The organism is Phycicoccus jejuensis, assembly GCF_000720925.1.
GTDB classification, from domain to species: Bacteria; Actinomycetota; Actinomycetes; order Actinomycetales; family Dermatophilaceae; genus Phycicoccus; species Phycicoccus jejuensis.
In genome coordinates, this window is sequence record NZ_JOEE01000003.1 from 56,745 (window position 1) to 113,041 (window position 56,297).

General features: G+C 75.1%; 51 protein-coding genes and 1 riboswitch (2 of these 52 cut by a window edge). Of the genes, 26 read left to right on the forward strand and 25 right to left on the reverse strand.

What is annotated here, in order from left to right:
- Positions 1-1,166, forward strand: the 3' portion of a protein-coding gene (locus tag IG69_RS0106540) for an HNH endonuclease signature motif containing protein (RefSeq protein ID WP_030527367.1). Its footprint begins 397 nt before the window's first position; only the last 1,166 of its 1,563 coding nucleotides appear in the window; its start codon lies off the left edge, out of view; its stop codon occupies positions 1,164-1,166.
- A 306-nt stretch (positions 1,167-1,472) separates the two neighbouring features.
- A complete protein-coding gene (locus IG69_RS0106545; protein ID WP_157577396.1) occupies positions 1,473-1,976 on the forward strand; it encodes a hypothetical protein in 504 nt (167 codons plus the stop codon).
- Between the two features lie 20 nt (positions 1,977-1,996).
- Here IG69_RS0106545 and IG69_RS0106550 read toward each other — a convergent pair whose 3' ends face one another.
- Entirely contained in the window at positions 1,997-2,440 is a 444-nt protein-coding gene (locus tag IG69_RS0106550; RefSeq protein WP_030527369.1) for a VOC family protein, read from the reverse strand.
- 105 nt (positions 2,441-2,545) lie between these two features.
- Here IG69_RS0106550 and IG69_RS0106555 point away from each other — a divergent pair, with 105 nt between their 5' ends.
- Both IG69_RS0106555 and IG69_RS0106560 read left to right on the forward strand, forming a co-directional pair.
- Positions 2,546-3,040, forward strand: a complete 495-nt coding sequence (locus tag IG69_RS0106555; protein WP_030527370.1) for a CoA-binding protein — start codon at positions 2,546-2,548, stop codon at positions 3,038-3,040.
- 111 nt (positions 3,041-3,151) lie between these two features.
- On the forward strand, positions 3,152-5,203 hold the full coding sequence (locus IG69_RS0106560; RefSeq protein ID WP_051750312.1) for a HelD family protein: 2,052 nt from the start codon (positions 3,152-3,154) through the stop codon (positions 5,201-5,203).
- 20 nt (positions 5,204-5,223) lie between these two features.
- On the opposite strand, the gene IG69_RS0106565 is transcribed toward IG69_RS0106560, so the two are convergent.
- The 3 genes from IG69_RS0106565 to IG69_RS0106575 form a co-directional block, all read right to left on the reverse strand.
- Positions 5,224-6,354 (reverse strand): M48 family metalloprotease, encoded by a 1,131-nt coding sequence (locus IG69_RS0106565; RefSeq protein WP_030527372.1) that lies wholly within the window; start codon positions 6,352-6,354, stop codon positions 5,224-5,226.
- Positions 6,355-6,407: 53 nt separating this feature from the next.
- A complete protein-coding gene (locus IG69_RS0106570; protein ID WP_030527373.1) occupies positions 6,408-7,043 on the reverse strand; it encodes a DUF2510 domain-containing protein in 636 nt (211 codons plus the stop codon).
- Between the two features lie 99 nt (positions 7,044-7,142).
- Positions 7,143-8,561, reverse strand: coding sequence for a pyridoxal phosphate-dependent decarboxylase family protein (locus IG69_RS0106575; RefSeq protein ID WP_030527374.1), 1,419 nt, complete (start codon positions 8,559-8,561; stop codon positions 7,143-7,145).
- A 252-nt stretch (positions 8,562-8,813) separates the two neighbouring features.
- Between IG69_RS0106575 and IG69_RS0106580 the strand changes: the two genes are divergently transcribed.
- Positions 8,814-9,053, forward strand: a complete 240-nt coding sequence (locus IG69_RS0106580) for a hypothetical protein (protein ID WP_030527375.1) — start codon at positions 8,814-8,816, stop codon at positions 9,051-9,053.
- Positions 9,050-9,994: a hypothetical protein gene (locus IG69_RS0106585; protein ID WP_030527376.1), complete on the forward strand. Its 945-nt coding sequence runs from the start codon at positions 9,050-9,052 to the stop codon at positions 9,992-9,994. Before IG69_RS0106580 ends, IG69_RS0106585 begins: the two co-directional genes overlap by 4 nt.
- A 110-nt stretch (positions 9,995-10,104) precedes the next feature.
- On the opposite strand, the gene lpdA is transcribed toward IG69_RS0106585, so the two are convergent.
- From lpdA to IG69_RS0106625, 8 genes are all read right to left on the reverse strand, one after another.
- Positions 10,105-11,502: a dihydrolipoyl dehydrogenase gene (lpdA, locus tag IG69_RS0106590; protein ID WP_030527377.1), complete on the reverse strand. Its 1,398-nt coding sequence runs from the start codon at positions 11,500-11,502 to the stop codon at positions 10,105-10,107.
- Positions 11,503-11,540: 38 nt separating this feature from the next.
- Positions 11,541-13,526 carry a penicillin-binding protein 2 gene (gene mrdA, locus IG69_RS0106595; protein WP_030527378.1) on the reverse strand — a complete coding sequence of 662 codons (1,986 nt, stop codon included), beginning with the start codon at positions 13,524-13,526 and terminating at the stop codon, positions 11,541-11,543.
- Positions 13,523-14,014 carry a hypothetical protein gene (locus IG69_RS0106600; protein WP_051750313.1) on the reverse strand — a complete coding sequence of 164 codons (492 nt, stop codon included), beginning with the start codon at positions 14,012-14,014 and terminating at the stop codon, positions 13,523-13,525. The genes mrdA and IG69_RS0106600 overlap by 4 nt, the downstream gene beginning before the upstream one ends.
- On the reverse strand, positions 14,011-14,850 hold the full coding sequence (mreC, locus tag IG69_RS0106605; RefSeq protein WP_030527380.1) for a rod shape-determining protein MreC: 840 nt from the start codon (positions 14,848-14,850) through the stop codon (positions 14,011-14,013). Before mreC ends, IG69_RS0106600 begins: the two co-directional genes overlap by 4 nt.
- Positions 14,847-15,881, reverse strand: a complete 1,035-nt coding sequence (mreB, locus tag IG69_RS0106610) for a rod shape-determining protein (protein ID WP_030527381.1) — start codon at positions 15,879-15,881, stop codon at positions 14,847-14,849. The genes mreC and mreB overlap by 4 nt, the downstream gene beginning before the upstream one ends.
- Before the next feature lie 224 nt (positions 15,882-16,105).
- Entirely contained in the window at positions 16,106-16,528 is a 423-nt protein-coding gene (gene ndk / locus IG69_RS0106615) for a nucleoside-diphosphate kinase (protein ID WP_030527382.1), read from the reverse strand.
- Between the two features lie 9 nt (positions 16,529-16,537).
- Positions 16,538-16,951 (reverse strand): DUF4233 domain-containing protein, encoded by a 414-nt coding sequence (locus IG69_RS0106620; RefSeq protein ID WP_030527383.1) that lies wholly within the window; start codon positions 16,949-16,951, stop codon positions 16,538-16,540.
- Positions 16,948-17,220, reverse strand: a complete 273-nt coding sequence (locus IG69_RS0106625) for a hypothetical protein (protein ID WP_030527384.1) — start codon at positions 17,218-17,220, stop codon at positions 16,948-16,950. Before IG69_RS0106625 ends, IG69_RS0106620 begins: the two co-directional genes overlap by 4 nt.
- Before the next feature lie 128 nt (positions 17,221-17,348).
- Here IG69_RS0106625 and IG69_RS0106630 point away from each other — a divergent pair, with 128 nt between their 5' ends.
- From IG69_RS0106630 to IG69_RS0106645, 4 genes are read left to right on the forward strand one after another with little or no spacing between them, the layout of a single operon-like run.
- On the forward strand, positions 17,349-18,260 hold the full coding sequence (locus IG69_RS0106630) for an ABC transporter ATP-binding protein (protein ID WP_036829352.1): 912 nt from the start codon (positions 17,349-17,351) through the stop codon (positions 18,258-18,260).
- Positions 18,257-19,075: an ABC transporter permease gene (locus tag IG69_RS0106635; RefSeq protein ID WP_030527386.1), complete on the forward strand. Its 819-nt coding sequence runs from the start codon at positions 18,257-18,259 to the stop codon at positions 19,073-19,075. The genes IG69_RS0106630 and IG69_RS0106635 overlap by 4 nt, the downstream gene beginning before the upstream one ends.
- A 12-nt stretch (positions 19,076-19,087) precedes the next feature.
- A complete protein-coding gene (locus tag IG69_RS0106640; protein WP_051750314.1) occupies positions 19,088-20,266 on the forward strand; it encodes a sensor histidine kinase in 1,179 nt (392 codons plus the stop codon).
- Positions 20,263-20,874, forward strand: a complete 612-nt coding sequence (locus tag IG69_RS0106645) for a response regulator transcription factor (RefSeq protein ID WP_030527388.1) — start codon at positions 20,263-20,265, stop codon at positions 20,872-20,874. The genes IG69_RS0106640 and IG69_RS0106645 overlap by 4 nt, the downstream gene beginning before the upstream one ends.
- Before the next feature lie 17 nt (positions 20,875-20,891).
- Here IG69_RS0106645 and IG69_RS0106650 read toward each other — a convergent pair whose 3' ends face one another.
- Positions 20,892-22,283 (reverse strand): bifunctional folylpolyglutamate synthase/dihydrofolate synthase, encoded by a 1,392-nt coding sequence (locus IG69_RS0106650; protein ID WP_372447512.1) that lies wholly within the window; start codon positions 22,281-22,283, stop codon positions 20,892-20,894.
- A gap of 52 nt (positions 22,284-22,335) precedes the next feature.
- Positions 22,336-23,136 (reverse strand): class I SAM-dependent methyltransferase, encoded by an 801-nt coding sequence (locus IG69_RS0106655; protein WP_051750315.1) that lies wholly within the window; start codon positions 23,134-23,136, stop codon positions 22,336-22,338.
- A gap of 350 nt (positions 23,137-23,486) precedes the next feature.
- Between IG69_RS0106655 and IG69_RS0106660 the strand changes: the two genes are divergently transcribed.
- Both IG69_RS0106660 and IG69_RS0106665 read left to right on the forward strand, forming a co-directional pair.
- The gene (locus tag IG69_RS0106660; RefSeq protein ID WP_051750316.1) at positions 23,487-23,957 is read left to right on the forward strand and encodes a cysteine dioxygenase; all 471 of its coding nucleotides are present in this window, start codon (positions 23,487-23,489) and stop codon (positions 23,955-23,957) included.
- Positions 23,954-24,331 (forward strand): rhodanese-like domain-containing protein, encoded by a 378-nt coding sequence (locus IG69_RS0106665; protein ID WP_207022830.1) that lies wholly within the window; start codon positions 23,954-23,956, stop codon positions 24,329-24,331. The genes IG69_RS0106660 and IG69_RS0106665 overlap by 4 nt, the downstream gene beginning before the upstream one ends.
- A gap of 75 nt (positions 24,332-24,406) precedes the next feature.
- Here the strand turns inward: IG69_RS0106665 and IG69_RS0106670 are convergent, their stop codons facing one another.
- The gene (locus IG69_RS0106670) at positions 24,407-24,976 is read right to left on the reverse strand and encodes a GNAT family N-acetyltransferase (RefSeq protein WP_245616099.1); all 570 of its coding nucleotides are present in this window, start codon (positions 24,974-24,976) and stop codon (positions 24,407-24,409) included.
- 115 nt (positions 24,977-25,091) lie between these two features.
- Complete coding sequence (gene ileS / locus IG69_RS0106675; protein WP_030527394.1) at positions 25,092-28,424, reverse strand: isoleucine--tRNA ligase; 3,333 nt, start codon at positions 28,422-28,424, stop codon at positions 25,092-25,094.
- 313 nt (positions 28,425-28,737) lie between these two features.
- Positions 28,738-28,810: riboswitch (cobalamin riboswitch) on the forward strand.
- Positions 28,811-28,920: 110 nt separating this feature from the next.
- Here ileS and IG69_RS20050 point away from each other — a divergent pair.
- The 8 genes from IG69_RS20050 to IG69_RS0106715 all read left to right on the forward strand — a co-directional run bounded on the left by IG69_RS20050 (position 28,921) and on the right by IG69_RS0106715 (position 36,651).
- Positions 28,921-30,549: a prenyltransferase/squalene oxidase repeat-containing protein gene (locus IG69_RS20050; RefSeq protein ID WP_051750317.1), complete on the forward strand. Its 1,629-nt coding sequence runs from the start codon at positions 28,921-28,923 to the stop codon at positions 30,547-30,549.
- Positions 30,549-31,424, forward strand: coding sequence for a hypothetical protein (locus IG69_RS22690; RefSeq protein WP_036829356.1), 876 nt, complete (start codon positions 30,549-30,551; stop codon positions 31,422-31,424). The genes IG69_RS20050 and IG69_RS22690 overlap by 1 nt, the downstream gene beginning before the upstream one ends.
- Positions 31,425-31,445: 21 nt before the next feature.
- Entirely contained in the window at positions 31,446-32,567 is a 1,122-nt protein-coding gene (locus tag IG69_RS0106690; RefSeq protein WP_036829358.1) for an energy-coupling factor transporter transmembrane component T, read from the forward strand.
- Positions 32,560-34,203: an ABC transporter ATP-binding protein gene (locus IG69_RS0106695; protein ID WP_245616100.1), complete on the forward strand. Its 1,644-nt coding sequence runs from the start codon at positions 32,560-32,562 to the stop codon at positions 34,201-34,203. The genes IG69_RS0106690 and IG69_RS0106695 overlap by 8 nt, the downstream gene beginning before the upstream one ends.
- Positions 34,200-35,078, forward strand: a complete 879-nt coding sequence (locus tag IG69_RS0106700; RefSeq protein ID WP_051750318.1) for an ECF transporter S component — start codon at positions 34,200-34,202, stop codon at positions 35,076-35,078. Before IG69_RS0106695 ends, IG69_RS0106700 begins: the two co-directional genes overlap by 4 nt.
- The gene (locus IG69_RS0106705) at positions 35,075-35,614 is read left to right on the forward strand and encodes an NUDIX hydrolase family protein (protein WP_030527400.1); all 540 of its coding nucleotides are present in this window, start codon (positions 35,075-35,077) and stop codon (positions 35,612-35,614) included. Before IG69_RS0106700 ends, IG69_RS0106705 begins: the two co-directional genes overlap by 4 nt.
- 168 nt (positions 35,615-35,782) lie before the next feature.
- Positions 35,783-36,031, forward strand: a complete 249-nt coding sequence (locus tag IG69_RS0106710; protein WP_030527401.1) for a hypothetical protein — start codon at positions 35,783-35,785, stop codon at positions 36,029-36,031.
- Between the two features lie 146 nt (positions 36,032-36,177).
- The gene (locus IG69_RS0106715) at positions 36,178-36,651 is read left to right on the forward strand and encodes a VOC family protein (RefSeq protein WP_169742043.1); all 474 of its coding nucleotides are present in this window, start codon (positions 36,178-36,180) and stop codon (positions 36,649-36,651) included.
- A 67-nt stretch (positions 36,652-36,718) separates the two neighbouring features.
- Here the strand turns inward: IG69_RS0106715 and IG69_RS0106720 are convergent, their stop codons facing one another.
- Positions 36,719-37,471: a lysophospholipid acyltransferase family protein gene (locus IG69_RS0106720; RefSeq protein WP_030527403.1), complete on the reverse strand. Its 753-nt coding sequence runs from the start codon at positions 37,469-37,471 to the stop codon at positions 36,719-36,721.
- A 14-nt stretch (positions 37,472-37,485) separates the two neighbouring features.
- Complete coding sequence (locus tag IG69_RS0106725; RefSeq protein WP_030527404.1) at positions 37,486-41,466, reverse strand: type VII secretion protein EccC; 3,981 nt, start codon at positions 41,464-41,466, stop codon at positions 37,486-37,488.
- Positions 41,467-41,587: 121 nt separating this feature from the next.
- On the opposite strand from IG69_RS0106725, the gene IG69_RS22065 reads away from it, so the two are divergent.
- Entirely contained in the window at positions 41,588-43,162 is a 1,575-nt protein-coding gene (locus IG69_RS22065) for a hypothetical protein (protein WP_030527405.1), read from the forward strand.
- A gap of 158 nt (positions 43,163-43,320) precedes the next feature.
- On the opposite strand, the gene IG69_RS0106735 is transcribed toward IG69_RS22065, so the two are convergent.
- The 5 genes from IG69_RS0106735 to IG69_RS22470 all read right to left on the reverse strand — a co-directional run bounded on the left by IG69_RS0106735 (position 43,321) and on the right by IG69_RS22470 (position 47,617).
- The gene (locus IG69_RS0106735) at positions 43,321-44,790 is read right to left on the reverse strand and encodes a WXG100 family type VII secretion target (RefSeq protein ID WP_030527406.1); all 1,470 of its coding nucleotides are present in this window, start codon (positions 44,788-44,790) and stop codon (positions 43,321-43,323) included.
- The gene (locus IG69_RS0106740; RefSeq protein WP_169742044.1) at positions 44,790-46,265 is read right to left on the reverse strand and encodes a S8 family peptidase; all 1,476 of its coding nucleotides are present in this window, start codon (positions 46,263-46,265) and stop codon (positions 44,790-44,792) included. The genes IG69_RS0106735 and IG69_RS0106740 overlap by 1 nt, the downstream gene beginning before the upstream one ends.
- 14 nt (positions 46,266-46,279) lie before the next feature.
- Positions 46,280-46,867 (reverse strand): hypothetical protein, encoded by a 588-nt coding sequence (locus IG69_RS20910; protein WP_030527408.1) that lies wholly within the window; start codon positions 46,865-46,867, stop codon positions 46,280-46,282.
- Positions 46,868-46,984: 117 nt separating this feature from the next.
- Positions 46,985-47,275 carry a WXG100 family type VII secretion target gene (locus tag IG69_RS20065; RefSeq protein ID WP_036829365.1) on the reverse strand — a complete coding sequence of 97 codons (291 nt, stop codon included), beginning with the start codon at positions 47,273-47,275 and terminating at the stop codon, positions 46,985-46,987.
- A 24-nt stretch (positions 47,276-47,299) separates the two neighbouring features.
- Positions 47,300-47,617 (reverse strand): WXG100 family type VII secretion target, encoded by a 318-nt coding sequence (locus IG69_RS22470; RefSeq protein WP_030527409.1) that lies wholly within the window; start codon positions 47,615-47,617, stop codon positions 47,300-47,302.
- A gap of 229 nt (positions 47,618-47,846) precedes the next feature.
- Here IG69_RS22470 and eccD point away from each other — a divergent pair, with 229 nt between their 5' ends.
- The 4 genes from eccD to valS are packed head-to-tail and all read left to right on the forward strand — an operon-like array spanning position 47,847 to position 54,432.
- Complete coding sequence (gene eccD, locus IG69_RS0106760; protein ID WP_030527410.1) at positions 47,847-49,181, forward strand: type VII secretion integral membrane protein EccD; 1,335 nt, start codon at positions 47,847-47,849, stop codon at positions 49,179-49,181.
- 1 nt (position 49,182) lies between these two features.
- Positions 49,183-50,514, forward strand: coding sequence for a type VII secretion protein EccB (eccB, locus tag IG69_RS0106765; RefSeq protein WP_030527411.1), 1,332 nt, complete (start codon positions 49,183-49,185; stop codon positions 50,512-50,514).
- Positions 50,511-51,758 carry a S8 family serine peptidase gene (locus IG69_RS20070; RefSeq protein ID WP_051750320.1) on the forward strand — a complete coding sequence of 416 codons (1,248 nt, stop codon included), beginning with the start codon at positions 50,511-50,513 and terminating at the stop codon, positions 51,756-51,758. Before eccB ends, IG69_RS20070 begins: the two co-directional genes overlap by 4 nt.
- A 43-nt stretch (positions 51,759-51,801) precedes the next feature.
- Positions 51,802-54,432, forward strand: a complete 2,631-nt coding sequence (valS, locus tag IG69_RS0106775; RefSeq protein WP_030527413.1) for a valine--tRNA ligase — start codon at positions 51,802-51,804, stop codon at positions 54,430-54,432.
- 85 nt (positions 54,433-54,517) lie between these two features.
- Here the strand turns inward: valS and IG69_RS0106780 are convergent, their stop codons facing one another.
- Positions 54,518-54,814 carry a hypothetical protein gene (locus tag IG69_RS0106780; RefSeq protein ID WP_030527414.1) on the reverse strand — a complete coding sequence of 99 codons (297 nt, stop codon included), beginning with the start codon at positions 54,812-54,814 and terminating at the stop codon, positions 54,518-54,520.
- 105 nt (positions 54,815-54,919) lie between these two features.
- Entirely contained in the window at positions 54,920-55,597 is a 678-nt protein-coding gene (locus IG69_RS0106785) for a hypothetical protein (RefSeq protein ID WP_051750321.1), read from the reverse strand.
- Between the two features lie 60 nt (positions 55,598-55,657).
- On the opposite strand from IG69_RS0106785, the gene IG69_RS0106790 reads away from it, so the two are divergent.
- On the forward strand, positions 55,658-56,297 hold the 5' portion of the coding sequence (locus tag IG69_RS0106790; protein ID WP_030527416.1) for a DUF4129 domain-containing protein. 98 nt of this gene lie beyond the right edge of the window; 640 of the gene's 738 nt are visible here — the first part of the coding sequence; its start codon is at positions 55,658-55,660; its stop codon lies beyond the right edge, outside the window.

The window sequence follows — 56,297 nt, forward strand, 5'->3', positions numbered from 1 at the left end:
ACACGGCGATGGCGGAGGGGCGGCTCGACGCCTACCGCGCGCAGGTCGTCGCGGCCGAGCTGGAGGAGGTGCCGGCCGAGGTCGCCTCCGGCGTCGTCGCCTCCCTCGGCCCGTGGTTCGACCGCGAGGACGCCGCCCGGTTGCGCCGACGGACACGGCGGGTGCTGGCCGCCATCTCCCCGGACCTGCTGCGGCAGAGGGCGGTCCGTGCGCGAGCGGCCTCGGGGCTGCGGCGCTGGGTCGACGAGCCAGGGGTCGACACGTGGCTCGGGACCTTCCCGTCCGAGGACGCCTGCGCGGCGTGGGCGGCCATCGACACCCTCGCCCGCCAGTACGTCGACGACGGGACCTGCGAGCACCTCGAGCGGGCCCGGGCCAAGGCGCTCACCGACCTCGTCACGTCGAACGCGACGGTCGACGTACGGGTGCAGCTCGTCGCTCCCGCCGACGCTCAGGTGGTCGCGGCCCCTAGCGACGTCACCCCCCTCGACGACCGCGACCTCGTCACCGTCCACGGCCTGCACGCCGGCGACCCGGACCTCGTGCCCCGCGGATGGCTGTCGCGCGCGACGGCGATCACCGCTCTGGTGTCCCCGGTGCTCCACCCCACCAGCGGCGCCCTCACCGACCCCGACGACGAGCTCGCGACGGACGCCTACCGGCCCGGTGCCCGACTGGCCGCGCTGGTCCGCGCCCGGGACGGGCGGTGCCGCTTTCCCGGCTGCCAGGTCTCCGCCCGGTTCTGCGACCTCGACCACGTCCGCGCCTGGCCGCTGGGGCCGACGAGCGCCGGCAACCTCGCCTGCCTCTGTCGCCGACACCACCGCGTCAAGCAGCGGCCGGGATGGTCGGTCCGGATGTCCGCCGACGGCGCCCTCCACTGGACCGACCCCACCGGCGCGGTTCGCACCACCCACCCCCTCGACCACCGGCCCTTGGTGCTATCCGCACAGGACCCGGACCCGCCGCCTCCCCCGGCCCGACGCGATGCGGAGACCCACGTGCACTCGGCGCTCGAGTTCGGCCTACGGCACCGCGGTGGCACCGGGCCACCCGTGACCCGTGGGTGCCGCGTCGAGGTGCACCGGCCGGCGCGGACGTACCGGGTCATCGGCCTTCATCCACCCCGGCAGCGCGACCCGTTCCCCGCGACGCCACCCTTCTGACTCGACCGACACCCGTTCACGTGTTCTGGTTGGCGGCGTGGCCCGTGGCGCAGGAGCGGGGGTGATCGCCCCACGTCCCACGCCACGGACCGCACCGGTAGGGACGCCTGACGGGTTGGAGAACGGCGACGACGGTGACGGAGCGAGGAACCGGGTGCCCCCCGTGAGAGTCGTACCGCTCGTGAACAGCGAGACGGCGGTGGCCGGGTGAAGGGCAGGCACGCAGCTCCGGACGGTCTCGGCCGACTCGGACCGTCGGCCGTCTCGTCCTGCGTCCGGTGGCTCGTCGAACGCGGGGTGGGCGGCATGGCGATCGCGGCCGCCATCTGTGCCGTCCTCGGGTTCGGGTACCTGCCGTACGACGTGGCCGACCAGCGGCGGGCGGGGTCCCTCTTGCAGCACGGCACCCGGGTTCGGGTCGACATGGTCGAGGCCCACGTCGACCACGAGCCGAGCAAGGGTGGTGGATGGTGGGAGGTGGACGGGATCCGGGTCCGCCTCCCCGCCGTCGACGGTGAGGAGTGGATCGAGCTCACGGGGCTGGGGCAGGCGCTCGTCGACTCCACGCTCACTGACGAGGTCGACTGGCGACAAGGGTGGCAGGAGGTCCCCGACGAGGTCGGCTACCAAGCCCCCCTCGACGTCCTCTACTCCGTCGACGCGGACGGGCAGGTGAACGTCATGGCGGCCGACGACGTCGACGAGTGGGCCGGCTCCGACGAGTGGAGAACGTCGCTGACGATCGGCTCCGTCGGCCTGCTCGTCTCGCTCATCTCCGGCATCGGATACCTGCGAATCCGGCGGACGTGACCGCCGCAACCACCCAGGCGTCAGACGCAGAACTCGTTGCCCTCGGGGTCGCGCATCGTCACCCAGTGGACGCCCATCTCGGCGTGCTCCTCGCCCCGGACGGCGCCGAGCGCTTCGAGGCGCTCGACCTCGGCGGCGACCCGACGGCGCTGCTCATCCATCGGGACGGAGGGTCCGCCGCCGCCGAGCAGGTCGAGGTGGAGGCGGTTCTTCCCCTCCTTGGGCTCGGGCACCCGCTGGAAGAAGATGCGCGGCTGCCCCTCGGCCTCGAGCGCGGAGGCGTCGTTGAACCGCTCCTCCGGCAGCCCCTGCGCCGCGAGGAAGGACGGCCAGTCGGCGAACCCGCCCGGCGGCGCCGGCACCGCGTAGCCCCGCGGGGCGAGGGCGCCGGCCCAGAACTCCGCGAGGGCGGCGGGGTCGGCGCAGTCGATGACGACCTGGACGGGCAGCGCTGAGCGATCCATGCGCCGAGTGTGGACCCATCCACCGACACCCGTCGCGTGACCCACGGAACAGCGCGACGCCGAGCGCGGTGGAAGCATCGGGAGGCGACGAGAAGGAGACCCGTCATGGCCACCACACCCACCACCATCCCGGTCCGCGTCGCGGCCGCCGACGTCCTGGCCCAGCGCCGCATCGCCGTCACCGGCGTCTCCCGCACACCACGGGGCCACGGCGCGAACACCGTCTATACGTGGCTGCGCGACCACGGCTACGAGGTCTTCGCGGTCAACCCGCACGCGACCGAGGTCGAGGGCGACCCGGCCTACCCGACGGTGCAGGCCGTGCCCGGCGGTGTCGACGCGGTCGTCGTCGCCACGTCCGCCGCGCACGCGCTCGAGAGCGTCGAGGAGTCTCTCGACTCGGGCGTCCGCCGACTCTGGCTGCACCGCTCGACCGGCGCCGGCTCCGTCTCCCCCGAGGCGGTGGTGCGCGCGCGGGCGGCCGGCGCGACGGTCATCGCCGGTGGTTGCCCGATCATGTTCCACCCCGAGGGTGACGGCGTGCACCACGCGATGTGCCGCGTCCTCACGTGGACGGGGGCGGTCCCCCGGACCGTCTGACGCGACCGACCGTCGGACGTCCCGAGGGCTGGACGGACCCACCCCCACCGGGTGTACCATCATCGGTTCGCCAGCATGGGAACCCCACACACCGCAGGAGGCGGCTCCGCCGTGCCCACGACGACCGCCGACCACCCGACCACCCCCACCGACGACGTGCTCGCCCGCGAGCAGGCCCACCTCGACCACGCGCGCGACGAGCTGCGCCGGATGCGCGAGACCACCGAGCGGCTCGACGTGTCGACCGCGGCCGACGCCTTCAACGCGGCCTACCTCGACCTGGTCCTCGCCCGCCGCGTCGCCTCGCTCCAGGACGACCCGCGCACCACGCTCTTCTTCGGCCGCATCGACTGCCGCACCGAGCACGGCGAGGAGACCTTCCACGTCGGGCGGCGGCACGTCGGCGACGCCCACGGCGACCCGGTGGTCGTCGACTGGCGAGCGCCCATCTCGACGGCGTTCTACCGCGCCTCCCCCGCCGAGCCGATGGGCGTCGAGCTGCGGCGCCGGTTCGGCGTCGACCGCGGCCGCCTCACCGCCTACGAGGACGAGCGCCTCGTCGCCGGAGACGCCGCCGACCGCAGCGGCATCCTCGCCGCCGAGATCGAGCGGCCCCGCTCCGGCCCGATGCGCGACATCGTCTCCACGATCCAGCCCGAGCAGGACGAGATCGTCCGCTCCGACCTCGCGACGAGCATCTGCGTGCAGGGGGCGCCCGGCACCGGCAAGACCGCCGTCGGCCTGCACCGGGCGGCGTGGCTGCTCTACTCCTTCCGCCGGCGCCTCGACCGGGCCGGCGTCCTCGTCGTCGGCCCCAACCGCGCCTTCCTCGACCACATCGGCGCGGTCCTGCCCTCGCTCGGCGAGGTGCGGGTGCAGCACGCGACCGTCGACACCCTCCTCGACCACGGCCGCGTGCGCGCCGACGACCCCACCGAGGTCGCGCTCCTCAAGGGCGACGCCCGGTTGGCCGAGGTCCTGCGGGCCGCGGTGTGGCGCAACGTCGCCCGCGCTCACGACGCGCTCGTCGTCCCCCGTGGCTCACGCCGCTGGCGCGTCCCGGCCTACGAGGTGCAGGACGAGCTCGACGGGCTCGTCGCCCGCGGGGTCCGCTACTCCGCCGCCCGCGAGCTCCTCCCCCAGCGCCTGGCCCACCTCGTGATGCTCCAGATCGAACGCTCGGGCGACTTCCCGGGCGACACCGTGCAGGACTCGATCGCCCGCTCGGCACCGGTCCGCACCGCGACGAAGGACCTCTGGCCGGCGCTCGACCCGGCCGCCGTGCTCTTCGGGCTGCTCTCGGACGCCGATGCGCTGGCCGCCGCGGCGGACGGCGTCCTCACCGAGGACGAGCAGCGGGTCCTGCTCTGGGAGAGGCCGCCCCGCAGCAAGGGGGCAGCGCGCTGGTCGCGGGCCGACATGGCGCTCCTCGACGAGCTGGCCGACCTCCTCGACCGCACGCCGAGCCTCGGCCACGTCATCCTCGACGAGGCGCAGGACCTCTCCCCGATGCAGCTGCGGGCCGTCGGTCGTCGGGCCTCGACCGGCAGCCTCACCGTCCTCGGGGACATCGCGCAGGGCACCACCCCGTGGGCGACCCCGTCCTGGGAGGAGGCGATGCGCCACCTCGGTCGGACCGAGCACGAGCTCGTCGTCCTCGACCGCGGCTTCCGCGTCCCGGCCCTCGTCATCGACTACGCCGCGCGCCTGCTGCCCCTCGTCGCACCGGGGCTGGCGGCGCCGGTCTCGGTGCGCGACGACCCCGGCCGCCTCGACGTCCTGCGCGCCGACCCGGAGCGTCGCTCGCTCGCGGTGGTCGACGCCGTGCGCTCGCTGACGGACGAGCCCGGGTCGGTGGGCGTCATCGTGCCCGACGCGTTCGTCACCGCCGTCTCGTCGGCGCTGACCACCGCGGGCATCCCGCACGGACGGCTCGACGCCGACCACGGGGACGACGAGGACCGTCAGGTCGAGCTCGTGCCGGCGAGCATCGCCAAGGGCCTCGAGTTCGACCGCGTCGTCGTCGTCGAGCCGGCGGCGGTCGTGCGCGGCGAGCCGGACGAGCGCACCGGCCTGCGGCGCCTCTACGTCGTGCTGACCCGGGCCGTGTCGGCCCTCGTCGTCGTGCACTCCGAGCCGCTGCCCGAGGTGCTGACCGGCTGACGACGGTCGGGCGCAGCGGATCAGCCGCGCCCGTGCACCAGCTCGTCGCGGAGCCGGCCGGCGAGCGAGGCCCGCATCCGGAAGAGCTCGACGTCGGCAGCGGTGACGGTGCTGCGCTCGACCCATCCGTCACCCACGGGCACGTCGCCGGCCTCGAGGGCGACGACGCGCTGGCGGGTCGGCGGGTGGTCGGCGTCGACGGCCGTCGTGGGCGCGGCCTCGAGGCGGGAGCGCAGCTCGGCGGGCGCCGGCCGGTCGGCCGCCTCGATGGCGAGGAAGACGTCGGCCCCCGGTGTACGAGCGGCGTTGTGCGCGGCGGTCGCGCCGCGCGGCACCCCGACACCGGCGAGCAGCCAGCCGCGCACCGCGGCGGGCCCGGCGAGCGCGGCGGCGCGCCGGTCGGCCTCGAACGCGGCGTGGTGCAGGGTCGGACGCCAGGCCCGGTCGAGGACCGCGTGGAGCGCACGGAAGGGCACCGCCACGACCTGCATCCCGGCACCGCCGACGGCCGCGGACGCCTGGCGACGCACGAGGTTGCCCGCCATCTCGTCACCCGGCCCGTAGTAGCCCATCGTCGAGGTCGCCTGCTCGACGGCCTTGCGGTCGGCGGTCACGGCTCGGACGGGCGTGAGGATCGTCCGGGCTCCCGAGAGCACGTCCCCGGCGAGGCGCACGAGGATGCCGGCCGGCCCCCGCCGGACCCCCGAGCAGCGCAGCTCGTGGGCGAGACCGGCGACCCGCTCCCCGGGGTCGAGGGCCGTCCACTCCGGCAGGCCGACGACCAGCGCGGCCCCGCCCAGGTAGCCCGTGGGGTGCACCCGGGTCGCGGCGACGGTGTCGACGAGCACGCGGGTCGGGGCGGCGACGCCCACCTCGCGCGCCACGGCGTCGACGAGCTCGTGCACGGCCGGCTGCTCCTCGCGGCTCGTCGCGACCGCCCGACGGTCGACGCGCGCGGGGCGCGGCACGAGCCGCCACAGCACCAGCGCGCCGAGGACTCCCCAGATCCAGCGGCTGACGCCGTCGTCGAGGACGAGTACGGCCACCCACCCGACGGCGAGCGCGAGCAGCGCGAGGACGACCAGCAGGGCGAGCAGGACGGCCGCCACCGCGGAGAGCGTCGCGGACGGGGCTCGGCGGGAGTCGGTCACCCGCCGAGGCTAACCTCGGGCGACCTCGCGTCAGGGCAGGCGCGGCGGCGGGCTCAGGCGCCGACCGTCCACTTCTCGCCGTCCCAGTAGCGGTGCCGGCGGCGGTGGTGCGGGGAGGGGTACCAGCCCGGCGCCAGGGTGCCCCCACCCTTCGTCGCGTCCTTGATGACGCGCCGCGTGTGGAAGGTGGGGACGAGGGCCGCGAGGACGCCCGTCGCGCAGCCCACGGTGAGGACGTAGAGCCCGACCCCCGCGTCGACGGTGGTGGCCGAGAAGGCGTCGAGGACGGCCGGGGCGGACTCGGCGAACCACGACGGGCGGCCGACGGCCGCACCGGGGTCGAAGAGCAGCATCCAGAAGGCGAAGGTGACGAACGAGCCCGCCATCAGCCCGACGAGGGCCGCGAGACGCCACACCCCGCCGACGAACCGGAGGCGGGTGAGGATGAGCGCGACCCCCATGAGCAGCGCGACCGCGCCCGACAGGACGAGGTACTCGCGGAAGCCGTCGGCGAGGCGGACGGACGTGCCGTCCGCGCCCAGCCCCAGCGCGGCCCACACGTCGGGGGCCACCGCGCCGCGCCCGACGGTGTACACGGGCAACAGCGTCCCGAGCATGACGACGGCGCTGCCGAGGGAGAGGGTCAGCCCGGCGACGGCGTGGCTCCTGCGGTGCCTGACCTGCGACATACGACTCCTCCCGGCGTGCTCGAGGCGAGTGTGACACCCGGTGGGCGCGTCCGCGGCCGGTTCCGGCGAAGTCGGTCCCCTCGACCGGAGGGGGGTCGCTCAGCGGGTCGCGACCGCCTCGCGCAGCAGCCGCCACAGCTCCTCGACGTCCGCCCGCTCGGTGGCCTCCGCGCCGACGGACACCCGCACCATCCAGCGGCCGTCGAGGCTGCTGGCCCCGAGGAAGACCCGGCCGGTCGCGTTGACGGCCTCGAGCCAGGCGAGGGTGTGCGCGTCGAGCTCCTCGCCCGTCAGCCCCTCGGGCTCGTGGACGACGCAGACCGTCTGCAGCTCGACGGGTGCCAGCACCCGCCATCCCGGCTCGGCCTGCACCTGCTCGGCGAGCCACCGGGCGTTCGCGAGGTCACGCCGCAGCCGCTCGCGGATGGCCTCCACGCCGTCGAGCCGGAGGTGGAACCACAGCTTGAGCGCGCGGAAGCGTCGGCCCAGCGGGATGCCCCAGTCCTTGTACTGGACGACCTGGTCGTCGGTACTCGCCCGCAGGTAGCTCGGGGTCGTCGACATCACCGAGACGAGGTGGTCGACGTCGCGGACGTAGAGCAGGGAGGTGTCGAGGATCGTGCCCATCCACTTGTGCGGGTTCCACGCGAGGCTGTCGGCGTCGTCGACCCCCGCGAAGAGGTGGCGCATCTCCGGCAGGAGCATCGCCGAGCCGGCCATCGCCGCGTCGACGTGCACCCACGCCCCGTGCTCGCGGGCGATCTCGACGATGGCGGGGACGGGGTCCATCGCCGTCGTGCCGGTCGTGCCGACCGCGGCGACGACGACCGCCGGCACGCGACCGGCCGCGGCGTCCTCGGCCATCGCCCGGCGCAGGGCGGCGGGGTCCATCGCGTAGGTCACCGGGTCGACGTCGACGTAGCGCAGGTTGTCGGCCCCGAAGCCGGCGAGGAGGACGGCCTTGGGGACCGAGCTGTGCGCCTGCGGCGAGGTGTAGGCGACGAGCGGGGCGTCGAGGGACTGGAGGCCACCGCGGTGCTCGGAGCCGTCGCTCGCGCGCTCGCGGGCGGCGAGCATGGCGACGAGGCACGCGGTGGAGGCGGTGTCCTGGATGGCGCCGCGCCACTCGGGGGCCAGGCCGCAGAGGTCGCGCAGCCAGTCGGTGACGACCTGCTCGACCTCGGTGAGCGCCGGCGCCGACTGCCACGTGATGCCGAGCGCGCCCACGCCCCCGGACGCGATGTCGCCGAGGACGCTGGCCAGGCTCGCGTTGCTGGGGAACCAGCCGTAGAAGCCGGGGTGCTGGGTCTGGGTGACGCCGGGGACGACGACGCGGTCGAGGTCGGCGAGCACGTCGGCGAACGGCTCGGGCTCGGTGGGGGCGTGCGGCGGGAGGGCGTCGCGGACCTCGCCCGGTCGGACCTGCGCGGCGACCGGGAGGTCCGGGACGCGGCTGCGGTGGTCGGCGATCCAGTCGATGAGCTGGTGTCCGGCGGCGCGGAACTCCTCGGGCGTCATGGGCGCCATTCTGCCCACGCGTGATGGTCCCGGCCGCGTGCGCCCCGCGCCTCAGCCCGCACGTGCGGGCTTGTCGCTGTCGGACACAGGGTCTGACAGCGATCACCCCGCACGTGCCGGGTGGGTCCCGGTCGTGGGCAGGGCCATCCGCCCCGGTCGTCGGAGCCGTCCCGGTGAAGCGGGGTCTTGCCAGGTACCCCGAGTGCAGAGGACAGTCGTCCGTCATCGGATCGTGGCCGAGGAGGGGCAGCGATGGGACGCACGTACTGCGCGCTGGAACGGCGAAAGTTCAACGACGTGGAGTTCGCCCGAGCGCCCCGGGGGGTGACGGTCCACGTGCTGGCCGCTGACGATGGGCACACCACGGACGGATGGCCGGCCACGTTCCGGGCCGAGGGCAACGGCGATCAGGGATGGACGGTGTCGGACGTCGAGATCCACAGACCGGATCTCGACGTGGCCGCCGACGAGGCTCCCGAGGAGGACCGATGACGGGCCCGCTCGGTGACGACGGCTGGCCGACCGACGACGCCGTCGCTGACGACACTCGCGCGGAGAAGGCCTTGGAGGCGCGGCTCGCCGCGCATGCAGCCGGCCTGGCGGCGCAGGAGGAGCGCACGACCGAGACGCACAAGAGCGCACTGGCCTCTGCTGCTGCAGCACAGGCCGCGGCCACCGCCGAGCTGAAGGCCGACGACGACGACGCGCGCGCACTCGCCGCGGCCGATCGCGCGGCCGACCTTGCCAGTCTCCAGGCGTTCGCCACGTCGTTGACGACGCTCGCCGTCGGCGCGGTCGACCGGGCTCGTTCCGGGGCCGACACCGTGCAGAAGGCCTCGGCGGCGATCGTCACGATCTACACCGGGATCCTCGGCTTCGTGTTTGTGGCATCCGACAACCCGCTCCCCACCCGCGGGGTCCTGGCTCCCGTGTTCCTCGGTGCAGCGGTCGTCCTGTCCACGGCGTACCTCGCCTACGTCGACGGGCGGGAGGCCTCCACGCGCGGTCCCGAAGCCGTCGGAGGGGTGGAGCCCAAGGTTCTCGCGCGGGTCAATGCCACCGTCGCGGCCGCGTCGGCCATCTCGACCCGTCGGTCCTACGCGCTGCGTGCCAGCGTCGTCGCCCTGGGCGTCGGCCTCGTGTACATCGTCCTGCCCTTCGTCGACCTCGGCTCGGCGCGGGCGGCCACGCCCTCCGCCGTCGCGTCGCTCCCGGCCTGGCCCACACCTGCCGTCAGCTCGCCCGTCGAGCTCGGAGCCGTCGTGTACGAGGCGCAGGTCGCCGAGGTCGCCGCGTCACGGACCTCGGCTCTCGAGGCAGCGTCCCTGCCCCCGGACGTCGACGACAGCGGTGTCGTGGCCCTCCTCTTCCTCGCCGGTCTCGCGGCGGTCGTCGTGGTTCCTGCCGCGTGGGGGCGTCCGACATCCACGTGACGGCCGGACCCCGGAACGTCCACGAGACCCCGGCTCGGAGCCGGGGTCTCGTGGACTTTTCGGGGTGACCCCGAAATGTGGAGGTACGAGGGGCGCGTGGGGTGCGCGGCTCAGAGGTTGATCATGTGGCCGGCGATGCCCTCGACGGCCTCCTTGACCGCCTCGGAGAGCGTCGGGTGCGCGAAGACGTTGCGCGACACCTCGTCCGCGGTGAGGTCCCACTTCTGCGCGAGGGTCAGCACGGGCAGCAGCTCGGTGACGTCGGGGCCGATCATGTGGGCGCCGATGATCTCGTTGTGCTCGGCGTCGGCGACGACCTTGACGAAGCCGACGGCGTCGCCGAGGCCCATCGCCTTGCCGTTGGCCGAGAACGGGAACTTCGCCGTCTTGACGTCGTAGCCCTTCTCCTTGGCCTGCGCCTCGGAGTAGCCGAAGGAGCCGATCTGCGGGTGGCAGTAGGTGGCGCGCGGGATGAAGTCGTACTCGACCGGCATCGTCTCGGCGCCGCAGAGGTGCTCGGCGGCGACGACGCCCTGGGCCTCGGCGACGTGGGCGAGCATCAGCTTGGCGGTGCAGTCGCCGATCGCGTAGACGTTCTCGACGTTGGTGCGGCCGTACTCGTCGATGGCGATGGCGCCGCGCTCGGTCAGCTGCACGCCGGTGGCCTCGAGCCCGTAGCCCTCGGTGCGCGGGGCGAAGCCGATGGCCGACATGAACTTGTCGGCCTCGAGGACCTGCTGGTCGCCGCCGGCGGCGGGCGAGACGGTGACGCGGACGCCGGAGCCGGTGTCCTCGACACCCTCGACCTTCGTCGAGAGCATGACCTTGACCCCGAGCTTCTTGTAGTGCTTGAGGAGCTCCTTGGAGATCTCCTCGTCCTCGGTCGGGACCATCCGGTCGAGGAACTCGACGATCGTGACGTCGACGCCGAAGTTCTTCATGACGTAGGCGAACTCGACGCCGATGGCGCCCGAGCCGGCGATGACGATCGAGCCGGGCAGGTTCTCGTCGAGGATCTGCTCCTCGTAGGTGACGACGTTCTGCGACACCTCGACGCCAGGAAGCATCCGGGTGACGGCACCGGCCGCGATGATCAGGTGGTCGAAGGTCAGCTGACGGGTCTCGCCGTCGTTGAGCGCGACGTCCATCGAGGTGGCGCTGGTCAGCGTGCCCCAGCCGTCGACCTCCTCGATCTTGTTCTTCTTCATGAGGAAGTGGACGCCCTTGACGATGCCGGCCGACACCTTGCGCGAGCGCGCGTGCGTGGCGCCGTACTTCATCGTCGCCTCGCCCTCGATGCCGTACAGCTCCTTCTCGTGCTGGAGCGTGTGCGCGAGCTCGGCGTTCTTGATGAGCGCCTTCGAGGGGATGCAGCCGACGTTGAGGCAGACCCCGCCCCAGTACTTCTTCTCGACGACCGCGACCTTCTTCCCGAGCTGGGAGGCGCGGATCGCCGCGACGTACCCACCAGGACCAGCACCGAGCACCACGACGTCGAAGTCAGCCATGCTCGACAGCCTATCGGGGCGGCGTCGGCTCGTGACGCTCAGCCCAGCCCGCGCAGGGTGAGGTGCACCGCGCGCGTCACCGGCGCGGCCGTCGAGCCGCCGGAGCCGCCCTGCGCGACGACGGCGGCGACGACCCAGCGCGGCCGGGTGGCCGGTGCGTAGGAGACGAACCACGAGGTGTCGCGCTTCCCGACGACCTCGCCGGTGCCGGTCTTGCCCGCGACCGGCCAGTCCGCCGGCATCCCGGCGAAGGCGGCGGCGGCCGTCCCCGAGGTGACGACCCTGCGCAGGGCCGAGCGGAGGTAGCGGTCGGTGGCCGCGCTCATCGGCGCCCGGTGGGTCGGGCCGGGGGCGAGCGCCGTCCGCTCGCCCGAGACCGGGTCGACGAGGGCCGCCCCGACGCGCGGGGTGCGGACGGTGCCGCCGTCGGCGATCGCGCCGTACACGACGGCCATCTGCAGGGGCGTCGCGAGGACGTCGCCCTGCCCGATGGCGAAGTTGGCCGCGTCGCCGGCGCGCAGCTGCCAGCCGGTCGCGCAGTTCTCGCGCGCGACCTCGGTGAGGAAGCGGCGCCGCTCGCGGTCGGCGACCTCCGGGTACCCGGTCCGCGCCCGGCGGCACAGCTCGTCCTTCTGCTGCTCCCACTGCGCGCGTCGCCAGGTGCGGTCGGGCACCCGGCCCGCCGACTCGCTCGGCAGGTCGACGCCCGTCGCGCGGCCGAGGCCGAGACCCTGTGCGGTCGAGGCGAACGGGTCGGGGGTGGTGGCCGGCGCGTCGGGCCCACCCTGGCGCAGCCACGCGTCGTGCGCGAGCCGGTAGAAGACGGTGTCGCAGGAGATCTCGACCGCCGTCGCCAGGCTGATGCGGCCCCGCGGCGCGCTGTCGACGTTCTTGAAGTCGCGGTTCCCGATCCGGTAGACCGCCGGGCAGTCGTAGGTGGCGCGCAGCGAGCGCCCGTCGCGGACGGCCGCGGCGACCGACGCGGGCTTCATCGTGCTCGCCGGGGCGAAGCCCACGTCGGTGGCGCGGGACAGCATGGGCGTCCCCGCCGCGGGGTCGGTGAGGCGCCGGTAGTCGGCGGACGAGATGCCGCCGGTCCACACGTTGGGGTCGTACGTCGGCAGGCTGGCGAGGGCGGCCACCGCGCCGGAGCGGGGGTCGAGGACGACGACCGCGCCGGAGTCGGCCGGCCATCCGCGGCCGCGCGCGCGTCGCATCTCCGTCGCGAGGGCCTTCTCGGCGCGGGCCTGCACGGCCGCGTCGAGCGAGGTGACGAGGTCACGGCCGGGCACGGGGTCGACCCGCGACACCACCCCGGTCACGAGGCCACGGGCGTCGACCGACACGACGGTCCGCCCGGGGGTCCCCCGCAGCTCCCGGTCGTACTGCTGCTCCAGCCCCGCGCGTCCGACGAGGTCGTCGGGGTGCAGCGTCGGGTCGGCCGCGAGGTCCTCCGCGGTCGCCCGGCCGAGGTAGCCGAGCACCTGCGCGGCCTGGGCGCCCGCCGGACGGGGGTAGGTCCGGACCGGGACCGAGGACACGGCGACGCCGGGGAACCGGTCGGGGCGCTCGACGAGCGAGAGCGCGCGGGCCGGGTCGACGTCCGCGGCGAGCGGGACCGGCACCTGGGCGGACCCGGCCCAGCACGCCGGCGCGGCCGGGGCGCCGTCCTCGCCGCACAGCCAGAGCCTCCCGAGCAGGTCCTCCGGCGGGCGCCCGAGCACCCGGGCGACCTCGCGGACCTCGGCTTGGGCGGCATCACGGTCGTCGGCGACGACCCGGCGCTCGAGGGTGACGACGGTGCTCGTCCGGTGCCCCGCCAGCTCGCGGCCGTGGGCGTCGAGGATGCGCCCGCGCAGCGCCGGCACGAGGACCGTCCGGGTGTCGAGCGCGACCGCGCGGGCGGCGAGGTCGTCGGCCTGCGCGAGCTGCACCTCGCCGAGCCGGACCACGAGTCCGGCGAAGGCGAGGACGACGGCCACGAGCACCGCCGTGACGCGGCCGCGCCGGCCGACGACGCTCATCCGAACCTCCGCCGCACCACCGCGCGCTCGGCGCGGACCACGAGCGGGACCACGAGCGCGGCGACGGTCGCGGTGAGCAGCACGCGCACCACCACCTCGCCGAGGTCGACCGGCGCCCGGACCGACAGGGCCCGCAGCACGTCCGCCCCCTCGACGAGCCCCGACACGACGAGGGCGGTCCCGGCCACGCGCGCTGCGCCGACCGGGCCCTCGACGCGCAGGCGGCCGGCGAGCAGCCCGGCCCCGGCGTAGACGAGCGCGTGCAGCCCGAGCAGGTCGGCGCCGGGCGGCACGAGGTCGAGGGCCCATCCACCCGCGAGCCCGGCGAGCGCGCCCGCGACGGGTCCGCGCCAGAGGGCCCAGCCGACGACGAGCACCGCGACGAGGTCGGGCACCGGCCGCACGTGCCGGGCCGCGAGCGCGGCGAGCAGGACGGCCGCGAGGACGAGGAGGGCGGTCCGCGCGAGGAGCCCGAGGGGTCGCATCATCCCCCCGCGGTCGCGGACGGGCGCGGCTGCGCGCGGCGCTCACCGAGGACGACGCCGACGACGTCGAGCGTGGCGGGCGCGACGGCGGGGGTGACGACGCCGCCGGCCGTCGGCCGTCCCCGGGCGTCGTCGACGGCGGTGACCGTCCCGACGACGAGGCCGGCCGGGAACGGCTGGTCGCCGGGGCTGCCGAGCGTCGTCACGGTGTCGCCGGTGGCGAGGGCTCCGCCGGTGACCGGGGCGAGCGCGAGGGTGCCGGGCTTCGGCGCTGGCGCGCCCGCGGGCGCCGCCGCGGACACCTCACCGAGGACGCCCCGCGGTCCGACCCGCACGCCGACGGCGACCTCGCGTCCGCCGAGGAGCAGGACGTCGCACGTCCACGGCCCGACCGCGACCACGCGGCCGACGAGCCCGTCGGCGGTGACGACGGCGCGGTCGGTCTGCACCCCGTCGCGCGCCCCGACGTCGAGGGTGACCCGCTCGGGCCCCGCCGGTCCGGACGGCCCGACCCCCACGACGCGGGCCGCGACGAGGGTCAACCCGCGCAGGGTGGGGGTGTCGAGCAGGGCGTCGGCACGCTCGGCGGCGGCCAGGCGCTGCTCGGTGTCGGCGAGGCGCGTCGTCAGGCGGGTGTTCTCGGCCCGCAGGCGCGCGGCCTTGTCCTCGCGCGGACCGACGGCGCGCTCGAGCGGCCCGAGACCGGCGGCGGCGAGACCGCGGACGGGTGAGGTGTCGACGGCCCCGGACAGGTCGAGCGCGAGGACGAGCGCGGTCGCGACGGCGAGCCCGGCCACGACGCGCCGGCCGCGGGGGCGGCGGTGTCGGTCGCGGGTCACGGCCGGCAGGTGTCGACGAGGACGCGGTGGAGCGTCGCGAGCTCCTCGACGCACCGGCCCGCGCCGCGGGCGACGGCGTGCAGCGGCTCCTCGGCCGCACGGACGGGGACCCCGAGCTCGTGCGAGAGCCGTTCGTCCAGGCCGCGCAGGAGGGCTCCCCCGCCGGTCAGGGCGATGCCGCGGTCGACGACGTCGCCGGCGAGCTCGGGCGGGCAGACGTCGAGGACGGACCGGACGAGGTCGACGATCCGGGCGACCGGCGTCTCGATGGCCCGGCGCACCTCGGCCGAGCCGATGGTCACCGTCTTCGGCAGCCCCGTCACGAGGTCACGCCCGCGAACCCGTTCGGAGATCTCCTCGACGAGCGGGAAGGCCGACCCCACGGCGATCTTCAGCCGCTCCGCGCTCGACTCCCCGAGCAGCAGCGAGTACTCGGCCTTGACGAAGGCGACGAGCGCCTCGTCGATCTCGTCTCCGCCGAGGCGCACCGTGCGGCTGACGACGATGCCGCCGAGGCTGATGACCCCGACGTCGGTCGTGCCGCCGCCGATGTCGACGACCATCGAGGCCTCGGTGCCCTCGACGGGCAGGCCGGCGCCGATGGCGGCGGCCATCGTCTCCTCGACGACGTGGACCCGGCGCGCGCCCGAGCGCAGCGTGGCGTCCTCGAGGGCGCGGCGCTCGACGCTCGTGATGTCGCTCGGGACGCAGACGACGACCCGCGGCCGGCGCAGGCGCGAGGGGGCGACGCGGTCGACGAACCAGCGGATCATCCGCTCGGTGACGTCGGCGTCCGAGATGACGCCGTCGCGCAGCGGCCGGACCGCCGTGACGGCCTCGGGCGTGCGCCCGAGCATCTCCTTGGCGCGGCGGCCCGCGGCGACGAGCTCGCCGGTGCCGGCGCGGACGGCGACGACCGACGGCTCGTCGAGGACGACGCCGCGGCCGCGCTCGTAGACGACGGTGTTGGCGGTGCCGAGGTCGATGGCGAGGTCCCTCCCCCGGACCCATCCCGTCGACCAGCCGCTCATGCGGTGCAGGCTAGGCCGGGCCCGCCGGTGGGCCGGGGACGCAACGCCGGGGAGGGGCGAGGCGCTCCGGCATCCCGTGGTCGGTGTGACGGGAGTGACGCGTGGTGCCTCGCCGGGGCGGGCGGCGCGGGCCTTGCCCGACATGGCTGCGCCTCACCCGAGAACCGTTGTCGGGTGAGGCGCGGGCGTATCGGGTCACCCGATACGCGTGGTGCTCGTGGGGCTCAGAGCTCGGGGAACCAGATGCCGATCTCGTGGGCGGCCGACTCCGGGGAGTCCGAGCCGTGGACGATGTTCTTCTGCACCTTGGCGCCCCAGTCGCGGCCGAGGTCGCCACGGATCGAGCCGGGCGCGGCCTTCGTCGGGTCGGTCGCGCCGGCGAGCGAGCGGAAGCCCGCGATGCACTGCTCGCCCTCGATGACGACCGCCGTCACGGGGCCGGAGGACATGAACTCGACGAGCGGCTCGAAGAACGGCTTGCCCTCGTGCTCGGCGTAGTGGCGGTGCAGCATGTCGGTCGTCGGGCTGACGACCTTGAGCGCGGCGAGGCGGTAGCCCTTGGCCTCGATGCGGCGCAGGACCTCCCCGGTGAGGCCGCGGGCGTAGCCGTCGGGCTTGACGAGGACGAGGGAGCGTTCGGTGGTCACGCGCCCAGCCTAGTCGGCGGCGACCGCGCCCCCGGCGGCCACCTCGGCCTCGTGCCGGGCGACGAGCGCGTCCGCCTTGACCCCCTGGACGAGCAGCAGCACCCACAGCGCCGTGAAGACGACGGCGACCCCGATCATCGCGGGGACGAGCACCGCGCTCAGCCAGGTCGCGAGCTGGACGAGCCAGCCGAGGGTGATGCCGTACGGACGGCGCATCAGGCCACCGGCGACGACCGCCGCGAGCGCCAGCCCCATCCCGACCCACAGCAGGCGGCTGCCGTCGTCGGGACGCCCGTCGGCGATGGCCTGCGCGCGGGCGACGAGCGCGAAGAACGACAGCACGATCGCCTGCCCGACGAGGACGACCGCCAGGAGACGGAACGTCAGCTTGCCCTGCTGCCCGTAGAGGTGCAGGCGCCTCATCGGGGCCCGCCGCTCTTCCAGCTGTAGGTCTCGACCGCGGCCTTGGACTGCGCGAGGCTCGCTCCGGTCGCCGCCCGGTAGTGCTTGATCGCCGCGACCGCCTGCCCCTGCGCGAGCGAGGCGTCGATGACCTGCCGCACGTCCGCCGAGAGCTCCTCCACCGGGGTGAACGTCACGTCGGCGCCGCCCTGCTGCGCGCGCACCGCCCGGACGACGTACCAGACGGCCACGAGCGCGGCCACGATCAGCACGAGCTTGAGCAGGGTCATGCGTCCAGCGTAGGCGAGCCCGCCGGGAGGCCCTGACATCCGTCACGCACTGACGCGCGCGGACGTCACGGCGCTCTCGTGACGGCCGACCGAGGCGTCCGGCCGCCGCCCACGGGAGGGTCGTGGCCATGGACGCGATCACCCTCAGGGGACTCCGCAAGCACTTCGGCGACGTGCGCGCCGTCGACGGCATCGACCTCACGATCGGCCAGGGCGAGGTCGTCGCGCTGCTCGGCCCGAACGGCGCCGGCAAGTCGACGACGATCGACCTCGTCCTCGGCCTTGGCACGCCGAGCGACGGCGACGTCTCCGTCTTCGGGATGCACCCGCGCGAGGCCGTCGACCGGGGTCTCGTCTCGGCGGTGCTGCAGTCCGGCGGCCTCCTCGAGGACCTGACGGTCCGCGAGAGCGTCGAGTACACCGCCGCGCTCTTCCCGTCCGCGCGGCCGGTCGACGAGGCGCTCGAGGCCGCGGGCGTCACCGCGATCGCCGCGCGCCGCATCAAGGACTGCTCCGGCGGCGAGCAGCAGCGCACCCGCTTCGCGATGGCGCTCGTGCCCGACCCCGAGCTCGTCGTCCTCGACGAGCCGACGACCGGGATGGACGTCTCCGCCCGCCGCGCCTTCTGGCAGGCCATCCACGCGGACGCCGCGCAGGGGCGCACCGTCGTCTTCGCGACGCACTACCTCGAGGAGGCCGAGACCTGGGCCGACCGCGTCGTCGTCGTCCGCGGCGGACGGGTCGTCGCCGACGGCACGCCGGCCGAGCTCGGTGCGATGAGCGCGGGCCGCGTCGTGCGGGCCACCCTGCCCGGCGCCGACGCCGACGCGCTGCGGGCGCTGCCGGGCGTCGTCGAGGTCGAGGTGCGCGGCGCCGCGATCTCCGTCGTGAGCACCGACTCGGACGCCCTCGCCCGGCACCTGCTCACCACCACCGCCGCCCGCGACCTCGAGATCGCCGGCCGGCGCCTCGAGGACACGTTCGTCGCGCTCACCAGCGAGGACGCCACCGCCCCCACGACCGAAGGACTCCCCCGATGACCGCCCTGCCCACGTCGACGGCGCGACCGGCCCCGCGCCGCCCGCTGCTCAACCCGACCGTGCTGCGCATCGAGCTGCGCCGGCTCGTGCGCAACCGCCGCGTCCTCGTGTTCACCTTCGTCTTCCCCGCGGTGATGCTCGTCTTCATCGGCAGCCAGATCACCGGCCAGGACGACGTGCTCGGACCGCACGCCGTCGCCAACGTCGGCGCCTACGTCATGGCGAGCATGGCGGTCTACGGCGCGGTGATGGCCTCGACGTCGGCCGGCGCGTCGGTCTCGATCGAGCGCGCGGCCGGGTGGAGCCGGCAGCTGCGGCTCACCCCGGCCCGACCGGTGTCGCACGTCCTCGTCAAGATGCTCGTCGCCGTCGTGCTCGGCACCTGCGCCACGCTGGTGACCTTCGCCGTCGGCGCCGCCACCGGGACCGCGCACCTCACCCGGCTCGCGCCGTGGTGGCAGATGGCGCTCGTCATCGTCGTCGGGTCGCTCGTCTTCGCCGCCTTCGGGCTCTTCATGGGCTACCTGCTGCCCAGCGAGAACGCGATGCAGTTCCTCGGGCCCCTGCTCGCCGTCCTCGCCATCCTCGGCGGGCTGTTCTCGGGACCGCTCCCGACCGACTCCCTCTACGGGCAGATCGCGCAGTACACCCCGATCTACGGCCTGAGCCAGCTGGCCCACTGGCCCCTGACGCTGACCACCGCCGGCACGCACGACGCCTTCCACGTCTCCTGGGTGCTTGACCTCGTCGTCTGGGGTGCGCTGTTCGTCGCCGGAGCCGTGTGGCGCTTCCGCCGTGACACCGACCGGGTCTGACACCCTGTGAGCGTGACGGGGCGGCCCTGGGCGAGCCGGCGGGACGAGGACGACCTCGTCGCGCCGGTCCCGGCGTCGGCGGGGGTCGCGCGGCGGCTCATCGGGCTCATCTGGGTGGTCTACCTCCTCGAGCCCCTCGTCACCGCGTGGCGGACGACCGGGGCGGACCGGGTGGCCGGCGTCGGCCTGCTCGCGCTCTTCGTCGTCGTCTACGTGTGGCACTACGTCGTCTCCCCGCTGCCGGGCGTCTCGCGGTCGGGCGTCACGACGCCGGAGGGCGGCCCGTGGCCGCGCGCCCTGCGCTTCGCCCTGCTCTCCGCGCTGTCGGCCGGCTGCGTGCTTGTCATCGGGCAGACGGCCACCGCGACCTGGGTCTTCGTCGCCGTGTCGGCGATGTGGACCTTCGGCGGGTGGGTCCCCTACGTCATCGCGGTCGGTCTCGCCGCGCTCTACGAGGTTCTCGCACACCGGGTCCCAGGGTGGGAACGCGACAACAGCCTGAGCTTCGCCATCGCCTTCGCGGTGCTGGCCATCACGAGCGGGATGGTGGCCGTCCGCCGCTCGCGCGACCTCGCCGAGGCCCAGCGCGAGAACGCCCGCCTCGCCGTCGAGGACGAGCGCAACCGGGTCGCCCGCGACCTGCACGACATCCTCGGCCACTCGCTCACCGTCATCCGGGTCAAGGCCGAGCTCGCGGCCCGGCTCGTCGACCTCGACCCGGCCCGCGCGAAGGCCGAGGTGGAGGAGGTCGAGTCGCTCGCCCGTGAGGCGCTGGCCGACGTCCGCGGGGCGGTCGAGGGCTTCCGCGAGATCTCGCTCGCCGGCGAGATCGCCCGCGCGCGGGCCGCACTGTCGTCCGCGGGCATCGAGGCCGACCTGCCGCGCCGGGTCGACGGGGTCGCCCCCGACCTGCGCGAGCTCTACGCGTGGACCGTCCGCGAGGGCGTCACGAACGTCATCCGGCACAGCGGGGCGAGCACCTGCCGGGTCACCATCGACGACGGCGGCCTGCGCCTCGCCGACGACGGACGGGTACCGCCCGGAGGTCCCGCCGCCCGCTCGGCCGGCCACGGTCTGCGCGGGCTCGCCGAACGAGCGCGCACCGCCGGCGCCGTCCTCACCGCACGCCGCCTCGAGCCCCGCGGCTTCGAGATCGTCGTCTCCGCCACCGACACCGGGAGCCGTCCGTGACCCCCATCCGCGTCGTTCTCGCCGACGACCAGGCCCTCGTGCGCGGCGCCCTCGCCGCGCTGCTCGACCTCGAGCCCGACCTCGAGGTCGTCGGCCAGGCCGAGGACGGCGAGCACGTCGCCCGCATCGTCGCCGAGACCACGCCCGACGTCGTGCTCATGGACGTCGAGATGCCCGGTGGTGACGGCATCGACGCCACCGCGCTGCTGCGCGAGCGCCACCCCGACGTGCGGGTACTCGTCGTCACGACCTTCGGCCGGCCGGGCTACCTGCGCCGGGCGATGCAGGCCGGCGCGTCCGGGTTCGTCGTCAAGGACACCCCGGCCCACGCCCTGGCCGATGCCGTCCGGCGCGTGCACGCCGGGCTGCGGGTCGTCGACCCGGCGCTGGCCGCGGACTCCCTGGCGCTCGGCGACTCGCCGCTCACCCCGCGCGAGACCGAGGTGCTGCGGGCCGCCGAGTCGGGCGCGACCATCGCGCAGCTGGCCCGGACCCTGCACCTCTCGGAGGGCACGGTGCGCAACCACCTCAGCTCCGTCATCGGCAAGACCACGGCCCGCAACCGCGCCGACGCGGTGCGCGTCGCCCGCGAGGCCGGCTGGCTCTGAGGCCGCGCTGCCGGCGGTCAGACGTCGGTGGTGCCGAGGAGCATCCGCACCTCGGCGGCCGTGACGACCGAGCCGGTGGCGAGGACGCCGCCGGCGACGCCGCCCTCGTCGGCGAGGCCCGCCGCCCGGTCGAGGGCGTCCGGCAGGTCGTCGACGACGGTGACGCGGTGCTCGCCGAAGATCTCGGCCGCCAGCTCGCCGAGCTCGCGCGGGCGCATCGAGCGGGGCGAGGTGTTGCGGGTGACGACGACCTCGTCGAGCAGCGGCTCGAGGACCTCGAGCATCTCGGCGGCGTCCTTGTCGGCCATGACGGCGACGACCCCGACGAGCTTGACGAAGGTGAACGCGTCCGACATCGCGTCGCGCAGCGCCCGGGCACCGGCGGGGTTGTGGGCGGCGTCGACGAGGACGGTCGGGCTGCGACGGACGATCTCGAGGCGGCCGGGCGACTCGACCGCGGCGAGGCCGGCGCGCAGGACCTCGACGTCGAGCGCCTGCTCGCCGCCCCCGACGAACGCCTCGACGGCGGCGACGGCCACGGCGGCGTTCTGCGCCTGGTGGGCGCCGTGCAGCGGCAGGAACAGGTCGGGGTACTCGCCGGCGAGACCCTTGAGCGACAGCTGTTGACCGCCGACCGCGACCTCGCGTGTCGTGACTCCGAAGTCGTTGCCCTCGAACACGATCCGCGCACCGACCTCGGCTGCGCGGTCGACGAGGACCTCGGCCGCGTCGCGGTCGTCCTGCACGCCGGAGACGGCGATGCCGTCGGCCTTGATGATGCCGGACTTCTCCTGCGCGATCTCGGCCGGCGTGTCCCCGAGGAAGTGCCGGTGGTCGACGTCGATCGGCGTGATGACGGACACCGGGGCGTCGACGACGTTGGTCGCGTCCCACGCGCCACCCATCCCGACCTCGACGACGGCGACGTCGACGGGCAGGTCGGCGAACGCCGCGTAGGCGACCGCGACGAGGACCTCGAAGTACGTCATCCGCGGGCCGCCCTCGGCCGCCGAGCGCGCGTCGACGATCTCGACGAACGGGATGACGTCGTCGTAGGCGGCGAGGAAGCGCTCGGCGTCGACCGGGCGACCCCCGACCGCGATCCGCTCGAGCATCGAGTGCAGGTGCGGGCTGGTGAACCGGCCTGTCTTGAGGCCCATCTCGCGCAGCACCGACTCGATGATGCGCGCGGTGCTGGTCTTGCCGTTGGTGCCGGTGACGTGCACGACCGGGAAGGTGCGCTGCGGGTCGCCGACGAGCTCCATGACGGCCGCGATGCGGTCGAGCGAGGGCTGGAGGTCGTGCTCGGGCGCGCGGGAGAGGATGGACTCCTCGACCTCGCGCAGGCGCTTGCGGACCTCGAGGGCGTGCGCGGCCTCGCGCTGGGCGGCGTCGGGTGCAGGGCTCACCCGCCCATCCTCCCGCATCCCACGGCCGCCACGGGAACCGGCCGGTGCCCGTTCACGCGGGACGGCGGGCCACCGCGCAGCGCGCGGTCGCGCCCAGCGTGAACGGCCCACCCGTCCCGCCGAGGCGTTGCTCGACGCCGGAGCGCACCCGGGCGCGCTGCTCCTCGGGCAGGCCGAGGAGGTGGCTGCCCGCCGGTCCGATGCCCGCGAGGAAGCCCGTCCAGAGCTCGTCGACGTCCGCGTAGGTCGACGACACGGCCAGCACGCTCTCCTCGACCTCGCCCAGCCCGGCCGCCGAGAAGAGGTCGGCGATCTCGCCCGGCCGCCCGAACCGGAGGGTGCGTGCCTCGTCGGGGGCCTCGGGGTCGACGTCGAGGGCGGCGTCCCAGTAGAGGCGGAGCATCTCCATCCCGGCCGAGGAATCCCAGACGCAGGCGGCCACCGTGCCGCCCGGGCGCACGACGCGGACCATCTCGGCGGCGGCCGCGGTGGGCTCGCTCACGAAGTGCAGGACGAGCTGGGCGAGGGCGACGTCGTGGGTCCCGTCGTCGGCCGGCAGCGCCTCGGCCCGCCCCTCGCGCACGTCGACGCCCGGGCACCGCCCGCGGCAGGAGGCGACGAACGGCGGGGACGGGTCGACGGCGGTGACGGCCGCAGCCCCGAGCCGGTCCACGAGCACCTCGGTCAGCGCGCCCGGACCGCAGCCGACGTCGAGGGCGCGCTGCCCCGCTGCCACGCCGGCGGCGTCGGCGAAGACGGGGGCCAGGGCCCGGGAGTAGCGGCCCATGAAGCGGTCGTAGACCTCGCCCGGCTGCCGGAACGTCCGGGCACCGTCCACCTCGTCGCTGGCCATGGCTCCTCCTCGCCGGCAGGGCGCGGGCGCGTCCGTGGGCAACCGGTCACGCTACGCCCGAGCGCCGGCGCGGCGACAGCCCCCCGGCTGACGGGCGGGTCGCCACGAGGACGCCACACAACCCAACAGTTGGTTATGGATTGCATAACCGTTGCTTGTTCAACTACGGTCGTCGCATGAGCTCGCCCCGATCGTCGACCTGCTCCCCGGCGGCCGTGCCGGCGGGTCGTCGCTGTCCGCGCTGACCGCTCCGCACGCCCGACCTCCCCCCACCGACCGCCGTCGAGCGGCCGCGCCCTCGCGCGCCGTGACGGCCCCTCCCGCACGCACCGCCACCCGAAGGATCCGCCATGACCGTCATCTCCCGACCCCGAACCCTGACCACCCCCCTCGAGGCCGCCCGCCGGCTCGCCACCGATCCCGCCCTGTGGCGGCCCGCCGTCGACTTCGACCCCGCGCGCCGCTACTACCGGCGCCTGCTCGCGACCGAGGGGCACGAGGCCTGGCTGCTCACGTGGCTCCCGGGTCAGCACACCGAGTGGCACGACCACGGCGGCAGCGCGGGCGCCTTCGTCGTCCTCCAGGGCGCGCTCGTCGAACGGACCGCCGCGCACGGGCTCGTGCGCGGGCTGCGGCGCGTCCACCGGCGCGGCGACGCGCACGGGTTCGGGGCGCAGTACGTCCACCGCGTCTCGAACGAGGGCCCTGACCCGGCCGTGTCGCTGCACGTCTACGCCCCGCGGCTGGCGTCGATGACCGACTACGAGGAGCATGACGGGGTGCTGCAGCCCGTCGTCACCCGCACCGCGGAGGCCTGGTGACCAGCCGCGTCGACCTCCTGCTCTCCGCGGCGCGCGACCGCATCGAGCGTCTGACCCCGGCGCAGGCGCACGCCGAGCTCGCCGCCGGCGAGGCGGTGCTCGTCGACATCCGGCCGGCCGCGCAGCGCGCCGAGGAAGGCGAGCCCGAGGGCGCGCTCGTCGTGGAGCGCAACGTCCTGGAGTGGCGCTTCGACCCGACGAACGACGCCGCGCTGCCCATCGCGAGCGACGACCTGCGCGTCGTCGTCATCTGCCAGGAGGGGTACACCTCCTCGCTGGCCGCCGCCGCGCTGCGCGACGTGGGGGTGCTGCGGGCCGCCGACGTCGACGGCGGCTTCGCGGCGTGGCGCGCCGCGGGCCTCCCAGAGCGCTGATCCTCCGCAGTCGAGTGCGGAAGTGGTCGCCCGGACAACCACTTCCGCACTCGACGCGGGGAAGGGGCGACGGGGCTAGGGGCGGACGGCGGCCAGCAGGACCATGTCCCGCCACTCGTCGCCGAGGCGGTGGTGGTCGCGCAGCAGCCCCTCGCGGACGTAGCCGTCCCGCTCCGCCACCGCGAGGGAGGCGGTGTTCCACGGCTCGACGTACAGCTCGACGCGGTGCGCCACCTCGACGCTCCACGCGAACGTCGTCAGCGCCCGCAGCGCGTCCGTCGCCAGGCCGCGGCCCCGCCACGACGGCGCGACGGTGTAGCCGGCCCGGAAGCGCCCGTGCCCGAGGTCGTCGACCCAGAGCCCGGCGGTGCCGACCGCCTCGTCGGTGTCCGCGAGGGCGACGCAGAAGCTGAACCCGCGCCCCTCCCCGAGGCGCCCGTGCTGCCGCTCGAGGTAGGCGAGGGCATCCGCCTCGTCGGCCCCGGCAGGCAGCGTCGAGATGACCGGCACGTAGGGGTCGGTGGCGAGGTCGAGCACCATCGGGAGGTCGGCGTCCCGGAACCCTCGCAACCGGACCCGTCCGGCGGCCGGTGGGACCACGGGCCACGTCAGCACGGAGTGCGGGCCGTCGTCGGCGCCGTCCACGCCGCTCTCCCCGGGTCCGCCGCGCTTCACCCGGGAACGGTTCCCGAGTGGAGCGCGGCCGTATCGGGTGACCCGATACGCGTGGGACCCGTGGGGAAGCGGCCGGCCGGCAGGGTCACCGGCGGGTGACCCGCACGTGCGCCGTGTGGCCGTCGCCGACCGTGACGACCACGACCCGCTCGCCGTCGGGCGAGTCGAGCGCGTCGACCCGCTCGGCCAGCGTCTCGCCCGCGACGAGCGCGCCGTGGGCCTCGACCGCGGCGTCGACCTCGGGGTCGCCCGACACCTCGAGGAGGATGCGGTCCGACACCTCGAGCCCGGCGTCCTTGCGAGCCTGCTGCACGGCGCGCACGAGGTCGCGCGCGATGCCCTCGCGGGCGAGCTCGGGCGTCACCTCGGTGTCGAGGACGACGAAGCCGCCGCCGGGCAGCATCGCCGTCGCCAGCGAGCCGCCGGCGCCGCCCTCGACGACCGTCTCGAGCGTGTACTCGCCCTCGACGAGCGCCAGCCCGCCGGAGGTGACGGTGCCGTCGTCGGCGACCGACCAGTCGCCGGACTTCGAGCCCTTGATGGCGGTCTGCACGTCGCGGCCGAGGCGCGGTCCGGCCGCGCGCGCGTTGACCGTGAGGCGCTGCGAGATGCCGAAGTCGGACTCGTGCGCCTCGGCCACGTCGAGGACCGTCACGCCCTTGACGTTCAGCTCGTCCCGGACGATGGCCGTGAACGGCGCGAAGCCCTCCGGGTCGGCCGTCACGACGGTCAGCTCGCGCAGCGGCAGGCGGACGCGCAGGCCCTCGGCCTTGCGCAGCGACGAGCCGGTCGAGCAGACCGCGCGCACCTGGTCCATCGCGGCGACGAGCGCGTCGTCGGCCGGCAGGTCGGCCGCGGCGGGCCAGTCGGCGAGGTGCACCGAGCGGCCGCCGGTCAGCCCGCGCCAGACCTCCTCGGTGACGAGCGGCAGGAGCGGCGCCGCCACGCGGGTGAGGACCTCGAGCGCCGTGTAGAGCGTGTCGAACGCCTGCTCCGCGGCTGCGGAGTCGCCGGACCCGGTGTCCCAGAACCGCTCTCGCGACCGCCGGATGTACCAGTTGGTCAGCACGTCGACGAACTGCCGGACCGACTCGCTCGCGCCGGGGACGTCGGAGGCGTCCATCTGCGCCTCCACGGTGCCGACGAGGTCGTGCAGCTTGGCGAGCAGGTAGCGGTCGAGCGGGTCCGTGGACGCCGTCGACCAACGCGCCTCGTACCCCACGCCGCCGTTCGCCGCGTTGGCGTAGAGCGAGAAGAAGTACCAGACGTTCCAGAGCGGGAGAATGACCTGCCGGACGCCCTCGCGGATGCCCTCCTCGGTGACGACGAGGTTGCCGCCGCGCAGGATCGGGCTCGACATGAGGAACCAGCGCATCGCGTCGGCGCCGTCGCGGTCGAAGACCTCGCGCACGTCCGGGTAGTTGCGCAGCGACTTGCTCATCTTCTGGCCGTCGTTGCCGAGGACGATGCCGTGGCTGATGCACGAGCGGAACGCCGGCCGGTCGAACAGCGCCGTCGCGAGGACGTGCAGCGTGTAGAACCAGCCGCGCGTCTGCCCGATGTACTCGACGATGAAGTCGGCCGGGAAGTGCGCGTCCTCGGTCTCGGTGCCCGCGAACCAGTCCGCGTTCTCGAACGGGTAGTGCACCTGCGCGTACGACATCGAGCCGGAGTCGAACCAGACGTCGAGGACGTCCTCGACGCGGCGCATCGTCGAGCGGCCCGTCGGGTCGTCGGGGTTGGGCCGGGTCAGCTCGTCGACGAACGGGCGGTGCAGGTCGGGGTTGCCGTCGCGGTCACGCGGGAGGTCGCCGAAGTCGCGCTCGAGCTCCTCGAACGAGCCGTAGACGTCGATCCGCGGGTACGCCGGGTCGTCCGACTTCCAGACCGGGACCGGGCTGCCCCAGAACCGGTTCCGCGTGATGGACCAGTCGCGCGCGTTCTCGAGCCACTTGCCGAACTGGCCGTCCTTGACGTGCTCGGGGGTCCAGGTGATCTGCTGGTTGAGCTCGACCATCCGCTCCTTGACAGCGGTGACCTCGACGAACCACGACTCCACGCCCTTGTAGATGAGGGGCTCGCGGCAGCGCCAGCAGTGCGGGTAGCTGTGGTCGTAGGACTCGCGGCGCAGCAGCACCGTGCCGGGCGAGACCGCACCGGTCGCGCCCTCGCCGCGGGTCGCGGCCTTGAGGTGGTCGATGACGAGCGCGTTCGCGTCGAAGACCTGGATGCCCTCGTAGTCGGTGACCGGCGCGGTGAAGCGGCCGTCCTTGCCGACCGGCATGACCGCCTCGATGCCCTCGCGGTCGGTCACCTCCTTGTCGACCTCACCGAAGGCGCCGGCGGTGTGGACGACGCCGGTGCCGTCGGTGGTCGTCACGGCGTCGTCGGCCGCGACGATGCGGAAGGCGTTGGCGTGGCCGGCGTAGTAGCTGAACGGCGGGGTGTACGTACGGCCCACGAGGTCGGCACCCTGGTAGCGGCCGACGACGGTGAACTCGCCCTCGGCGGAGGCGAGCTCGCGCTTGTACGCCTCCAGCCGCGCCTCGGCGAGGACGTAGCGGGACGTGCGGTCGGTGCCGGGGACGGGCGCCTCGACGACCACGTACTCGATGTCGGAGCCGACCATCGCCGCGAGGTTGCTCGGCAGCGTCCACGGCGTCGTCGTCCAGACGAGCAGGTGCGCGCCGTCGAGGACCGGGTCGGCGCCGGTGTCGTCGAGGAGGTAGCCGACGGTGACCGACGGGTCCTGCCGGTTCTGGTAGACCTCGTCGTCCATCCGCAGCTCGTGGTTGGACAGCGGCGTCTCGTCGTTCCAGCAGTACGGCAGGACGCGGAAGCCCTCGTAGACGTAGCCCTTGTCGTACAGGGACTTGAAGGCCCAGATGACCGACTCCATGTAGTCGGCGTTCATCGTGCGGTAGTCGTGGTCGAAGTCGACCCAGCGCGCCTGACGGGTCACGTAGTCGCGCCACTCGCCGGTGTACTTCATGACCGACTCGCGGCAGGCCGCGTTGAACTTCTCGATGCCCAGCTCGAGGATCTCGTCGGTCGTCTTGATGCCGTTGAGGCGCATCGCCTCGAGCTCGGCCGGGAGGCCGTGGGTGTCCCAGCCGAAGCGCCGCTCGACGCGCTTGCCCTTCATCGTCTGGTAGCGCGGGACGACGTCCTTGACGTAGCCGGTCAGGAGGTGGCCGTAGTGCGGGAGGCCGTTGGCGAAGGGCGGGCCGTCGTAGAAGACGAACTCGTTCTCGCCGCGCTCCCCCGCGTCGCGCTGCTCGACCGAGGCCCGGAAGGTGTCGTCGGCCGCCCAGTGCGCGAGCACCGCCTCCTCGACCTCCGGGAGGCGCGGGCTGGCGGGGACGCCGAAGGCCGCACCGGTGTGGTCGCCGGTGGTGGACACCTTGGGGTAGGTCATCGGGGCTGCTCCTGCGGGTCGTCGACTCGTGGGGTCGAGGACGACGGCTCCGGCTGCTGACCGGGCACCACCGCGGTACCACCTCGCTTGCCGCCCCGGAGGGCGACCGCTCTTGCACCAGGTCGTGACGTGACCCCGACGTCCGGGTCTAGTGAGGACTCGCGTCCCGTTCTTCCGGAGGCTTACCGCTGATGACGGCTCGAGCGCCTGTGGGCCCGATGATACCGGGGCCGGGTGCGTGGTACCCACCGACGTCCCGTGGGGGTAGGCTCACCGCGTCGCACGTGAGCGCGACACCACACGCACCCGCCTGGGGGAAGCCGGTCGAAGTCCGGCACTGTCCCGCAGCCGTAGGTCACCCGCGAGGGTGGCGAGTCGGAATGCCCGGCGGGCGCGAGCGGCTCCATCACACCCGTCGAGGAATGCGGGACGGAGCCCGGTTGCCGGGGTGTCCCGGTGGGTCGGGCGTTCGTCACGAACCGCTCAGGAAGGCCCCATGTCCCCCACCACGCTCCGTCCCGGCGCCCGCGCGCTCGGGGCCCTGCTGCTCTCCGCAGCGCTCGTCGGCGCGCCCGCCGTGGCGCACGCCGACGACGCGTCGCCCTCCCCGTCCGCCACCGCCACGAGCTCGCCGTCGGCGACCACGACGCCGGACGCCTCCGCGTCGCCGAGTCCCTCGGAGACCGCCGAGCCGAGCCCCTCGGCCACCGCGACCGCCGAGCCGAGCCCGTCGGCCACGACGCCCGCCTCGCCGAAGCCCTCGGCCTCCCCCACCGACGAGGCCCCGACCGGTCTCGTCCCCGGTGGAGACGCCCGCCGCTACGGCGTCGCGGCCGCTCAGGGTCCCGCCACCTCCACGAACCCCGTGCTCGTCGGCGCCAACTACCTCGAGGAGCAGCTGCGCGACGGCGGGCACCACTTCTCCGTCGACGTGGCCGGGACGCTGTACGCCGACTACGGCGTGACCGCCGACGCGGTGCTCGCCCTCGCGGCCGCCGGCACCGGCCAGGACGAGGCGACCCTGGCGACCCAGTACCTCGCCGACAACGTCAAGAACTACGCCAGCTACGACGACGGCGACCCGACGACCGTCGACGACGTCTACGCCGGCTCGGTCGCCAAGCTGCTCAACGTCGCGGTCGCCCAGGGCGTCGACCCGACCGCCTTCGGCGGCTGGGACCTCGTTGACACGCTCGAGGGCCTGGAGAACGCCCAGGGCCGCTTCGCCGACCAGTCGCCGTGGGGTGACTACTCGAACGTCTTCGGGCAGTCCTTCGCGCTGATCGGCCTGCACCGTGCGGGCGCCACCGTCAGCGCCGACGCGCGCGCCTACCTTCTCGCGCAGCAGTGCCCGGGTGGCGGGTTCGCCCTCGACATGACCGACGCCGGGTGCACCGACGCCGCGAACGCCGACCCCGACGCGACGGCGATGGCCGTCCAGGCCCTCGTGGCGGTCGGTGGCGCGTCCTCGGCCGTGTCCGACGCCCTGGACTACCTCGCCGGCCGCCAGAACGCCGACGGCGCCGTCGGCGGTGCCGGCCCGACCGCCGCGGTCAACGCCAACAGCACCGGGCTCGCCGGCCAGGCCTTCCTCGCCGGGGGCCGCTCCGCGCAGGCCCGTGCCGCCGTCGGCTACCTGACCGGCCTGCAGTACGGCTGCACCTTCCCCACGGCCCTGCGCGGTGGCATCGCCTACGACCAGGCCGCCTACGACGCGCAGCGCACCGCGGGCCAGGACGCCACCCCGGGCGACCAGGACCGCCGCTCCACCTCGCAGGCGCTCCTCGCCCTCGCCGGCACCCCGCTCGGCTCGGTGACCGCCCGCGGCGCGGACGCCGAGGCCCCGGACCTCGCCTGCGCGTCGGCCTCGCCGACGGCCAGCCCGTCCGGGTCCGCCACCTCCACCTCCGCCCCGACCTCGACGGGTGGCTCCACGAGCGACCCGACCGGCACCGCGGGCTCCGGTGGCGGTTCGACCACCGACCCGGTCGCGGCGGGGCCGACCGGGTCGCTGGCCCAGACCGGGTCCGAGCCGCTCACCCCGGTGCTCGTCGGGCTCGTCCTGCTCGTCCTCGGCGGCGTCGCCGTCGCCCTCTCGCGCGGCCGTCGGGGGGCGCACGCCTGATGCGTCGCCTCCTCGCCCGCCTCCTCGCGGTCACCGCCGCGGCGTCCCTGGCCACCGCCGGGGTCGTCGCGGCGGCGGCCCCGGCGTCGGCCGCCGCGTGCTCCGGCACGACCGGTGTCACCGTCGTCGTCGACTTCGGCTCCTCGACGACCGTGGCCTGCGCCCCGGGGGACCCGACGAGCGGCCTCGACGCCCTCGCCAAGGCCGGCTTCTCCGTCACCCAGGTCCAGCGGCAGCCGGGCTTCGTCTGCCGGATCAACGGCGCCCCGAGCTCGGCCGGGTGCGTCAACACCCCGCCCGCCTCGGCGTACTGGGCGTACTTCCACGCCTCGCGCGGGGGCTCGTGGAGCTACAGCAGCCTCGGCGCGGGCTCCTACGACCCGAAGCCGGGCAGCGTCGAGGGCTGGAAGTTCGGCTCCGGCGGCGCCCCCGGCACGGCCCCGCCCGCGAAGACGGCGACGTCGACCCCGAAGCCGACCTCCACGCCGAAGAAGACCAGCAAGCCCACCTCCACCCCGCGGAAGACCACGAGCGCGCCGCGCACGACGTCGGGCTCGTCGGCGACCTCGGGCTCCTCGACCACGGAGGGCGCGTCCCCGTCGGCGTCGTCCTCGACGGCGAAGAAGCCCTCGGCGACGAAGGCCCCCTCGGCGTCGGCGACCCCCACCGGCGCACCGACGACGTCGGCCTCCCCCTCGGCGACCGCGGCCGCGACCCCCGGCAGCGACCCGTCCGACGCCCCGAGCCTCGCCGCGGCGCCGACCAGCGCCGAGGCCTCCGACGGCGGCGGCCTCGGCACGCTCGCCGTGGGCGCGGCGCTCGTCCTGCTCGTCGGCGGCGGCGCCGTGTGGGTCTCGCGCCGTCGCGCGTCCTGAGCCGGCTGGGATGATGCCACGGTGACCCGATCGCTCCCCCGCGCCGTCCACCCGGGCGCCTGGTGGGGATGGGCGATCGGGCTCGCCGTGGCCGTCAGCGCGGTGACCAACCCGCTGCTGCTGCTCCTCGCGCTCGCCGTCGCGGCCCTCGTGGTCTCGGCCCGCCGTGGGTCCTCGCCGTGGGCCCGGGCCTTCCGGCTCTACCTGTGGCTCGGGCTGGCGATCATCGTCGTGCGCGTGGTCCTCCACGTCGCCGTGGGGCTGAAGTTCGGCACCCTCCGCGTGCTCCCGCTGCCCGAGGCGACGCTGCCGTCGTGGGCGGCGGGCATCCAGGTCGGCGGCGACGTCTACCTCGAGGGGCTGCTCGGCGCCGCGACGCTGGGCCTGCGGCTCGCCGTCATCATCGCGTGCATCGGGGCGGCCAACGCCCTCGCCAACCCCAAGCGCCTGCTGCGCAGCCTGCCCACCGCCCTGCACGAGGTCGGCGCCGCGGTCGTCGTGTCGGTCTCCGTCGCACCGCAGCTCGCGGAGTCGGTGCAGCGGGTACGGCGCGCCCGCGACCTGCGCGGTGAGACGCGCAAGGGCATCCGGGCCGTCCCCGCCATCGCCCTGCCGGTGCTCGAGGACACCCTCGAGCGATCCCTGCTGCTGGCCGCCGCGATGGACTCGCGCGGCTACGGCCGCAGCGGCACCGCCGCCCCACGGCAGCGCCTCGTGACGGGAGCGGTCACCCTCCTCGGGCTGCTGCTCACCGCCGTCGGCCTCTACGGCGTCCTCGACGCCTCGACCCCGACGCTCATGGGCACCCCGTCGCTCGTCGTCGGCCTCGGTCTCGCGCTGACCGGCCTCTGGCTCGGCGGCCGCCACGTGCGCACCACCACCTACCGACCCGACACCTGGGGCGGCCCCGAGTGGCTGACCGTCGCCTGCGGCGTCGTGCCTGCTGCCGTGCTCACCGTCGTCGGCCGCACCACCCCGGACGCCCTGGCCATGCCGCTCGAGCCGCTGGGCGTCCCCCCGCTCCCCCTGCTCGCCGTCGTCGGGCTGCTCGTCGCCGCCCTCCCGGCGTTCCTCACCCCCGAGCCGCCGCGCCCGCCGTCGCGCGTGCCCGAGCGCGGTGCCCGGGAGGTGGCCGGTGTCTGACCAGGCCATCGTCCTCGAGTCGGTCTCGGTGACCCCCGCCGGCGCCGACGCCCCCGTCCTGCGCGACGTCGACCTCGTCGTCGAGGAGGGCGAGCTCGCGCTCGTCGTCGGGCGGACCGGCTCGGGCAAGTCGACCCTGCTCGGCGCGATGTGCGGGCGCGTGCCGCACTTCACCGGCGGCACCCTGCGCGGGCGCGTGCTGCTCCACGGCCGCGACACCCGCGAGCACCGACCGCGCGACCTCGCCGACCTCGTCGGGGTCGTCGGCCAGGACCCGCTCGCCGGCTTCGTCACCGACACCGTCGAGGAGGAGCTCGCCTACGGCATGGAGCAGCTCGGCCTCTCGGCGACGACGATGCGCAAGCGCGTCGAGGAGACGCTCGACGTCCTCGGCATCCCCGAGCTGCGCGGCGCGAACCTGCGCGAGCTCTCCGGCGGGCAGCAGCAGCGGGTCGCCATCGGCTCGGTGCTGACCGCCCACCCGCGCGTCATCCTCCTCGACGAGCCGACCTCGGCCCTCGACCCCACCGGCGCCGAGGAGGTGCTCGCGACGATCACCCGGCTCGTCCACGACCTCGCGGTCACGGTCGTCGTCGCCGAGCACCGGGTCGAGCGGGTGCTCCACTACGCCGACCGCGTGCTGCACGTCGGCGCCGGCGGGGTCGTGCGCGACGGCGAGCCGGCCGAGGTCATGCGGTGGAGCGACATCGCCTCGCCCGTCGTCGAGCTCGGCCGCTGGGCCGGATGGCGCCCGCTGCCCCTGTCGGTGCGCGACGCCCGGCGGGCCTCCCGGGGCCTGCGGGCGGAGCTGGCCGACGCGCCGGACCCTGCGGTCGAGGAACGCCCGGGCGGGGCCCCCGTCCTGCGCGCCGCCGGAGTCGTCGTGCGCCACCCGGGCGACGTCATCGCCGTCGCCGGGGTAGACCTCGGCCTGGCCGCGGGCGAGGTCACCGCCCTCATGGGGCGCAACGGCTCGGGCAAGTCGAGCCTGCTGTGGGCCCTCCAGGGCTCGACGCGGCCGACGTCGGGCCGGGTCGAGGTGGCCCGTCCCTCGGGCGCCCCCGTCGAGCCGTCCGAGCTCTCGCCGGCCCGCCGGCGGGCCGTCGTCGGGCTCGTGCCGCAGACCGCGACGGACCTGCTCTACCTCGACACCGTCGGCGGGGAGTGCACGCAGGCCGACCGTGAGAGCTCCGTCCCCGCGGGGACGTGCGCCGGGCTCCTTGCCCGGCTGGCCCCGGGCATCCCGGCCGACCGGCACCCGCGCGACCTCTCCGAGGGGCAGAAGCTCGCCCTCGTGCTCGCCGTGCAGCTGACGGCCGACCCGCCCGTGCTGCTCCTCGACGAGCCGACGCGCGGCCTCGACCCCACCGCGAAGGCCGCCCTGACGACCACCCTGCGCGACCTCGCCGCCCGCGGCCGGGCCGTCGTCGTCGCGACCCACGACGTCGAGTTCGTCGCCGAGGTCGCCGACCGGGTCGTCGTCATGGCCGCCGGCGAGGTCGTCGCCGACGGCCCGACCGCCGAGGTCGTCGTCTCCTCCCCCGCGTTCGCGCCGCAGGTCGCCAAGGTCCTGCGCCCGGGTCCGTGGCTGACCGTCGACGCCGTCCGGACCGCGCTCCCGGCGGGTGCCCGGTGAGCGCGGCCGACGCCCGCCCCGGGCGCGCCATCCGGATGCGGCCGCGCTCGACCGTGGCGGTCGCGCTCGTCAGCCTCGCCGGCCTCGTCGCGTTCGGCTGGCCGCTGCTCGTCGACCCGTCCTCGGGCCTGGCCCACTCGGCCGACGCCCCGCTCGTCTTCGCCCTCGTCCTGCCGCTGCTGCTCGCGGTCGTCCTCGCCGAGATCGCCGAGGGCGGGATGGACGTCAAGGCGGTGGCGATGCTCGGGGTGCTCTCGGCCGTCGGCGCCGCCCTGCGTCCGCTCGGTGCCGGCACCGCCGGGCTCGAGACCGTCTTCTTCCTGCTCGTCCTCGGCGGGCGCGTCTTCGGCGCCGGGTTCGGGTTCGTCCAGGGCGCGGTCACGCTCTTCGCGTCGGCCCTCATCACCGGCGGCGTCGGCCCGTGGCTGCCCTTCCAGATGCTCGGCGCCGCGTGGGTCGGGATGGGCGCCGGCCTCCTGCCGCGGGCGCGCGGCAAGGCCGAGGTGGTCCTGCTCGCGGGCTACGGGGCGCTCGCCGGCCTCGCCTACGGGTTCCTGCTCAACCTGTCGTTCTGGCCGTTCTCGACCGGCACCGGTGGGGGGCTGTCGTTCGTCGCGGGGGCGCCCCTGCTGGAGAACCTCCACCGGTTCGTCGTCTTCAGCCTCGCGACGAGCCTCGGCTGGGACCTCGGGCGCGCCCTGACCAACGTCATCCTCGTCTCGGTCACCGCCCGGCCGGTGCTCGGGGCGCTGCGCCGGGCCGCCCGGCGGGCCGCGTTCGAGGCGCCCGTGGCGTTCGAGGAGGCGGGCGACGCCGACGCCCCGGCGAGCCCCCGGTCGCGGGCGCCGGGAGAGTTGGCACAATCGCCTCCATGAACCCCCTCGAGCTCGACCGCGACCCCGCCTGGCTGAGCCGCGAGGAGCTCGACTCGGCGCGCGAGAAGCTGCCGATCCTCTACGTCGACGCCGTGCCCGTGCGGGTCGACGACCGCGGCGAGGTCACCGCCCTCGGCGTGCTGCTGCGCCTCGACGACGAGGGCCGCGTCTGCCGCGAGCTCGTCTCGGGCCGTGTCCTGCACCACGAGCGCATCCGCGACGCGCTGCTGCGCCACATCGAGAAGGACCTCGGCCCGGTGGCCCTGCCGCGCATCCCGGTGGCTCCCCAGCCGTTCACGGTGGCCGAGTACTTCCCGACGCCCGGGGTCACGCCCTTCCACGACCCGCGCCAGCACGCGGTCTCGCTCGCGTTCGTCGTGCCCGTGGCCGGCGACTGCGCCCCGCAGAACGACGCGCTCGACCTCACGTGGCTGACCCCGGCGCAGGCGCTCGACCCGGGCGTGCAGGCCGAGATGGACCGCGGCCACGGCGTCCTCCTGCGGCAGGCGCTCGCCCACCTCGGCCACTCCGTCTGACCCGCTGGGTCACACCCGCGGCGCGGTTGCTCCGGCGGGACGGGGATGCATCCGCGTCCCTGTGGAGGTTCCGCGTCGTCACCGTGACGGCGCGGATGCTCGGGCGCGGGATTCCGGTCCTTCGCCATCGGTCTTCCGCTCCTGCCCGGCGCAGTCCGCACTGGGCCCATGACCCGGCACGCGACGGAGACGGCGCTCGCCGTCGGGGCGCTGCCGCGGCCGGTCCGCCTGGCCGTGGCCGGCGCCATCGGCCTCGGGCTGCTGGGCGCCGCGGTGGGACTGGTCCTGGGGCTGCTGGCCTACCCGCCGACCGCCTGGTTCGCCGTCCTCGAGGTGGGGGCGCCCTCGACGGTGCTCGGTCTCGTCGTCGGCCTGCTCGCAGGGCTGGTCACGCGCGCCCCGACCGGCCCCGGCTGACGTCCCGGACACTCGCACACGCAGGACCTCCCGCGCCGCCGGTAAACGTCCGGGAGCCGCGGAACCTCCTGCGTGACGACCGGTCGGTGCGCGACGGGTCGGTGGGATCTTGACCGACGCGCCCGGCTGCGCCCACAGTGGTCGTCGTGCCGCAGTTCTCCGGGCTCAACCACGTGTCGCTGAGCGTCACCGACCTCGACGTGAGCGAGCGTTTCTACACGCAGGTGCTGGGGCTGCGTCGAATCCTCGACACCGGCTACGCGCGCATCCTCATCGACCAGCGCACCGGTTTCGTCCTCGCTCTGGTGCGTCACCCCGAGAGCACCCGGGCGCGGTTCAGCGAGCTGGTGACCGGGTTGGACCACCTCGGGCTCGCCGCGGCCGACCGCGACGAGCTCGTCGAGTGGCAGGCCAGGCTCGAGGCGGCGGGCGTGCCGCACAGCCCGATCCAGGACATGCCGCTCGGGTACCACCTGAACTTCCGGGACCCGGACGGCATCGCCCTCGAGCTCCAGGCCCCGACCGCGGAGTACGCCGCGGTCCTCGCCGACGTCGCGACGCGCGAGGTCACCGACGACGAGGTGGCCGCCCTGGCGGCCCGCCTGCTCGGCACCGGCTGACGCGCAGGACCTTCCGCGACGCCGCACAGCATCCGGGTGCGGCGGGACCTTCTGCGCGCAGCCGGGGTCAGCCGGTGAACTTGTCGCGGGTGCGGCGCATGTCCTGCTCGTCGGCCTCGTGCGAGGCCTCGAGCGTCGGCGCCGTGCCGCCGAGGCGCGCCGGCAGGTAGACGAGCTCGTCGCCGGTCAGCGCCGGGTAGGCCGCCTGCTGCACGTCGAGCTGCGCCTGCATCGCCGCCTTGACCCGCGCGGTCGCCGCGGTGACGTCCTCACGGCGCTCGAGGACGATCGGCTCCCCCACCGCGATGTGCACGGGGATGTTGGCCCGGCCCATCCGCTTGGGGTGGTCCTTGGTCCAGACCCGGTGCCCGCCCCAGATCGTCGTCGGCAGGACCGGCACGCCGGCGACCTGCGCCATCTTCACCGCGCCCGGCTTGAACTCCTTGAGCTCGAAGGAACGCGACATCGTCGCCTCGGGGAAGACGCCGACGATCTCGCCGGCCTTGAGCGCGGCGACGGCGAGCCGGAACGCCTCGCCGCCCTTGTGCCGGTCGACGGGGATGTGGTGCATCCCGCGCATGAGCGGCCCCGCGACACCGTGGACGAAGATCGACTTCTTGGCCATGAACCGCACGTAGCGGCGGTGGGGCCACGCCGGCAGGCCGGCGTACATGAAGTCGAGGTAGGACGTGTGGTTGATCGCCATGACGGCGCCACCGGTGCGTGGCACGTTCTCCTCACCGGTGATGGTGAAGCGGGTGCCCTGGAGAAAGAACAGGGTCTTGGCCGCGTGGATGACGGGGCGGTACACGGGCTCCATGCGGGCAGCCTAGGTCAGCGGTGACGAGGAGGCTGCCACGCGGTCTGGAACACCTGGTCGCCGAGGTCCCGCGAGACGATGCGCGCGCGGCCGGGCGGCTGCGGCGACGCCTTGACGCGGCCGATGAGCATCCCCTCGTCCGGGCTGCCCGAGAGCAGGATGCCGGGGCTGCCGAGGTCGCGGATGCTCTGGAGCACCGGCTCGAAGAGCGCCCGCGAGGCGCCACCGCTGCGCCGGGTGACGACGAGGTGAAGACCCACGTCACCGGCCTGCGCGAGCAGGGGCACGAGCGGCCGCAGCGGCGAGCCGGACGAGGTGACGACGAGGTCGTAGTCGTCGACGAGGAAGTAGACCTCGGCGCCGCTCCACCACGAGCGAGCCCGCAGCTGCTCGGGGGTCACGTCCGGGCCGGGCAGGCGGGTGCGGAGGAACTCCGTGATGCCCTCGACCGCCCCGACGGTCTGCTCCTCGGTCGTCAGGTACTCGCCGACGTGCGCCTCGGGCAGCTCGCCGAGCAGGCCACGCCGGTAGTCGACGACGAAGAGCTTCGCCTCGTCCGGGGTGTGCAGGCGCGCCACCTCGTGGGCCACGGTGCGCAGGAACGCGGTCTTGCCGCTGTCGCCGTCCCCGAGGAGGTAGAGGTGCGGCTCCTCGGCGAGGTCGAGGCCGATCGGGGCGAGGTTGGCCTCGTCGACGCCGAGCAGCAGCCGGCGGTCGTCGGGGCCGGCGAGCTCGCGGACGGCGTCGAGCGTGATCTCCTCGGGCAGCAGGCGCAGCTTGGGGCCGCGCGGGCCCTGCCAGGCCGCGTTGACGCGCGTGACGAGGTCCTCGACGCCGTCGCCGAGGTCGTCAACACTGCCGCGGTCGTCGATCCGCGGGATGCCGCCGAGGAAGTGGTGCTTGGTCATCGTCAGGCCGCGGCCGGGGCGCCCCTTGGGGACGTTGGCGGCGACGCGCCGGTCGACCTCGGAGTCGGTCGGGTCGCCGAGGCGCAGCTCGACGCGGGTGCCGAGGACGTCGCGGATCTGGTTGCGGAAGTCCATCCAGCGCGAGGTCGTGAGGACGACGTGGACGCCGAAGGTCAGGCCGCGGCCGGCGAGCTCGGTGATCTGCCCCTCGAGCTCGTCGAACTCGGCGCGCACGGTGGGCCAGCCGTCGACGACGAGGAAGACGTCGCCGTAGCCGTCGTCGACCCGGCCCTCGGCCCGGCGCCGGCGGTAGGTCTCGATCGAGTCGATGCCGTTGGCGCGGAAGTAGGCCTCGCGTGCGTCGACGATCCCCCGGATCTCGGCGACGAGCCGGCGGACGACCTCGGGCTCGCTGCGGTTGGCCACGCCCGCGACGTGGGCGAGCTTGGCCATCGGCGTGAACGTGCCGCCGCCGAAGTCGAGGACGTAGACCTGGCTCTCGAGCGGGGTCGTCGTCAGGGCGATGGCCGTGACGAGCGTGCGGGCGAACGTCGAGCGGCCGGAGCGCGGTCCGCCGACGACGGCGACGTGGCCGCCGGCCCCGCCGAGGCGCAGGACGAACAGCTCGCGGCGCTGCTCGAGCGGCCGGTCGACGATGCCGACGGGCAGGACGTAGTCGCCGCGCGCCCGCCACGACGGGCTCGTGAGCCCGAGCGCCGGGTCCTCGCGCAGGTCGCCGAAGAGCTGGTCCATCGAGTTCGGGACGTCGAGCGGCGGCAGCCACACCTGGTGGGCGGGGCGGCCGTGGCCCTTCATCCGCGAGACGGCGATGTCGAAGACCGCGCGCTCCTCGGCGGCCTCCTGGGGCGCCGGAGCCGCGGGCTCGACCGGTGCGCGCCGTCGGGCCGCGACCGGGGCGAGGGTGTACGGGAGGATCTCGGACGGGCCGCCACCGCCGGGCTCGCTCGCGGCGCGGCGCCGGCGGCCCTTCGGCGGGCCGGAGACGTACGCGGCCTTGAACTTCGTCAGCGTCGTCTGGTCCGGCTTGAGGTAGCCGAGCCCGGGGACCGGCGGCAGCTCGTAGGCGTCGGGCACGCCGATGACGGTGCGGGACTCGCCGGCCGAGAAGGTGCGCAGGCCGATCCGGTAGGACAGGTGGGACTCGAGCCCGCGCAGGCGGCCCTCCTCGAGGCGCTGCGACGAGAGCAGCAGGTGCATCGAGAGCGAGCGGCCGAGGCGGCCGATGGCGACGAAGAGGTCGGCGAACTCGGGCTTGGCGGCGAGCAGCTCGGAGAACTCGTCGGCGACGATGAGCAGCGCCGGCAGCGGCTCGAGGTCGGCGCCGCCGGCCCGGGCGCGCTCGTAGTCGGTGACGTTGGCGAAGTTGCCGGCCGAGCGCAGGAGCTCCTGGCGGCGGGTCATCTCGCCCTGGAGCGCGTCCTGCATGCGCTCGACGAGCGTCAGCTCCTGGCCGAGGTTGGTGATGACGGCCGAGACGTGCGGCATGTCGGCCATCCCGGCGAACGTCGCCCCACCCTTGAAGTCGACGAGGACGAAGTTGAGCGACTCCGGCGAGTGCGTCATCGCGAGCGCGAGCACGAGGGTGCGCAGCAGCTCGGACTTGCCGGAGCCGGTGGCGCCGATGACGAGGCCGTGGGGGCCCATGCCCTGCTGCGCCGACTCCTTGATGTCGAGCGCGACGGGAAGGCCCTTCTCGTCGACGCCGATCGGCACGCGGAGGCGGTCGCGCTGGAGTCGCGCACGCCACGCGGTGTCGACGTCGAAGTCGCGGACGTCGCCGGTGCCGAGGAGGTCGACGAGCTCGGTGGAGGCGCTCAGGGCGTCGCGCGCCTCGGGCTCGTCGGCGGTGTACCGCGGCGCGAGGCGGCGGGCCGCGGCCTCGGCGCGGGTGGTCGAGAGCTGGTCGGCGACCCCGTGGGCCACCCCGCGGGCGAGGCTGATGACCTCGAGCGGTGCGGTGCCGGCGCGCGGGCCGCTCGTCGTGCGCGGGCCGACGGCGAGGCGCAGCGTCGTCCCCGAGTCGAGCTCGCCCCACTGCTCCGGCAGGTCGAGGACGGTGACACCGAGGACGCCGTCCGGCGTGACGACCGGGTTGCCCGGCGGCACGTGCCCGCCGTCGACGACGAGCAGGACGTGCGGCAGCGCGCCGCGCTCGCTCGGGCCGAAGCGCGGACGCTCGACGATCTCCTGGGGCAGCAGCGGCAGGAGGTCGTGCACCGACTCGCCGACGAGCCGCACCGGCCCGACCGCGTCGTGCTCGCGGGGGCTGAGGGCGTGCGGCAGCCACTTGAGCCACTCCCACTCGGCGCGCGCCTCGCGCGAGACGAGGGCGGCGACGACGAGGTCCTCGGGGGCGTGCTGCATCGCGGCCTGGAGGACGAGCGAGCGGGCCAGCGAGCGCGCGGGGTCGGCGTCGCCCGTCACCTCGACGTGCGGCCACGCCCGCAGCGCTGCGGAGGCCGGCAGGCCGGGCTGGACGCGGTGGGTCGAGAGGAGGCGGTGCAGCGCCGAGGCGGCGACGGGGTCGAGCTGGGCCAGCGGCGGGGTCTCCGGCGGCTCGAGCTCGAGGCAGAGCGGCTGCGACGTCGTGCCCATCCGCACCTGGAGGAAGTCGACGTCGGAGACCTGCCGCTCCCAGACGCGCGTGCCCTCCGCGGCGATGACCGGGAGCGCCGCGGGGTCCGGGTAGTCCCACAGGGCCGCCTCGCGCTGGCGGGCGGCGGCGTCGCGGATGGTGCCGCGCACCTCCTGCAGGTAGGCGAGGTACTCGCGGCGCGCGGCGAGGACGCCGGCGGCGTGCTGCTGGCGCTGCCGCAGGCCGCTCGCGAGGACAAACCCGACGCTGGCGACGAGGAACATCCCGGCGGTCAGCCAGGCGCGGGCGCCGTTCTGCGACAGGGCCACGAAGCCGATGGAGCCGAGCGAGCCGAGCATCGGCACCGCCTGCATCAGCAGGCCGCTCGCGCCCTCGGACGGGGTGATCTCGGGAGGGGGCTGGAGCACGAGACGTCCCGTGGGGACCTCCGGTGCCTGCTCTCGCGTGCCGCTGCGTGCGGGCACCGACATCCTGCTTCCCCTCCCGGTGGTGCTTCTGGCGCTCGGCCTACCGTACCCGTGGATACTGTTCCCCGCGGGGAGTGGCCCGAGGTGGGCCGGATCGAGTGCGGGAGAACGACGGGAGGGCCCGGTGGACGGGACGACGCAGCAGCTGACGCTCGTCGCGGACGAGCGCAGCTACGACCTCGTCGTCCCGGTCGGCACCCGTGTCAGCGAGGTCCTCTCGGTCCTCGGCATCTCCTCCAGCGCCACGCCGAGCTCGGTCGCGACCGCCGCCGGCCACGTCCTCGGGCCCCAGGACCGGATCTCCGGCGACCTGCCCGCCGGCGCCGTCCTCACCGTCGTCCGGACGACCACCCACGCCGTGCACCGGGGGGTCGTCAGCCTCGACCGGTCCTCCGCCGCCCCCGGCGCCCGCCCGTCGGCCCCGGCGTGGGCCGGTGGGTCGCGCTCGCCGTCGGTCGCGACCGCCGACCCCGGGCTCTCGCTCGTCGACGACGCCACCCAGCGCCGCGACGCCGTCGACGACGTCGACGCCACGGTCAGCCGCTCCGCGCTGCACCACCCGCGGCGCCGTCGTCGCGGGCCCGCCCGACGCGCCGCGCGACGCGCCTCGGACCTCGGGCCGGTGCTCGTCGCGGCCAGCGCCGTCGTCGCGCTCGTCGCCGCGGCGCTCGCCCTCGCCGCACCGGCCGGCACGACCGACCAGGTCCTCGACGCCGCCGCCGTCCGCTGGGCGGCGAGCGGGGTGCTGCTCGCCGCCGCCGTGGCCGCCGTCCTCCTCACCCCCCGGCACCGCAGCGGTGCCGCCCTGGTCCGGCTCGTCGGCGCCCCCTCGCTCGCGGGTGCCGCGGGCCTCCTCGTCCCGCTCGCGTCCACGCCGTCGCGGGTCGCGGTCGCGGTGGTGCTGGCGGCCGCGCTCGGGGCCGTGGTGCTCGCGCTCGCGTCGTCCGACGGCTCGCCCGCCGACCGGGCCGAGCGGACGGCCCTGGCCTGCCTCGGCGGGCTCGCCGCCCTCGTCGCCGGCACCGTGCTCGCCGAGCAGCCGGTGACCGTGGCCGCCGCCCTCGTCGTGGGCCTCGCTCCGGTCGTCGTCCGCGCGCTGCCGAGCGCCAGCCTCGACGTCGACCAGACCCAGCTCGTCGACACCGACCGCCTCTCGACGACCGTCTGGTCGGTACGCGAGCGGCACGCCGCGCGCCGCCGCCGCGTCACCGCCACCGACGTCCGCGACCGCGTCGCGCAGGCCCGCTCGGTGGTCTCGGTCGGCACGACCTACCTCGGCGTCCTCGCCGTCGTCGCCGGATGGGTCGTCGCGCTCACCGAGCCGCTGTCGACGCTCGCGCCGTGGTCGCGCTGGGCGCTCCTCCTCGCCTCGGCCGCCGCGCTGGGGTACCAGGCGCGCCACGTCCGCGACCGGCTGGCGCGCGCCGCGATGCTCGCCACCGCGGCGTCCCTCACCCTCTCGACCTCGGTCGCCGTCGTCGACTGGGACGGCGGCTGGCGCTGGGGCGTGGTCGCCGGGGCGGTCGTCCTCGGGGTGGCCGCGGTCCTCGGCGCCGTCGCGCTGTCCGGGGGCTGGGCCTCGACCCGGCTCTCGCGCGGCGCCGACCGGCTCGAGGCGCTCGCGGTCGTCCTCGCGCTGCCGCTCGCCGTCGTGGCCGGTGGCCTCGTCGAGGCGCTGCGCCGGTTCACCTCCGGCTGATCCCCGGCCACGCGAGACCACCCCTGACCTCGCCCCGCCGCCCCGACTTTGCCCGGCCGCCCCGTCACACCACCCCGGCGAGACGGGACGACCCCGGCACGACGGAGCGCCCCTCCCCCGGCACGGGAAAGGGGCGCTCGCGTGACGTGGCCGGCGTGTCAGCGCCAGACGGGCGGGGTCGCATCGTCCTCGCCCTCGAACCAGGTCTCCTCGTCCTCGTGGGTCAGGTGGTCGACGTCCTGGGCCTGCTCGTCGCGGCCCCGGCGTCCACCGCGCCCCCCGGAGGCGGCTCCGACGGCACCCTTGGCCCCGGCACCGCGGCCGCCGCTCTCGCCGACCTTCGGGACCCCGTACTTCCCGGTGCTGCGCGACCCGGTGACCCCGGCCGCGCCGCGACCGCCACCGGCGCCCCGGGCACCACCGCGCGCGGCGGCACCCTGACCACCGGGGGCGACGGTCGTGCGCCCGGCCGCGCCGGCCGCACCGCGACCCGCGGCTCCGCCGGCTCCACGGCCCGCGGCGGAGGTGCTGCCGGCCACCAGGCCGGGGCGGCCGGCCGCGCCGGCGGCACCGAACGCGCCACCACCCATCCGCCCGAGCACGCCCTTGCCGAGCAGCGCGGCGCCACCCATGAGGGCGCCGCCGCCGACCGCACCGGCGCCGCCGAGGCCTCCGGCACCGCCGCCGGATGACCCACCGCCCGGCGCGGTCCCGGCCCAGCCGGTGCTGCCGGCGCCACCGGGCGTGACCGTGCCGGTCGTGCCGCCGTCGAGGTGGACCGGGGTCGGCGTCGGGCTGACCGGGCTGACCGGGGCCGGCGGCTCGACCGGCGGGGTGGTCGTCGGCGGGGTGGTCGTCGGCGGCTGCGGGTTCTCGACGACCGGCTCCTGCACCCAGCCGGTCGGGTGCGACACGTGGTAGACGCCACCGCCCCCACCACCGCCCGAGGGCGCGACGTACGAGCCCCCGCTCGGGCCGCCACCGGACGGGTACCCACCCCCGCCGCCGCCCCCGCCGGAGGACCCCGGGTCGATGGTCACGGAGTCCTGCGCGGCCACGGGCATCTCCCGGGCCGCTCCACGGATGCCGGAGCCGAAGCCGGCGAGCACGGTCGCGGACTGCTGCTCACGCTGCTCGCGCTGCGCGGCGACGGCCGCGTCGAAGCCGGCCTGGTCGAAGACCTTGCCGTCCGGCGCGGGCTGACCGCCCTGGCGCGCCTGGGTGTGCTCGTAGGACGAGCGGTCGACATCGGTCGAGATCGTGCGCACCGTGTTCTGGTACGCCTGCCGCGCCGTGTCCGCCGCGTCCGCGGCCTGGTTCAGTCCCCGCTTGATGCCGGTGATCTCCTCGGCCCGGTCATCGAGCTGGCCGGCGAGCCTCTGGAGCGTGGCGTAGGCCGCGTCGGCGGCCGGGCCCGTCCACGGTCGGTCCGCCCCCTGCAGCTTCGTGATGACCGAGCGCACCTCGGTGGCGAGGTTGCTCACCGTGTCGGCGGTGGTCCCCCAGTCGTCGGCGGTCATCCGCACGAGGACCGTCGAGAATCCGTAGATCCCGTAGAGCTTGCGCTCGTTGGGCCCCGCGTCGGCCGGCAGCGCCGGGTTGCTCGGGCCCTCGTCAGGAATGACCATCAGTGGTTCCTCCCCTCGGCGCTCGCGGCGCCGTCCGTCGTCGTGGTGCTGGTCGTGGTGGCAGAGGTGGTCGGTGTGGGGGACGCCCCCGCGGCCGCACGGCGTCCGCGCAGGACGAGCCCACCTCCGGCGAGGAGCAGGAGCACGAGCACGACGGCGCCGAGGAGCAGCCACGGCGGCCCACCCGGGCCGCCGGCGCGGACGGCCGGGGCCGCCTGGGCCGCCGGCGTGCCGGACGGGGTCGCACTGACGGTCGGGGACGTCGACGGGCTCGCGGAGCCCGTCGAGGTCGACGCCGGCAGGCCCATGGACGTCGCGACCTGCTGCACCGTCGGCTCCTCGTTCTTGCCCGGGCGGACGAACGGGTTGTCCTTCGGCAGCGCCGAGGGGTCGACCTCCACGGCGTCGGCAGGGTCGAAGATGCCCCAGCCGTAGGCGGGGTTGGCGCTGCGCACCGTGGGCAGGTCCGCCCCGCTGCGCCGGAACCAGGTCTCGTAGCCGCTGCCGCTCTTCTTCTCGCGCAGCCCCACGTTGTCCTTGACCGCGTGGAGGATCTGCCCGGCGCTCGCGTCCGGGTGGGCGGACCGCATCGCCGCGATGCCGCCGGCGACGATCGCCGTGGCGATCGACGAGCCCGAGACGACGGTGTCGCTGTGCCAGCCGGAGCCGTCGTAGCTGCCGGCCATGACGTCCTTGCCCGGCGCCGCGAGGGCGAGGGACGCGCTGCCCTTGATGCCGAACTCCGGGATCCGGCCGGCCGAGTCGACGCTCGTCACCGCGAGCACCCCGTTGCCCTCACCGGGCCACATCCCCGACTTCGCGTCGTTGGGGGTGCCGGCGACGACGATCGCGTCGGCCCGGTAGGCCGCGAGGAGGGCGTCGACGATCTCGTCGTCGTAGCGGCCGACGAGGCTGATGCTGATGACGTCGGCGCCGTCCGAGGCGGCTCGCTCGACCGCGCGGGCCATGCCCTCGTCGACGCTGTCCCCGCCGTCGACGGACGGACAGGTCGGCCGGTCCTTCGCGTCACGGTAGAACGCGGCGTAGTGCCGGATCGTCGCGTCGGGCGCGACGCCGCGGATCCCACGACCGCCCGGCCCCGTGCCCTTCCCGGAGCCGGCGATGAGCGCCGCCATGCTCGTGGCGTGCTCGGCGGGCTTGCCGGTGGCCGACGGCGAGCGGAGGGGAGCGTCGTAGCCGTCGCCCCTGCAGAGGCTCCGGCTGGAGTCGACCTTCCCACGGAGCTCGGGGACGTCGGCGTCGATCGGCCCGTCGATGACGGCGACCGTCACACCCTGGCCGGTGCCCCGGCGGTTGAGCTCGTCGACGCCCATCGCCGTGCGCCACCACTCGCCCGGGGACGCGGCCGCCGACAGGCGGTCGGGCGCACCGGCGAGGGTCCCGGCCGTCGCGGACGCGGCCGCGGCACCGCCCGTCGTGGCCACGAGGGCCAGGGCGAGCACGGTGGCAGGCACGCGGGCTCGACGCATCAGCCGACGTCCATGCCGCTGGAAGGCGGCGGGGTGGACGGCGCGGCGCCACCGCTCGACGGACCGGTCGGGGTGGAGGCCGACGTCCCGCCCGCGCCGGTGTCGACACCGGGGCCCACGGGGTCGGTGGGCGCCGGCGCCTCCTCGGCGATGCGCACCTGGGCCGCGCTCCCCTCGACCGCGGCCTCGTCCCGGGCGGCCCGCTCCGTCTGCTGCGCGGACGCGAAGTCGTCAGGCGTGGCCCAGCGGGCCTGCAGGGTCTGGAAGGCGTCGCCGGAGGCCTCGTCGCGCTCGCGGAGCTCGGCGCCGGCCTGGGCCAGCGCCTGCGCGGCGGCGGTCAGGTCGTCGCGGATGCCCCGCAGCGTCGCCTCGTAGATGTGGGCCGCGGCCGTGTAGACGGTCGCGAAGTCCTGCGCCTCCGGGATCTCGCCGAAGGTCGAGCGCGACGCGACGGTGTACTCCACCGTCCGCAGCGCGTCGTGGGTCGAGCTCGTCCAGTCCTGCTCGTAGTCCAGCCCGAGCGTCTGCAGGATGCTCGGGTACTGGATGGGTCCAGCGCCCGGTCCGCCGTCGTCGAGTCGTGGCACGTCGTCTCCTCGGTCCGTTCCGTCACGGGCGCCCCGCGCCCGTGGTCCTCCCCGTCACGCCGCGGTGCCGGTGCCTCCCGAGGAGGCACCGGCACCCGGCGCGTGCACGTCGGGCGCTCAGCCCCACATGTTGGTGTTGCGCAGCTCGCCGGCGAGGTAGTCCTCCTTGGAGGAGATGACCGCCTGGCGGACGTCCATGAGGAGCTGCTTGCACTCCTGGATCTGCTTCTCCCAGTCGGCCTGGGCCTTCGAGTACGCGGCGCGGGCCGAACCGTCCCACTGCTCCACGTACTTGCTGAGGTCGTTCTTCATGTCGCCGAGCCGGCCCTCGATCTGGCCGAGACCCTTCTGCATGTCGTCGACGAGCGCGTCGATGCCGGCGCCGCCGACCTTGATTCCGTCACCCATGATCGTTCAGTCCCCTTCGTCGGCTCAGCCGTTGCCGAGCATGCTGCTGTACTTGCTGAGGTTCGACGACGCGGCGGCATCGTCGGCGTCGTACTGACGCTGCGTGCCGGTGAGATTCGCCTCGAACGTGTCGAGCACGTCGACGATGTCCTGCGTCTGCACCTTCCACGCCTCGCTGACGTTCTGGAAGCTGGCAGCGCCCTGCCCCTCCCAGTGCGCCTTGACGGCCTCCATCTGCGTGCGCAGGTCGTTGACCTGCTTGCGGAGGTCCCCCCGCGCAGCTGAGACGATGTCGGCGCTGGCCTTGACGACGCCTGCGCCGGCCCTGAACTGGTCACCCATGCTGTGTCCTTCCCTCGTGCGACGACGATCGTGCCGCAGCCGTTTCACTGACCCCCTGAAGGGCTGGTGTCCATCGGACGTGGTTCCGGTGCGGCCCCTCGTCCTGCACTCGACCCTACGGTGCCATGCGAAAAGGGTCGATGGGGAGAACTCCCCGAACCCCACGCGTCTATGCTCGGGGCGCGTCGGGACCGGCACCGGGCCGGCCGTCGAGGGGAGAGTCGAAACCGTGAGCCAGTCCAGCGCCGCCTCCGCGTCGCTCGTCCGAGTCTCCGTGTCGTCGGGCACCCGTCGCGCGGATCTCGGTGTGCCGGGCGGCATCCCGGTCGTCGAGATCGTCCCCGAGCTCGCGCGCGAGCTCGGGGTCCTCGATCCCGAGCAGGCCACGCACGGCTTCCGGCTCGTCGCGGGCGGCGGGACCCTCCTCGACCCCGACCGCTCGTTCGCGGCCCAGGGGGTGACCGACGGGTCGGTGCTGAGCCTCGAGGTCGTCGACCCCTCGACCGACAAGGTCTACGACGACGTCGTCGAAGCCGTCGCGGACGTCGTCGAGACGCAGTTCGCCCCGTGGACCGCGCGGCACAGCGCGGGCACGGCGGTCGGCGCCTCCGTCGTCCTCTTCCTCTGCGCGGCCTGGGCCCTGTTCACCGCTCGGGACACCGGGCTGCTCGTCGCCGCCGTCGCGCTCGCCGTCGCCCTCCTCCTCGTGGGCTCGGCCGCCGTCCTCCACGCGCGGGCGCAGGCCGGCGGCGCGCTCGCCCTCGCGCTCACCGCCCTCGCGTTCGCGGCGACCTCCGGCAGCGCCGTCGCCCCGGCCGACGCGCTCTGGGGCCGCGGCCTGGTCTGGGTCGGCTCCGCCGTCGCGATCGTGGGGCTCGCCGCGGCCCTCGTCGTGGCCCGGCACCGTCTGGTGCTGGCCGCCGGGGCCGTCGTCGGTCTCGTCGCCACCGCGGTCGGCCTCGCGACCGGGGTGCTCGAGGTCGACGTGACGACGGTGTGCGCCGTCGTCCTCGTGCTCGCGGTCGTCGTCGGCAACGTCCTCCCCTGGGCCGGCCTCTCCTCGAGCCGGCTCAGCTCGCACGCACCCCGCACCGAGGCCGAGATCGAGGCCGACGTGCCCGAGGTCGACCGCGAGCGCGTCCGCGGCCAGGTGGCCCTCGGTCACGAGGTGATGGTCGCCGTCGGGCTGTCGACCGGCGGGGCGGCGCTCCTCGTCACGCCGCAGCTCGTCGCCGACGGGCTGGCCGGGACCGCCCTCGTCCTCGCCGGGTGCGCCGCCACGCTGCTGCGCACGCGGCACGCCCGCACCCGCACCACCGTCGTCATCGCGATGGCCACGGGCATCCTCGGCGTGGCCCTCGCCGCCGTCGTCGCCGCGCTGACGCACCCGACGTGGCGACCGGCCCTCGCGGTGCTCCTCGGGGCGACCGGCGCGGTCGTCGTCGCGCTGGCCGTCCTCGCCCCCCGCACCCGGGTCCGCCTCGGCCGGGTGGCCGACGCCCTCGACGGCGTCGCGCTCGTGTCGCTCCTGCCCCTGGCCGCCGCCACCGTCGGGATCCTCTGACGTGGCGACGAAGAAGGACCTCGTCGAGGCGCAGTCGTTCAGCCGTCGCCGGCTGACCACCGCGTTCGTCAGCGGTGCCCCGGGCGGTCGCGAGGTCGAGCCCGACCGCCCGCTGCGGGCCGTCGTGGGTGGCCTCGCGCTCACCGTCGTGCTCGTCCTCGGCAGCATGGCGTTCGGGTACCTGCGCTCGTCGCTCCCGGACGACTGGGGCAACGACCGGCTGGTCATCGCCGAGGACAGCGGCGCGCGGTACGTGTCCATCGACGAGGTGCTGCACCCGGTCGTCAACACCGTCAGCGCCCGCCTGCTCATCCCGAGCAACCAGTTCAAGGTGCTCGCCGTGCCGGACGAGGAGCTCGCCGACAAGGAGCGCGGCGCGACCCTCGGCATCCTCGGTGCCCCCGACTCCCTCGCACCGGCCGACCGCCTCGTCAACACCGGCTGGCTCTCGTGCCTCGGTGCGGGGCAGCAGGTCTCGTCCGCCATCGGTCCGAAGCGCCGGGCCGAGCCCGCCGACGGCGCCGCCGTGCTCGTCCGCACCGACGAGGCGGTGTTCGTCGTCGCGGACGGGATGCGCTACCCGGTGCGCGGTCGCGACCTGTCGGCCGTCTCGGTCGCCCTGCGGCTCGACGGGCGCCCGCCGGTCGCCGCCCCGGCCGCGTGGCTCAACCTCTTCCCCCAGGGGCCGGCGCTCGGCCCGCTCACCGTCGACGACCTCGGCAAGCCGCTCCCCGGTCTCCCGCCCGGTGCCTCGGTCGGGTCCGTGCTCGAGCTGCAGGACGACGGTCGTCACTACCTCGTCACCCCCGACGGCACCCTCGAGCCGCTGCCCGACGTCGCGCTCGCGATGTACCGCCTCGGCTCGGGGGCGTCCGCCGACGTCCTGCCCGTCGAGGGCGCGCAGATCGCCCGCCTCCAGGTCGTGCCGCAGCGCACCGCCCCGACGGCCTGGCCCGAGAAGCTGCCGACGGCCCTGGAGACCACGCCGTGCGCGACGCTCACGGCCGCGGCGAACACGGCCCCCGTCGTCGCGCTGACGACGGTCACCAGCGACCCGCCGGCATCCGACCGCGGCCGCACCGTCGTCGACACCGGGTCCGGCGCGCTCGTCCGGGCGGTGTCGGGGCAGGTGCTCGGCAAGGGTCCCGTGCTGGCCGTGGACCAGACCGCCACGGCCTACTCGGTCGTCGGCGCGGACACCGAGGTGCTCGCCCGCCTGGGCTACACGTCCGGAGACGTCGTCCCGGTCCCCGCGGCCTGGACCGAGCTGTTCCGCTCGGGCCCGGCCCTCGGCGAGGACGCCGCCCGCACGGTCGTCTCGGGCACGTCGTGACCTCGCGGCGCCGCGCGGCGCGCATCGCCGCGCCGCTCCTGCTCGCGAGCACCGCCGTGCTCCCCTCGGCCGCACCGGCGCTCGCCTCCGCCGGATCCGCCCCGGCAGTGGCCGCGGTCCTGCCCTCCGCGGCCGAGCAGTGCGAGGAGGGACGGACCCAGTGGGTCACCGACACCCCGACGGCGCTCGTCCGGCTCGGCTCCCGCACCGCGTGGACGATGGCCACCGGGCGGGGCGTCACCGTCGCCGTCGTCGACAGCGGGGTCGCCCGCAACCAGCACTTCACCGGCTCCTCCGTGCTCGACGGGCGAAGCCTCGTCGGGGGGTCGGCCCGCACCGACACCCGCCTGCACGGCACCGCGGTCGCCGGCATCATCGCCGCCCGGTCCGTCGGCTCGAAGTCCGGCGTCGAGGGCCTTGCCCCGAACGCCCGCATCCTCCCGGTCAAGGTCGTGTCCGACGAGCGCACCTCGCAGGAGGGGCCGGACACCGACGCCGGCACCCTCGCGGAGGGCATCCGGGCCGCGGTCGACGGCGGCGCGAAGGTCGTCAACGTCTCGCTGAGCACGGCCGGTGACGACTCCCGCCTGCGGTCGGCGGTCGAGCACGCGCAGAGCAAGGGGGCCCTCGTCGTCGCGGCCGCCGGGACGAGCACCGAGCAGGACCCCGTGCGCGGCCCCCGCTACCCCGCCGCCTACCCCGGCGTGCTCGGGGTCGGCGCCAGCGACGCGGACGACCGGCCGGCCAAGGGGTCGGTCACGGGGTCGCACGTCGACGTCGCGGCGCCCGGCACCGACGTGCTGACGACCTTCGGCGCGTGGGGCGACTGCTACCTGTCCTCCGACGAGGGGTCGACGAGCTACGCCACCGCGTACGTCAGCGCGGCGGCCGCCCTCCTCGCACAACGCTTCCCGTCCGAGGGGCCACAGCTGTGGGCCCACCGCCTCGAGGTCACCGCCGCCCGCGACCGGCGCGACGCGCGCGACGACGCCGTCGGCTGGGGCGTCATCCAGCCGGTCGAGGCGCTGACGGCGGTCCTCGACGCCGGGATGGCCGGGCCACCGCTGCCCGGCACGACCGCCCCGCCGCGTGCGCAGGCCGCCACGACCCGCCTCGAGGTGCGCCCGGTCGCGGACCCGCGCGCCGGTGAGCGGCGGCAGGTGCTCTGGGTGGCCGTCGCGGCCGGCAGCGCCCTCACGGGGCTGGCGCTCGTGCGCCTCGCACGCCGACGCCGCACCGGCTGAACCCGGGTGAGGGCACCCTCCGCGGTCTGGGAGGATGTCGGCCATGACCGAGCACGCCTCCCCCACCGCCGCCTCCGCCATCCCGGACCGGCCGTCCCTCGACGGCCTGGAGGAGAAGTGGGGCGCGGTATGGCAGGAGCAGGGCACCTACGCCTTCGACCGCGAGGCCGCCCTCGCCGGTGACCGCTCGCAGGTGTTCTCCATCGACACCCCGCCGCCGACCGCCAGCGGCTCGCTGCACATGGGGCACGTGTTCAGCTACACACACACCGACTGCATGGCGCGCTACAAGCGGATGCGCGGGTTCAACGTCTTCTACCCGATCGGCTGGGACGACAACGGCCTTCCCACCGAGAAGCGCGTGCAGAACTACTACGGCGTGCGCGGCGACGCGTCGCTGCACCACGACCCGGACTTCGAGCCGCCCTTCCGCGGCAACGCCAAGAGCACGAAGGCCGCCGACGAGATGCCCATCTCGCGCCAGAACTTCATCGAGCTGTGCGACGAGCTGACCGTCAAGGACGAGGAGGCGTTCGAGTCCCTCTTCCGCCGGATCGGCCACAGCTACGACTGGTCCATCGGCTACCGGACGATCGACGACCACTCGCGTGCCACCTCGCAGCAGGCGTTCCTCCGTAACGTCCGTCGCGGCGAGGCCTACCAGTCCGAGGCCCCCGGCCTCTGGGACGTCACGTTCCAGACCGCCGTCGCGCAGGCCGAGCTCGAGGCCCGCGACTACCCCGGCGCCTACCACCGCGTGGCGTTCCACGGCGCCGACGGCCCGGTGCACATCGAGACCACGCGCCCCGAGCTCATCCCCAGCTGCGTGGCCCTCATCGCCCACCCGGACGACGAGCGCTACCAACCGCTGTTCGGCACGACCGTGCGCACGCCGCTCTTCGGTGTCGAGGTGCCGGTCGTGGCGCACCCCGCCGCCGAGATGGACAAGGGCGCGGGCATCGCGATGTGCTGCACGTTCGGCGACCTGACCGACGTGCTCTGGTGGCGTGAGCTCCGCCTGCCGACCCGCTCGCTGGTGACGCGCAGCGGCCGCATGCAGTCCGAGACCCCCGAGTGGCTCGTCGGCTCGGCGGGCGAGGCCCTCTACGCCGAGCAGGTCGCGGGCAAGACCGCGTTCTCGGCGCGCGAGGCCATCGTCGGCGCGCTGCGCGAGTCCGGGGACCTCGACGGCGAACCGAAGCCGACGCAGCGCAAGGCCAACTTCTACGAGCGCGGCGAGAAGCCGCTCGAGATCGTCACGACCCGCCAGTGGTACATCCGCAACGGCGGGCGCGAGGCCGACCTCAACGCGGCCCTGGTGGCCCGCGGCGAGGAGGTCGACTTCCACCCCGGCTTCATGCGCAACCGCTACTCCAACTGGGTCCAGGGACTCAACGGCGACTGGCTCGTCTCGCGCCAGCGCTTCTTCGGCGTGCCGATCCCCGTCTGGTACCCGGTCGACGCCGACGGCGAGCCGGACCACGACCACCCGATCCTCCCCGACGAGTCCGAGCTGCCCGTCGACCCCGCGGCGAACCCGCCGGCCGGCTACACCGAGGACCAGCGCGGCGTGCCCGGCGGCTTCGTCGGCGACCCCGACATCCTCGACACCTGGGCCACCTCCTCGCTGAGCCCTCAGATCGCCGCCGGCTGGCGCGGCCGTGACGGCGTCGACCCGGACCCGTTGTTCGAGAAGGTCTTCCCGATGGACGTGCGCCCCCAGGGCCACGACATCATCCGCACCTGGCTGTTCTCGACGGTCGTGCGCGCGCACTTCGAGCACGACAGCGTGCCGTGGACGAACGCCGCCATCTCGGGCTGGATCCTCGACCCGGACCGCAAGAAGATGAGCAAGTCCAAGGGCAACGTCGTGACGCCCGAGGACCTCCTCAAGGAGCACTCGGCCGATGCCGTGCGCTACTGGGCGGCCAGCGGTCGCCTCGGCGCCGACGCCGCCTACGACGTCGGGCAGATCAAGGTCGGCCGGCGGCTGGCCATCAAGGTCCTCAACGCGAGCAAGTTCGCCCTCTCCTTCGGCGACGTCGAGGGCGACCTCGCCGCGCAGGTCACCGACCCGCTCGACCTGTCGGTGCTCGCCGCGCTGCGCGAGGTCGTCGAGAAGGCGACCGCCGGCTTCGAGGGCTGGGACCACACCCGCGCCCTCGAGGTGACCGAGTCGTTCTTCTGGACCTTCTGCGACGACTACCTCGAGCTCGTCAAGGACCGCGCCTACGGCTCGCGCGGCGACGCCGAGGCCGCCTCCGCCCGCGCCACGCTGCGCCTCGTCCTCGACGTCGTCCTGCGCCTGCTGGCGCCGGTCCTCCCGTACGTCACCGAGGAGGTCTGGAGCTGGTTCCACGAGGGCACGGTGCACCGCGCGCCGTGGCCGACCGCCGACGAGGTGCCGGCCGGTGGTGACCCCGCTGCGCTGCCCGCCGTCGGGGCCGCCCTCGCGGTCGTCCGCAAGGCGAAGTCCGAGGCCAAGGTCGGGATGCGGGCCGAGGTGCCCACCGCGACGATCGTCGCCCCGGCCGCGCTGCTCGAGCACCTGCGCGCCGGCGAGGCGGACCTGCGGGCCGCCGGCCGGCTCACCGGGTCGCTCGAGTGGGCCGAGGGCGAGGAGGTCGCGACCCGCGACCTCGAGCTCGTCCCGGTCCCCAAGCCGACCGCCTGAGGCCCCGTCTCTCGCCGGGTGCGCCCTCACCCGTCGAGTGAACAGGACACGCCGTCTGCGGAGCCCCGCACGCGGCGTGTCCTGTTCACTCGACGGGGTTCAGGCGGGCGGGCGGGGGCGCCAGCGCAGGCGGACCCGCTCCGGCGCCCAGGCCGAGGCAGAGGGGGGCTACACCGAGCGCGAGGGGCATCGGCACCGCCGCCGCCAGCAGCCGCCCCAGCCAGAAGCCGACGGCGGCCCCGAGCAGCGCGTGCCGCGCGAGGTGCCGGCGGTCCGTGCGGACCGCGTAGGCGGTGCCGACCGGCGAGAGGACGACGACACGGCCGAGCTCCTCGACGAGCGCGGCGGCTCGTCCCGGGGCGAGGTCCGGCGGCAGCGGCACGAGCGCAGCCTAGACCGCGCGCCCGGGCACTCTCACCCGTCGAGTGAACAGGACACGCCGTCTGCGGAGCCCTGCACGCGGCGTGTCCTGTTCACTCGACGGGGTTCAGGCGGGCATCGGGCCGAGGGACGGGGCGCCCTGGCGTGCCTCGACGCGGCGCAGACCCGTCGGCCGCACCGCCACCCAGGGGACGTCCCAGCCGGACAGGCGCATCCGGTGCTGCACGACCTCGTCCCGGCGCAGGTGGCCCACGCGGCCGGTCCCGGGGTCGTAGACGTCGAGCATCCGGTCGCCGTCGCCGGGCAGGACGAGGACGATGTGGCGCGGCAGCACCGCGTTGCCGATGTACAGCAGCGCCGGCTCGCCGTCAGCGACGACCTGCTGGAGGGTCTCGAAGCGCTCGACCAGCCCGTACTCGTCGGCGCCGCGCAGCAGGTCGAGCGTGTAACGGGTCCCGAGACGGGCCGCCCCGAACTCCAGCTCGCGCAGCGCCCCCCACGGCGGCGTACCGAGCGCCCGCGGCCACGGCAGGTTCGGGCGCCGACCGCCCGAGAGCACCCCGTTCGTGCGCCGCATGACGACCCGCTCGTACGCGGCGAAGCGCTCGGCCTGGGTGGCCCCCGCCGGTGAGCCGGGCGGGTGCGGGTCGCCCGTCCGGACCCACGACGCGAAGACCGGGTCGACGAGCATCCGCGCGACGGTCAGGCACGCCGACCCGCAGGTCACCGGCGACTGCTGCACCGGGCCGGTGTCGCCGGCCCGCAGCCGGAAGGTCGTCGCCACGGGCACATCGTCCCCTCCCGGTCCCCCTCTCGCCAAGCCGCGTGTGGTTGGGTGTGTCGCGTGGGGGAGGCACGACGCAGTGACCGCGCCCGGCGGAGCCGGGTCGCCCTGGGGGCGACCGCGGCCGCCGCGGCGCTGCTGGCCGTCTGGGCGGCCTCGGTCCCCGGCATCCCGCGGGTCATCAGCGGCCCGCACCTCGGCCCCGTGACGCAGTACGGCGCCGACGACGACGTCTTCCGCCCCTCCTCGGAGGTCGACGCCCGGGCCTTCCGCTCCGCCTCGGTCAACGGCGACTCCCTCGCGGCGCTCGTCGGGTGGACCGCGGTGGGCCTCGTCGGGCTCGCGCTCCTCGTGGTCCTCGTCCTCGTCCTGCGGGCGCTGCTCCGCTCGCTCCAGGGGCCGCGCGCCGTCGAGGCCGACGACACGGCCGGGCCGGACCTGGCCCGGCTGGGCACGGCGCTCTCGGAGGACGCGGAGGAGCGGCTGGTCGTGCTCGGGCGGGGCACGCCGGCGGAGGGCATCATCGCGGCGTGGGACCGGCTCGAGGACACGCTGCGGGGCGCCGGCCTCACCCTCAGCGCGTCGCGCACCTCGACGGAGACCGCCGTGGGCGTGCTGCGCCGCTTCGAGGTCGACGAGGAGACCCTGCAGTCGCTGGCGGCCCTCTACCGTGAGGCAGCCTGGTCGCACCACGAGCTGA

What these genes read in the sequence shown, in the direction of transcription:
- IG69_RS0106735 (WP_030527406.1), bottom strand. Translation starts at nt 44,790, where the DNA reads ATGGTCATTCCTGACGAGGGCCCGAGCAACCCGGCGCTGCCGGCCGAC.
- IG69_RS0106625 (WP_030527384.1), bottom strand. Translation starts at nt 17,220, where the DNA reads ATGACCCTGCTCAAGCTCGTGCTGATCGTGGCCGCGCTCGTGGCCGTC.
- IG69_RS0106570 (WP_030527373.1), bottom strand. Translation starts at nt 7,043, where the DNA reads ATGTCGCAGGTCAGGCACCGCAGGAGCCACGCCGTCGCCGGGCTGACC.
- IG69_RS0106655 (WP_051750315.1), bottom strand. Translation starts at nt 23,136, where the DNA reads ATGGCCAGCGACGAGGTGGACGGTGCCCGGACGTTCCGGCAGCCGGGC.
- IG69_RS0106575 (WP_030527374.1), bottom strand. Translation starts at nt 8,561, where the DNA reads ATGACGCCCGAGGAGTTCCGCGCCGCCGGACACCAGCTCATCGACTGG.
- IG69_RS22470 (WP_030527409.1), bottom strand. Translation starts at nt 47,617, where the DNA reads ATGGGTGACCAGTTCAGGGCCGGCGCAGGCGTCGTCAAGGCCAGCGCC.
- IG69_RS0106705 (WP_030527400.1), top strand. Translation starts at nt 35,075, where the DNA reads ATGAACCCCCTCGAGCTCGACCGCGACCCCGCCTGGCTGAGCCGCGAG.
- IG69_RS0106585 (WP_030527376.1), top strand. Translation starts at nt 9,050, where the DNA reads ATGACGGGCCCGCTCGGTGACGACGGCTGGCCGACCGACGACGCCGTC.
- ileS (WP_030527394.1), bottom strand. Translation starts at nt 28,424, where the DNA reads ATGACCTACCCCAAGGTGTCCACCACCGGCGACCACACCGGTGCGGCC.
- mreB (WP_030527381.1), bottom strand. Translation starts at nt 15,881, where the DNA reads ATGAGCGGCTGGTCGACGGGATGGGTCCGGGGGAGGGACCTCGCCATC.
- valS (WP_030527413.1), top strand. Translation starts at nt 51,802, where the DNA reads ATGACCGAGCACGCCTCCCCCACCGCCGCCTCCGCCATCCCGGACCGG.
- IG69_RS22690 (WP_036829356.1), top strand. Translation starts at nt 30,549, where the DNA reads ATGCGTCGCCTCCTCGCCCGCCTCCTCGCGGTCACCGCCGCGGCGTCC.
- mrdA (WP_030527378.1), bottom strand. Translation starts at nt 13,526, where the DNA reads ATGAGCGTCGTCGGCCGGCGCGGCCGCGTCACGGCGGTGCTCGTGGCC.
- IG69_RS0106635 (WP_030527386.1), top strand. Translation starts at nt 18,257, where the DNA reads ATGACCGCCCTGCCCACGTCGACGGCGCGACCGGCCCCGCGCCGCCCG.
- IG69_RS0106555 (WP_030527370.1), top strand. Translation starts at nt 2,546, where the DNA reads ATGGCCACCACACCCACCACCATCCCGGTCCGCGTCGCGGCCGCCGAC.
- IG69_RS0106620 (WP_030527383.1), bottom strand. Translation starts at nt 16,951, where the DNA reads ATGAGGCGCCTGCACCTCTACGGGCAGCAGGGCAAGCTGACGTTCCGT.
- IG69_RS0106550 (WP_030527369.1), bottom strand. Translation starts at nt 2,440, where the DNA reads ATGGATCGCTCAGCGCTGCCCGTCCAGGTCGTCATCGACTGCGCCGAC.
- lpdA (WP_030527377.1), bottom strand. Translation starts at nt 11,502, where the DNA reads ATGGCTGACTTCGACGTCGTGGTGCTCGGTGCTGGTCCTGGTGGGTAC.
- IG69_RS0106545 (WP_157577396.1), top strand. Translation starts at nt 1,473, where the DNA reads ATGGCGATCGCGGCCGCCATCTGTGCCGTCCTCGGGTTCGGGTACCTG.
- IG69_RS0106710 (WP_030527401.1), top strand. Translation starts at nt 35,783, where the DNA reads ATGACCCGGCACGCGACGGAGACGGCGCTCGCCGTCGGGGCGCTGCCG.
- IG69_RS0106660 (WP_051750316.1), top strand. Translation starts at nt 23,487, where the DNA reads ATGACCGTCATCTCCCGACCCCGAACCCTGACCACCCCCCTCGAGGCC.
- IG69_RS0106600 (WP_051750313.1), bottom strand. Translation starts at nt 14,014, where the DNA reads ATGATGCGACCCCTCGGGCTCCTCGCGCGGACCGCCCTCCTCGTCCTC.
- IG69_RS0106630 (WP_036829352.1), top strand. Translation starts at nt 17,349, where the DNA reads ATGGACGCGATCACCCTCAGGGGACTCCGCAAGCACTTCGGCGACGTG.
- IG69_RS0106725 (WP_030527404.1), bottom strand. Translation starts at nt 41,466, where the DNA reads ATGTCGGTGCCCGCACGCAGCGGCACGCGAGAGCAGGCACCGGAGGTC.
- IG69_RS20065 (WP_036829365.1), bottom strand. Translation starts at nt 47,275, where the DNA reads ATGGGTGACGGAATCAAGGTCGGCGGCGCCGGCATCGACGCGCTCGTC.
- IG69_RS20050 (WP_051750317.1), top strand. Translation starts at nt 28,921, where the DNA reads ATGTCCCCCACCACGCTCCGTCCCGGCGCCCGCGCGCTCGGGGCCCTG.
- IG69_RS0106720 (WP_030527403.1), bottom strand. Translation starts at nt 37,471, where the DNA reads ATGGAGCCCGTGTACCGCCCCGTCATCCACGCGGCCAAGACCCTGTTC.
- IG69_RS0106580 (WP_030527375.1), top strand. Translation starts at nt 8,814, where the DNA reads ATGGGACGCACGTACTGCGCGCTGGAACGGCGAAAGTTCAACGACGTG.